Raw genomic sequence first — 57,671 nt, 5'->3', positions numbered from 1 at the left:
CAACCGAAGTACGGATTGCCGGGGTCCCGTGGCCGACCTACAAGGTCATCGCGCTCATCGTCGGGGCACTCACGCTGATCGTCCTGGGTGTGCTCACCGCCAACGCCCCCTTCTCGGTGCTCAGCGCGGCCGCGATCAGCACCGTGACCTGGGCCGGCCTCGGCACCGTCAGCCGCCGCTAGCCGGCGCGGCGTTCAGCCGGTCGGCAGCCCGGGCGGCCACACTAGGCCGATGGAACCCAATCCGGAGACGCCTGCCGAAGCGTTCGTGAAACGCGCCGAGCAGCGGGTGCCATCCTGGCTGCGTCCAGGCGAACCCGAAAGCCGGTTACCGGTGCTCGCGGCCATCCTGGCGGCCGTCGCCCTCCAACGCGCCGTACCCGAGCGCTACACGGTGGTGCCCCGCTGGCCGCTGATCGCAATGGAGCTGCTGCTGGTGCTGGTGCTCGTGGCGATCAACCCGCTGCGGCTGACCCGCCGGACCACCGCCGCCCGCTGGGGCAGCCTGGCGCTGACCATAGCCATCACCGCCGACAACACCGCCTCGGCCGTCGTGCTGGATTACCGGATCCTCTCGGGCGACGTCAGTAACGACGCGGCGGTGCTGCTGGGCAGCGGCGGGGCCATCTTCATCACCAATGTGCTGGCCTTCGCGCTGTGGTACTGGGAGTTGGACCGGGGTGGGCCGTTCGCTCGACGCGCCGGTGAGCAGCCCTATCCCGATTTCCTGTTCCCGCAGATGACGGACCCGACCACGGCCGCACCCGGCTGGCGCCCCACCTTCGTCGACTATCTGTACGTCAGCTTCACCAATGTGGTGGCCTTCTCCCCGACCGACACCATGCCGCTGGCTCGCTGGGCCAAGATGCTGATGGCGGTGCAGGCGCTGGTGTCGCTGTCGACGGTGGCGCTGGTGATCGCCCGCGCGGTGAACGTGCTCAAGTAGCTCTCACAGCCAGGCGCGTTCCGTCGCCGCGGCGATCGCGTCGTTCGCCGTGCCCTTGCCGTCCCAGAGCCCACGCTTCGACGCGACGGGCATCGACCACCACAACGCGGCGGTGTCGCGCACCTGACGTACCGGTATCCCGGTCGCGACGGCGCCATAGTGCAGCCAGAAGTCGTCGGCACGGGGACACACCGCCAAGAACTCGTCACCGCGTTCGCGCAGGGTGCGCTGCAGCTCCGGCGGGTACGCCGCACCCGAGACACCGGTGGCAAAAACCTGCGGCGAGGCCTCGGTGGTGGTGCACGCCGGCCAGTTGACGTACGGCTCCGTCGAACGCATCCGCGCCCGGAATGTCGTCACTTGACCGGGGCGGTGCGCCCGTAGCAGCTCCGCCAGCCACGTCGGTGGGTAGTAGACGTCGTCGTCGGCGGTGACCAACGTGACATCGTCGTCGCCGCCGGCGATCTCGGTGACGTACGGGTAGTACTTGGTGTGCGGTCCATAGCTGCGGCACAGCCTGATCTCCAGTCCGCGCCGGCGCAGCCGGACCAGTGACGACGGCAGCGCCGCCATCGCGGCCGGATCGTCGAGCCACAGGATCAACCGGCGCGGTTTGACCGTGCCGGCGCCGATGGTCTCGATGGTCCGCCACACCGTGCCGATCCGGCGGCCGTGACTGGTCAATGACACGTCGGCGGCGCCGTCGCCCACGACCGGGGTGTCGCAGCGCCGATTCCGCAGCCACAGCCGCGGATTCAGCATCGCGAATTCGACCAGTGCCAGGCACCACTCGACACCATTTACGGGAAAAACTCCCGTATTGCGCATCTTGCCCCCAAAGGCGGTCCCCTCCGCCTCTGTGCAGGTCAATCAATGAGCGGACGAGCGGCAGCGCGAGCCTTCGACCTTGCTCGGCCGGCTGACAGCAACCGGGTGAGGGGCCGCTGGGCGTGACCTGTCCGCAGCGCGAGATAAGACAGCCCGATCGCCGCAGCGAGCACGATGACCACATTGCTGGCGATGAGCCCGGTCAAGATCCGCGCCGCCGGGCTGATCATGAGAACCCACGCAAGTACGCCGATACCGAGGACACACAGCCACGACCCGGCGAGCACGCCGGATCGTCCGAGCCGCGCGGGGCCTATCTGGGCGACGAATCTGCCGACGGCAGAATCACCGATCCACCGCGCGATGACGCTCCATGACACGAACGCGCCATAGGCCACCACGGCACTGCTGAAATCGATACCCATGGTCAAGAGCACGCCCAGGTGGAAGGTGGTGGCGACGGCCAGCACCGTCCGGAAGGCGCGCCACCACGGCATGGCCAGCAAGAAGGCGAACTCGAAGATGACCGTCAGCCAGTCGACCAGTTCCCACACCGCCCGCATGTCGTGCGCGGCCAGCCAGTCGGCCAGCCAGTACGTCCGACCTTCGGTCAGGAAGCCGAGGACGAAATACCCCCGTGCCGCTTGACTGGACCACGACAGCCAACCCGTCAGCAACTTGGTCAGGGCCGCGGTGAAGAATCCCCACCCGATCAACAGGGCGAGCAGACGTAAGGGCCATTGTCGTTGCGGCACAGTAGCACCGCCGCGTCGGTAAGCATCGACGGAGTAGCGGTTGCCCCAGTCCGCGAACGCCAGCACCAATGGCACCAGCAACAACAGGATAGTGTGGTCGACCTTGCCGAGGCAGTACATCAAGCCGTAGGTGACGAAGAGCATCACCGCGGCGGCCAGCGACACAAAGCGGGTCCACAGACCCATGCCGAGCAGGATCAGTGTGAGCGAGCGGAGCAGTTCCAGCCCGATCAGCACTCCCGGCGACGGGAAGCCGGAGAACAATCGGAGCGGACCCGGCGGGGCATGGAACATGAAGTCCGGATACCGACCGAGCCATGCGATGTCCGGGACGATGAACAGCGCACTGATCGCATAGATGATCCGGCAGATCCCGAGGTCCGCCGGGGTGAACGGGCCGCTGTCGACCCAGCGGTCGAACGTCTCGGCGATCCTCACTTCGAGTTCCCGAAGTCGACGTGAATGGTGCGCAGCGGTTGGTACTCCACCGCGGACGCGTCCGCGGCACGGTAGGTCGCGGTGCGCCAGACGATGTCAACCCCGGTCGGCTGGTCACCGGGAAACAGCCGGGCCGTCCGTGCTCGCAGCCAGGCGACGGCATCGGGAACGGTGGCGACACTGTCGTCGCTGAACGCGGCGGTGAAGACCATCAGGCGCACAGACGGGCCGGCGGGCAGCAGGCTGTCCAACGGCACCCGTCGCGGCGCACCGCTGCTGAACCGCACTACAACCGCCGGTTCTTTCGCCCGTGGTATCCCGGTCTCCAGGAGACAGCCCGCGCATTGCGCCGGGAAGCCGGGCAGTACGAGTGCCGGATAGGGCTCCGCGCGCCACACGGCGAACGGGATGTACTGCAGCACGACGATCCACAGCACCGTCGCGCCGAAGACGATCCGCACCGTGCGCTTGGTAGTCGGCCCCACTCCGCCCTCCGCCCCGTCATGGCGACGCCCAGGCACGGAACCCCCCGCATGGTTTGCTGAACACCGCCGTTGGCACGGTAAGCCCACGCCTGGGCGATCGCAGCGCGAGTCCTCGATTTCGCCCGATCGGCGTACCCCGGCTATCCCCCCAAGCAGCCGGGGCCCAGGAGGGCCTTGAGGTCACCCATCAGCGCCGAGGACGGCGTCACCCGCAACGACTGATCCAGCTCCAGGGTGGTGATCCGCTCCCCGCTGATCAACCGCAGGTGAACTTGCGCCGTACCGGGATGGCGGGCCAGTACCTGCTTGAGCGCGGTCACCTTGTCGTGCGTGCACTGCCGGGTCGGCAGGCTCAGCGCGAGCGGCCGGTCCGGCTGGGCATTCGAAAAGTCGGGCACCACAAGGTCATTGGCGATCAGCGAGATCCGGTCATCGCGTTTGGCCACCTTGGCACCGACCAGGACCACGGCGTCGTCGGCGATATCGGCCCCGAACGCCGAGTAGGTCTGCGGGAAGAACAGCACCTCGATACCGCCGGTGAGATCCTCCAGTTGAGCCGACGCCCACGGCAGGCCGTTCTTGTTGACGCGGCGGTTCACCGAGGCCAAGATCCCGCCGACGCGCACCTGGGTGTCGTTGGCGATGTCACCTTCCAGGATCGCGGGGATCTGGGTGTCCACCTGCGCGGTCAGCAGGTGCGCCACCCCGTCGAGCGGATGGCCGGACACGTACAGGCCCAGCATCTCTCGTTCCAGCGCCAGTTTGTGCTTGTCGTCCCATTCGCCCTCGGGCACCGGGATGGTGAAGACCGATTCGATACCGGTGTCACCGTCGCCGCCGCCGAACAGGTCGAACTGGCCGATGGCCTCGGCCTTCTTGGTGCCGAGCACCGAGTCCACGGCGTCGGCGTGCACCAGGAACAGGCCCTTGCGGGGATGGCCGAGCGAGTCGAAGGCCCCGGCCTTGATCAGGGATTCCGTCACCTTCTTGTTGCAGGCGGTGATGTCCACCTTGTTCAGGTAGTCGGAGAAATCGGTGTACTTCCCCTTGTCGCGGCGTCCGGCGATGATCGACTGCACCACGTTGGCGCCGACGTTGCGGACACCACCGAGTCCGTACCGGATGTCGTTGCCGACCGATGCGAAGTTGTGCACCGATTCGTTGACATCCGGTGGCAGCACGGTGATTCCGAGCCGGCGGCAATCCGACAGGTACACCGCGGCCTTGTCTTTGTCGTCGCCGACGGAGGTGAGCAACCCGGCCATGTATTCGGCGGGGAAGTTGGCCTTGAGATAGGCCGTCCAGAAGGACACCAGGCCGTAGCCGGCGGCGTGCGATTTGTTGAACGCGTATCCGGCGAACGGAAGGATGGTGTCCCACAACGCCTTCACCGCGGCCTCGGAGAAGCCGTTGGCCGTCATCCCCTCTTTGAAGCCCTGGTACTCGGCCTCGAGCACTTCGAGCTTCTTCTTACCCATGGCCTTACGCAGCGCATCGGCCTTGCCCATGGTGTAGGACGCGACCTTCTGGGCGATGAACATGATCTGCTCTTGGTAGACGATCAGGCCATAGGTCTCGGCGAGGATCTCCTTGAGCGGTTCCTCCAACTCCGGGTGGATCGGCTTGATCGGCTGTCGACCGTTTTTCCGGTCGGCATAGTCGTTGTGCGCGTTCATGCCCATCGGGCCGGGGCGGTACAGCGCCAGCACGGCGACGATGTCGTTGAAGCCGGTGGGTTGCATGCGGCGCAGCAGATCCCGCATCGGGCCGCCGTCGAGCTGGAACACGCCCAGGGTGTCACCGCGGGAGAGCAGTTCGTAGGTCGCCGGATCGTCCAGCGGGAGGTGATCCATGTCCAGATCGATGCCGCGGTTGGCCTTGATGTTCTCCAGCGCGTCACCGATGACGGTGAGGTTGCGCAGGCCCAGGAAGTCCATCTTGAGCAGGCCGATGGCCTCACACGACGGGTAGTCCCACCCGGTGATGATGGCGCCGTCCTGCGCCCGCTTCCACATCGGGATGGCGTCGATGAGCGGCTCGGAGCTCATGATAACCGCGCAGGCGTGCACGCCGGCGTTGCGGACCAGGCCCTCCAGACCACGGGCGGTCTCGTAGATGGTGCGCACGTCGGGGTCGGTGTCGATCAGCCCGCGCACCTCGGCGGCTTCCTTGTACCGCTCGTGGTTGGGGTCGGTGATCCCGGACAGCGGGATGTCCTTGGCCATGATGGGCGGCGGCAGCGCCTTGGTGATCCGGTCGGCGATGGCAAAGCCGGGCTGGCCGTAGTGCACCCGGGCCGAGTCCTTCAGCGCCGCCTTGGTTTTGATGGTGCCGAAGGTGATGACCTGCGCCACCCGGTCACTGCCCCACTTCTCCGAGGCGTAACGCACCATCTCGCCGCGGCGACGGTCGTCGAAGTCGATATCGATATCGGGGGCCGACGGGCGCTCGGGGTTGAGGAACCGTTCGAACAGCAGCCCGTGCGGGATCGGGTCGATATTGGTGATGCCCATGGCATAGGCCACCAGCGAACCGGCCGCCGAACCACGGCCCGGACCCACCCGGATGTTGACCGACTGCGCGTAGGTGATCAGATCGGCCACGATCAGGAAGTACGACGGGAAACCCTTGTCGCAGATGACCTTGATCTCGTAGTCGGCGCGGTCGAGGTATTCCTGCGGCACACCGTCGGGGAAACGCCGGTTGAGGCCGGCGTGCACCTCATGCCGCAGCCAGCTGGCCTGATCGTGCCCGTCCGGGACGGGGAAGACCGGCATCCGGTCGCGCGGGGCCCACACGTCGGCGTAGGACTGCACCCGCTCGGCGATCAGCAGCGTGGAATCGCACGCGCCGGGCACCTGCGGATCCCACAGGGCCCGCATGTCCGCGGCCGACTTGAGGTAGTAACCGTCGCCGTCGAATTTGAACCGGGCCGGATCCGAGAGCGTCTTGCCGGTCTGGATGCACAGCAGCGCCTCGTGGTTGTGCGACGCCTCGCGCGTCACGTAATGGCAGTCGTTGGTGGCCAGGGGCGGGATGCCCAGCTTGCGCCCGACCTCGAGCAGCCCCTCCCGGACCCGACGCTCGATGTCGATGCCGTGGTCCATCAGTTCGAGGAAGAAGTTGTCCTTGCCGAAGATGTCCTGCCACTTCGCCGCGGCCTCGATCGCTTCTTTCTCGTGGCCCAGCCGCAGCCGGGTCTGCACCTCGCCGGACGGGCAGCCGGTGGTGGCGATGATGCCGGACGCGTGTTCGGCGATGATCTCGGCGTCCATCCGGGACCACTTGCCGAGCTGCCCTTCGAAGGACGCCAGCGAGGACAGTTTGAACAGGTTGCGCAGCCCGGTCGCGTTCTCGGCGACCATCGTCATATGGGTGTAGGAACCGCTACCCGAGACGTCGTCGCCCTTCTGGCTGGGGTCACCCCAGGTGACGCGTTTGGTCTCGAAGCGCGACGCCGGCGCGATGTAGGCCTCGATCCCGATGATCGGTTTGATCCCCGCCTCGGTGGCCTTGTTGTAGAACTCACTGGCGCCGAACATGTTTCCGTGGTCGGTCATGCCGATGGCCGGCATCTCGAGGCGCTGCGCCTCGGCGATCATCGGCTTGACCTTCGCCGCACCGTCGAGCATGGAGTATTCGGTGTGGTTGTGGAGGTGCACGAAGGACCGGTGAGAGCTCATAGGAACGCCAGTCTATGGGTGCCCACCGACAGTTCTCGGCGTGTCGCGCGACGTGTCTGCTCACCCGGCGTGGAGCGCGGCGGGAGCCGTGCCGCGAGCCCGCGACCGTAGGTCTCACATAACGGGCGACGGCTGTATCGTATGACTCCGTGATCGAGCTCAACAATGTCGCCAAGACATTCGGCGGAAGCGTCCCCGCCCTGCGCGACGTGAGCTTTTCCGTTCCCACCGGGTCCGTGTGCGCGTTGCTGGGGCACAACGGCGCCGGGAAGACGACGACGGTCAAAATCCTCTCGACACTGCTCAAGCCGACATCGGGGCAGGCGATCGTGGCGGGCTACGACGTGGCCACCGAACCGGCGAAGGTGCGCCGCAGCATCGGGGTGACCGGCCAGGATGCGGCCCTGGACCCGCGGCTGACGGGGCGGGAGAACCTGGTGCTGTTCGGGCGCCTGCGGGGCCTGCGCCGCGCCGAGGCCCGCGCCAGGGCCGAGGAGCTGATCACCCAGTTCGACATGGGTCACGCCGCCGACCGCCAGGTCAGCGGCTATTCCGGCGGGATGCGGCGACGCATCGACATCGCCGTATCCCTGGTCGTGATGCCCAAAGTGCTGTTCTTGGACGAACCGACCACCGGACTTGATCCCCGCAGTCGCCGCGACGTCTGGAACCTGGTGTCCTCGTTGAAGGCTCAGGACATCACCGTCCTGCTGACCACCCAGTACCTGGAGGAAGCCGATATCCTCAGCGACTCGATCGTCATCCTCAACCACGGCCAGATCGTGGCGAAGGGCACGGCCGACGAGCTCAAACGCCAGACGGGTAGCGGCTACTGCCAGATGACCGCGGTCAACTCCGACGACCTGCCGCGGATCGCTGCCGCCCTCGCCGACTTCACCGAGGTCGAGGTGGACGCCGACACCAGCACGGTGTCGGTGCCCGCGCCGCAGGGCGTGGCGACCCTGTCGGAGGTGTTCCGCCGGATGGACGGGCTCGGCGTCGAGCTGCTGGACATCTCCCTGCGCCGGCCCTCCCTCGACGAGGTGTTCCTGCACCTCACCACCCCGGTCATCGCGAAGTGACCCCCTTCGCGCTGCTGACTGCACGCGTCGTGCAGAAGGGGACGCTGGATCTGGCTTTCGCGGTGATGGTGCCGATCTCGGGCCTGATCGGTCTGACGTTCCTGCTGCGCGACATCATCCCGACCGGTGGGATGAGTTACGCCCAGTACATCCTGCCGGCCGTGGTGGTCCAGGCCATGTTGTTCGGCGCGCTCACCACGACCGACCGCGCGGCCTGGGAGAAGGCCAGCGGGCTGAGCGCCCGGATGCGTACCCTGCCCATCTCGCCCTACACACCGTTGATGGCCAGGATGGCCTACTGCCTGATCCGCGGCGTGGTGGCGTTGATCGCATCGTTTGCGGCGGCCTACCTGTTCGGTTTTCGGCTGACCACCGGATTCGGTTATGCCGCAGCGTTTGTGGTGCTGGCCCTGACGTTGACGCTGGCGCTGTCGTTCGGCGCGGATGCCACGGGAGCCAAGGCCGGCCGCACCGAGGTGGCCAGCCAGCTGTTGTTGATCCCGCAGCTGCTGCTGGTGATGCTGTCCACCGGGCTCGCCCCGGTCGATGCGTTCCCGTCCTGGCTGCAGGGTTTCGTGCGCTACCAGCCGATCTCGCAGATCACCGAGACGCTGCGCGGCTTCACCAGCGGTCACGTCACGACGGCCAACCTGGCGACCAGCCTGGCGTGGTGCATCGGCATGCTGCTGGTGTTCGGCCCGATCGCCATTCGACTCCAGGGGCGCACGTCATGACAACGGGCTCGGCACACCGGCATTCGCTGCTGGCGGAGAGTTGGATCTTCGCGGGGCGGCTGTTCGTGCAGTGGCGCCGGTACCCGATGGTGCCCCTCCAGGCGTTGCTCTTCCCGACGCTGCTGCTGATCATCTACGGCGCGCTGGTGGGCAAGTCGATGGTCCGGCTGACCGGCAACAGTGGGCTGGATCTGTTGATCCCGGTGTGCACGCTGGCCGGCGCCATGTCCGGCGCCGTCGGGGCCGGCCTGGCGGTGCCGTACGACCGGGACAGCGGCCTGCTCACCCGGCTGTGGTTGATGCCGGTGCACCGGACGGCACCGTTGACCGGTGCCCTGCTGGCCGAGGCGGTGCGCACCTTCGCCGGTTCGGCTGTCGTCGTGGCCACCGGCTACGTGATGGGTTTCCGCTTCGGCGGCGGCTGGGTCGAACTGCTGGGCTATCTGCTGATGCCGGTGATCGTGGTGATGGTGTTCGCGACGGTGGTCATCACGCTTGCGCTGCGCCCGCAGGGCCGCATCATCCTGACCTGGACGCAGACGGCGTGTATGGGTTTGGCCTTCGCGACGCTCATCCCGCTGGACCGGTTGCCGGCCGTGCTGCGCCCGTTGGCCGAGTTCCAGCCGGTGGCGCCGCCGGCGGCGGCCATGCGGGCGTTGTCCTCGGGCGGCAATCCCTGGCAGCCGATGGTGTTGACGGTGCTGTGGGCGGCGCTGATCGCGGCGCTGTTCGTGCCGGTCGCCGTGCGCGGGTACCGGGCGGCGGTCGAAGGCGGCAAACAGGACGGCTGAGCCGTCGGTACCGCCCGGCTACACAGAATCCAGGTCGGGTGCGATCTCGAACCGTGCCGGCATCTGGAATTCCGAGCGTTTCAGCGTCGCGGACAGATAGCCGTACTGGAACGCCAGACCGACCAGCGCGTTGGCCGCCAATTCGGCGGGCGGACGGCGCAACTCGGCGCGCAGCGTCGTCCAGGCCTGCACCGGTGAATGCCGCGGCGCGGCCTGGCCGCCCGCGCCTGCGTCGTTGCGGCTGGCCCACCGGATGTAGGCGTTGCTGTGCCCGTAGCGCTTCCACTGGCTCGCCAGATCCCGCATCGAGGAGCGCGGTTCCCACTCCATCAGCACCCGGGTATCGGTGGCGATCGTGCCCAACCCCTGTTCCTGGATGCGCCAGCAGATATCGAGATCTCCCCCGCCGCGCATCGACCGGAAGCCACCCACCTTCGCGAACGCGACCCGATCGATGCCGAGGTTGGCGGTGGGATAGTAATCCGGTTTGGGCGGCACCATCCCGATGGTGGCCTTCATCGCACCGCCCCCGCGCGGCAGCATGAAGGGCTGCATCGCCGCGGCCATCCGCGCCGCGAGTGTCGGCCCGGAAACCGTGCGGACATTGGTGCAGGACAGCGCGACTTCCGGTTTCTGTTGCAGTGCCCGGTGCGCCTCGATCAGACCAGGCAGCGGTCGGCACCGCCCGTCGGTGAACAGCAGGATGTCTGCCGTGGCCTTGCTCGCCGCTACCTGCCGGGCGTAGTACGGGCCCCGGCTGTCGGTCACCGTCACCACATTGGCGCCCAACGACCGTGCCACCGCTTCGGTTTCGTCGGTGGACGCGTCGTTGACGACGGTGACCCGGTCCCCGTCGGCCAGCTGGTCGAGCAATGGTGCCAGCAGTTTGGGCAGATGGTCGGCCATATTGCGGACCGGGATGATGACCTCGATGGTCTGCTTGGCCATCAGGCGTTCAGCCCGCCCCGGCCGAGGCTGTACACCTGCCATCCGGCGCCAGACCAGTACTCCCGGTCGATCGCGTTCCTGGTGTCGAGCAGGCGTGGCTCCTTGACCACCGACCGGAACGCCACCGGGTCGATAGTGCAGTACTCGTCCCATTCGGTGGCCAGCACGATCAGATCCGCGTTGCGGCAGGCGTCCTCCGCCGTGGCGAAGTACCCGAGTGTCGGGAACCGGGCTTTCGCGTTGTCGATCGCCTTGGGATCGTGCACGCGCACGTCGGCACCCTTGAGGTGCATGGCGGCGGCCACGTTCAACGCAGGCGAATCGCGAACGTCGTCGCTGTTGGGTTTGAACGCCGCGCCCAGGACGGCGATGCTCTTGCCGAGGAACTCCCCGCCGACGAGGTTGCGGGCCACCGAGACGGCCTTCTCGCGCCGGCGCAGGTTGATCTTGTCGACCTCATGCAGGAAGCGCAGCGCGTCGGCGGCACCGAGTTCGCCGGCCCTGGCGCTGAAGGCGCGGATGTCCTTGGGCAGGCAGCCGCCACCGAAACCCAAGCCGGCGTTGAGGAATCGTTTACCGATCCGGTCGTCGTAGCCCAGCGCGCGACTGAGCGTCACCACGTCGGCATCGACGATCTCGCACACCTCGGCCATCGCGTTGATGAACGAGATCTTGGTGGCCAGAAAGGCATTGGCCGCCACCTTGACCAATTCCGAGGTGGGGAGATCGGCCGTCAGGTGTGGCGTGCCGGCATCCAGCAGACTGCCGTAGACCTCTTGCAATGTCTTCTCGGCGTATTCGGAGGTGACCCCGAAGACCAGGCGGTCCGGCTGCAGCGTGTCCTCGATCGCCTTGCCCTCCCGGAGGAACTCGGGATTCCACGCGACCTCGAGCCGGTGCGGCGACGACGTGGCAGCCACCTCGGCGGCCAGGCGCTGCGCCGTGCCGACCGGGACGGTGGACTTGCCGACGATCAGGCCGTCGACATCGGCGTTGACCGCCACCGACCGGAAGGCACTGTCGACATACGCGACGTTGGCAGCGTCCGAACCCGACGACTGTGGCGTCCCGACGCAGACGAAATGCACCGAAGCCCCGGAGACCGCTTCCGCTACGGATTGGGTGAACCGCAACCGGCCGGTGCCGAGCACCTCGGTGAGCAATTCGTCGAATCCGGGTTCGTAGAACGGGGACTTGCCGGTGGCCAGCGCGGCGATCTTGGCGGCGTCGGTGTCGTACGCGACGACCTCGTGTCCGATATGTGCCATGCAGGCGGCGTGGACGGCACCCAGGTAGCCCGTTCCAATGACGCTCATTCTCATCTAGCTGAACTCCAGGCTCTCGCAGTATGGTGCGACCGCACGGGGGGCCATCGGCCGATTGTGGCGAAGCGCCTTCCAGGCCGGATCGGTTGTGCCCGCCACTACTTCTCCTTGCTCGGTCGCAGCTAAGTACATCACACCTCATCACCACCGCTCTTGTCGTGCCGAGGCGGTTGCACGCAACCTCGGCCACGGCGGCGAACGGCGTGCGACGGGGACACGAACCCCAGGTTGCGCCATCGGTCCGAGACCGCCGCGACAGGTCCCGCCACCCCACACACTGCACATTGCCAGGAATAAATTTCGAACTTGCACGCGGCGGCAAGGCAAATGTGAAACCGGCCACATGGACGGACACAACCCGGCCTTTGCGTGACATCGTTGCCGGCAGCAAATTTCGCGCCATGAGCCCACGCAGCCAATCCGGGATTGGTCCGCAAAACTGCCTGGTAGCAGCCATTTCAGCTTGTTAGTGTCCGCTCATGGCTACGTGGGGGCTGTCCAAGGGTCTGCTGTCGCTGGGCCATGCCGGCCCCAGGTCGATGAGGCGCGCTCCGGTCCGGGCGACGGCGCCCGCACGTCCCCCGGTGCCGGTAGCTACGCACAACACCGGAACGAACCCCACCAATCCGCTCACGTGGTGTGCCGCGGTCGCCGAGTACACCGCACTGAGTGTGCAACTGGGCCACGTCAACCGGACCTCCACCGCAGAGATCGTGGGCAATGCCGATGTCAACGTCTCGTTGACCAGCTACGGCAACCGTATCGCGACGGTGTGGCGGACGATCGAAACCATCGGCGCGGGGACGGTGAAACCACGTCGCATCATCCTGTGGCTGGACGACGCCGCCGCCATGGCCGCGCTGCCACCTTCGCTCAAACGCCTGCAGGCCCGCGGTTTGGAAATCCGTCGCTGCCTCGACTACGGCCCCCACAAGAAGTACTTCCCCTACGTCAACGAGATCCTGCCGGATGAGCCTGATCGCACCTTGGTTACCGCCGACGACGACGTCTACTACCCGCCGAACTGGCTCGACGAGCTGTTGAACGCGCACCGCCCGAATCAGGTCACGGCATTTCGGGCACGCATCCGCACCGACGGCCCCTACCGCGACTGGCCGATGTGTGCCACCACCGAACCGTCGGACACCGTCTTCGCAACCGGCACGTCCGGCGTCGCCTATCCCCCGGCCGTGCTGCGCACGCTCAAGGATCACGGTGACGAATTCGCGCAGATCTGCCCGCGCGCCGACGATTTCTGGCTGCACTACGCGGCGATCGCCTCGGGCGTGCCGGTGCGGCAGGTCCGCGCCACGGCGGCGTTGTGGTGGTCGATCCCGGTGTTGTCCAACCACGGGCTGTGGGACGGCACCGGGGACGCCAATGACGCCATCGCGGCGCCGACGCGCCGTGCGTGGTTGCCCGTCTGACCGCGAGGTCGCGCAATCGGCTGCCCGGCGTCGTCCGCGGCAGATGCTCGAGTTCAATCCAGGGAGTGGTGTATGCGACGTATCGGCGAGCTCATCGATCGTGCGCGGTGGAACCTGCGAGAATCCCGCCGCTTCAACAACTCTGAAGACTACTGGGAGCGGCGCTACCGGCTCGGCGGCAACTCGGGGGCCGGCTCGTACAACCGGCTCGCTCGCTTCAAGGCCGATTTCCTGAACAAGTTCGTCGCCAACCACGGGATCGGCAGCGTGATGGAATTCGGATCGGGCGACGGGTCGCAACTGGCACTCGCCGAGTACCCCCACTACATCGGGGTGGACGTCTCCCACACGGTGCTGGCCCACACCCGCGAACTGTTCGCGGCGAACCCGTCGATCGAGTTCCTGCACACCAGCGAGGTCACCGACCAACACCGCGCGGAGCTCGCCCTGTCCCTCGACGTGATCTACCACTTGGTGGAAGACGCGGTGTTCGACGGCTACATGTCCCAATTGTTCGATGCAGCAACGAGGTTCGTGATCGTCTACGCGAGCAACGAGGACAGGCCGTGGTCCTCACCGCACGTCCGGCACCGCCACTTCACCCGGTGGGTCGAGCAGAACCGGCCCGACTTCGCTCTGGTCGAGCACGTCCCGAACGAGTATCCCTATTCCGATCAGGACCCGGAGCAGACCAGCTTCGCCGACTTCTTCGTCTTCGAACGGCGCGCCTGACGGCTTGGGCGATGGTGGGGCCCAGGCGTTGACAGTCCGGGTGCCTCGTCGGGACGTCAGGGCGTAGCCGGCGTACCGATCACGGGATGCGCCACGCGCGGGTGACCATCGACGCGTTGGCCGCCGCCTGACCGAAATCGGTATCGGCATCGTCGTCGTCCACGTCGTCATACCAGTCGGCATCGCGTGTCCCGGCGCCCGCCGCGGCACCCACGGGCACCGGCTGCCGCCGCAGCCGGGTCGCCTTCTTCTTGGTGGGCGGCGCGGCGGGCCACCAGTTCTTGTCACCGAGCAGCACCGCGATGGCGGGCACGGTGATGGTGCGCACCAGGAAGGTGTCCAGCAATAGGCCGATCCCGATGATGAAACCGGTCTGGACCACCGCCGCGATGCTGCTGACCGTCAGCGCCAGCATCGACGCGGCGAAGATGAGGCCTGCCGAGGTGATGACGCCACCGGTGGCACCGACGGTGCGGATGACCGCGGCGCGCATCCCGCGGTGCGCCTCCTCCTTGATCCGGGAGATCAGCAGCAGGTTGTAATCGGCCCCGACCGCCACCAGCACCAGAAAGGTGACGCCGGGGGTGTTCCAGAAGATCGGTTGTTTCAGCAGGAACTGGAACACGACGACGGTGATGCCCAACGCCGACATATAGGACAGCACCACGGTCAGCACCAGGTACAGCGGCGCCAAAATGGCCCGCAGCAGCACAACCAGGATGAAGAACACCACGATCAACGTCACCAGGACGATGTAGCGGATATCGGCGTTGTAGTAGTCGCGGATATCGTTCTGCCCGCGGGTGAACCCGACCATGGTGATGTCGGCGTCGGCCAGCGTGGTGTTGGGCCGGGCGCTCTTGGCCGCCGCGATGATGTCCTCGACCTGATCCATGGCTGCCGTGCCGAACGGGTCGAGCGCGGTTTGCACCAGGTACCGGGCGGTGTGCCCGTCCTGCGAGATGAACAGCTTGGCCGCCTTCTCGAACTCCGGCCTGGTGAGAATCTGCGGTGGGATATAGAAGCCGGACATCGACGGGTCGGCCGCATCGCGTTTCATCGCCAGCAGGAAGTCCGACGCCTGGCCGAGGCCGCCGCCCATCTGCCGGGTCTGATCGACCAGCAGTTTGACACCCTGGGCCAGCTTCTCGCTGGAGTCGGCGAGCAGGTTGGCACCCTTGGTCAGCGTCTCGAGTTGAGACTTGAGCGCCACCGGGTCGGTGGCCTTCAACTCGTCGGCCGCCGTCAGAGCGGTGTTCAGGTTGCTGTCGATGCCCGAGAGCTGGTCGTGCAGCGAGGCGTCGTCGGTGTTCTCCAGGTCTTGGGCGGCCACCTTGAGCTGCATCATGGTGCCGTCTTGATAGGCGTTGAGCAGACTGGTCATATCGGTGCGCACCGCCCGGCAAGCCGGATCGATCGAGCACCACGGCACCGCGTTGAGCACCTGCAGCGCCGGCTGCAGCCACACCGCGTTGGTGACGACGGCGTCCATCCCGATGCCGACCTGTTTGCCGAGATTGCGCAGCCCGTCCACCAGCTGGGCGCTGGCGCTGGCCCGCTTGATGGTGCCGGTGCCGCCGTACTCCTTGTCGATCTCGACGAGCGCGCTGAGCATGGTGTTCAGCGGGCCCGCCGACTGCAGCACCTGTTCCCTGAGCTTGTTCAGCGCGTCGGCGAGCTGGCGGGAACCGTCGGTCAGCGCGGTCAGGTTGCTGTCGTTCTGCGAGATGAGGTTGGTGGCCTCTTCCATCTTCTCGCCGACCTCACCGGCCTGATGCGTGGCCCTGGCCTCGGTGAGCATCTCACCGTTGGGCCGGGTGATACCGCGGACGGCGGCGATATTCGGCAACTGCGCCACCCGGGCGGCCATCTGCTCCATATCGGCCAGCGCCCGCGGAGACCGCAGATCCTGTGTGTCTGAGTGGATCACGATGAACTGCTGCATCGAGTTGCTCACCGGGAAGTGCGCGTTCATCGTCTCGTAGGAGTCGTTGCTGGTCGATTTCACCGGCAGGTTCTTGCGGTCGTCGTAGTTGAAGTCCACCAGCAGAGCGCAGCTGGCCAGCGAGATGAGCACGATCAGGCTGCAGATCAGGTTGAGCCAGGGCCGGCGCACGATGTTCACGCCGGACAGCCGCCAGAACCGGCCGGTGATGTCCTTACGCGGGTTGACCCAACCGCGCCGGCCCGCCAGCACGATGAACGCGGGCAGCAACGTCACCGAGGACAGGAAGCCGACGAAGATGGTGACGGCCAGCGCGGGCCCGATCGTCGAGAAGACGGCCAGCTGAGTGAACATCAGCGACATGAAGGTGATCGCGACGGTGCCCGCCGAGCCCGCGATCACCTCGCCGATCGACACCAACGCAGCGACCACGGCCTGGTCGGAGGCCATGCCGCCGCGCAGATACTCCTGATATCGACTGAACAGGAAGACGGCGTAGTCGATGCCGGCACCGATCATCATGCCGGTGATCAGCATGAGCGTCTGCGGCCCCAGTCCGAGGCCGATCAGCCCGAGGCCCGCGATGACTTGCTGCGCGGTGGCCAGGGAGATCCCGATGGTCAGCAGCGGGATGAGCATCGCGACGATGTTGCGATAGACGATGATCAGGATCAGCAGCACCGTGATGACGGTGGACAACTCGATGATGTGCTGATCACGCAGCGCGATGCCGGTGACATCCTCCATGGTCGCGGCGGCACCGACGACGCTCGGTTTCAGCGTCGTGTTCGCCGTGACCTCGTTGATGATCTTCATGGCGTCCCGGTACGCCTTCTGACCCTGGCTGGTGCCCATGGTGCCGTAAAGGCTGACCGGCAGGTTGAACGCCTTATTGTCCTTGCTGGTCATCGCCGGCTTCAGCTCGGGGATGTGGACGAAGTCCTGGGTGCCGATCACCACATCGGACTTGGCCCGCAGCTTGTCCACCAAGGTCCGATAGGTGGCCTCGTCGTCCTTGGTCAGCCCGTTGTCGTCGACCAGGACGACGGCGATCATGTTGCTGGCGCCGGCCTCGTTGAACGCATTCTTCATCTGGTTACCGGCGGCCAGCACGGGGGCGTCCTTGGGCCAGAAATCCGGCGGATTGCGCGCCGCGACCGTCGCCAACGGCGGCAGCGCAGCGAACAACGCGCCGGCGATGACCACCCAGGTGGCGATCATGAGCACCGGGTGGCGGACGATCAGCCGGCCACTGCCCGTCAAGAAGGCGTGGGCGCTCACCTTGGGACGTTTGAACATTGCGGACCAGGCTACAGGTTTCCGCTGCTGAGTTGACCGCGCGAGGGGCAATATCGACGCAGTCCAGCAATCTTCTCAGGTTCTTTATACATTGGCGTCTCCGGAAACCGAGCGGCGCGCTGACCGCGTGCGGAGAACGGCATCGACGCTGAACACCGCCAGTGCGATCCAAATCAGTGCAAACCCGAGCCAGCGCGCGGGCGGCATCGGCTCATGGCCGACCAGCACACCCCACGTCATTTGCATGATCGGCGTCAGGTAGAACAGCAGTCCCATTGTCACCATCGGCAGGCGCTGCGCCGCGGCAGCGAACAACAACAGTGGGATTGCGGTCAGCACACCCGCCAGCATGAGCAGCACGACGTGCGCTGCACCGTGCCCGGTGAAGGTGCCTGCACCCGAGGACTGCAGCACGACGAGATAGCCCAGAGCAAACGGCGCCGCCAGCCCGGCCTCGACGCCGACGCTGACCCGCGGGTCGGCGTCCACCGTCTTCTTCACCGCACCGTAGAGCCCGAAGGACAGCGCCAGCCCCAGCCCGATATACGGCAGCGCGCCGACCTCCACCGTCAGCACCACGACCGCCACCACCGCGATGGCCAACGCGGCCAGCTGCGCGCGGTTGAGCCGCTCCCGGAAGATCAGCACCCCGAGCGCCACCGTCACCAGCGGGTTGATGAAGTAGCCCAACGCGGCATCCACCACGTGGCCGTTGTTGACGGCGTACACATAGATCGCCCAGTTCGCCGAAATCAGGGCCGACGCGCCGCTCAACAACAGCCAGGTGCGCCCGGACATCCTGCGCAGGTCCCCGAGCCGCCCGACCACGGCGATCACCACCGCCATCAGCAGCAGGCTCCAGACGATCCGGTGCGCCAGGATTTCGACGGCGCCGGCCGGCTTGAGCAGCGGGAAGAACGCCGGGAACAGCCCCCAGGTCCCGTATGCGCCGGCACCGAAGAGCAACCCGGCCCGCCTGACCCGCTCGCTTGGCTGCGACGTCACCTCAGTGGTCGCGCAGGACGTCGAGGGCGTGCTGCAGATCGGCGGGGTACGGGCTGGTGATCTCGATCCACCTGCCGTCGGCGGGATGCGCGAAGGCCAGCGAGCGGGCGTGCAGCCACTGCCGCTCCAGCCCGAGCTTCTTGGCCAGGGTCGGATCGGCGCCATAGGTCAGGTCACCGCAGCACGGATGGTGCAGCGCCGAAAAGTGCACCCGGATCTGGTGCGTGCGACCGGTTTCCAGGTGCACGTCCAGCAGACTGGCCGCGACGTGGGCTTCGATGGTGTCGTAGTGGGTGACGCTGTTGCGGCCGCCCTCGGTGACCGCGAACTTCCAGTCGTGCCCGCGGTGCCGGCCGATCGGGGCGTCGATGGTGCCGCTGGACGGATCGGGGTGACCCTGGACCAGCGCGTGGTAGCGCTTATCCACGGTGCGCTGTTTGAACGCGCGCTTGAGCACCGTGTACGCCCGCTCCGAGATGGCCACCACCATGACCCCCGAGGTGCCGACGTCCAGCCGGTGCACGATGCCCTGCCGTTCGTGCACACCCGAGGTGGTGATCCGGTAGCCCGCCGCCGCCAGCCCGCCCAGCACGGTGGGACCGGTCCAGCCGACCGACGCGTGCGCGGCGACGCCGGCGGGTTTGTCGACGGCGACGATATCGGCGTCGGAGTAGAGGATTGTCATCCCCTCGATATCGACCGGGGTGTTCTCGATCGGCGCCGGGGCGTCCGGGATGCGCACCTCCAACCAGGCGCCGGCCGTCAGCTTCTCCGATTTCCCGGCGGTCACCCCGTCGAGTTCCACGCCGCCCTCTTCGGCGATCGCCGCCGCCGCCGTGCGGGACAGCCCGAGCAGCCGGGCCAAGCCGGCGTCCACCCGCATGCCCGCCAGCCCCTCGGGCACCGGCATCGAGCGGGTGGTCACTCCGGTGAATCCGTGTCGGTCGCCGGCCCGCCGGCAGGCTTCTGCGCCGGCTCGTCCGGCTGGCGCCGTCCGTCGGTATCGGATGCGCCGTCCGGCTGGCGCCGTCCGTCGGTATCAAAATCGAAGCCGAACAGCGACAGCACCACCAGCAGGATCGCCCCGCCGACCACCGCCGGGTCGGCCACGTTGAACACCGGCCACCAACCGATCGACAGGAAGTCGACGACGTGGCCGCGCAGCGGGCCGGGCGAGCGGAAGAAGCGGTCCACCAAATTGCCCAGCGCACCGCCCAGGATCATGCCCAGCCCCAGCGCCCACCACGGCGAGACCAGCCGTCGACCCATCCAGATGATGCCGACCACCACGCCGGCCGCGATCAGGGTGAGCACCCAGGTGTAGCCGGTGGCCATGGAGAACGCCGCACCCGAATTACGGACCAGCGTCCACGTCACGGTGTCGCCGATGATCGATACCGGCTGGCCCGGGGTCAGCAGGTGTACTGCAAGCACCTTGGTGACAACGTCGAGCGCCAGCACCACCCCGGCGACGGTGAGCAGCAGACGCATCCGCCGGCGCGGGCCGGCGGTGCCGGCCTGCTCAGGGCCCACCGGCGCGGCCGCGTCGGTTGCGGGTGTGGCGCTCGGCCCGGCCGGTGTTTCGTCAGTCACCCGACCATCATCCCAAACGACGCGGCAGTGATGTGGAACGCGCCGCCCGATACGGCGGCGGTGCCGGATGCGCCGCCCGATACGACGGACGGCCGCGGCCCATCGCGGTTACTCGGTGCCCTGATAGAGGCCGGCCAGGTAGTCCTGCCAGTCCAGGCTGTCCACCGGATCGGCGCGAGTGATCTCGTCGTCGTCATCGGCGAAGGTCCTGGCCACACCCGGCCCGCTGGCCCGTGTCTCGAACCGGACCGTCATCACCCCGTGGCCGGCGCCCTGCAACCAGCCGTGCCCGTAACGCCGGTGTGCCACATCGTCGCCGACGCGCCACGGGACGGGCACCGACGGCGCCGGGGCCGACGGCGCCCCCGGGTGCTCGGCGATATCGTCGTGCACCTGGTCGAGGTCGGGGAACAACGACTCCTGCTGCACCTGCGACAACCCCGAAAAGCCCACGCCGACAAGGCGTATGGGGCCGACGTCGACGGGGTCGAGCAACAGCCGGCGGGCGGTGGCGATCAGGGTGGCCGCGTCGGTGGTGGCGTACGGCAGGGTGGCCGACCGGGTCAGGATGCTCATATCCGCCTTCCGCAACTTGACGGTGACGGTGCGGGCACCCCGGCCGTCCTTGGTCAGTCGCCGGTGCGCGTGTTCGCCGATCGGGCCGGCGGCCTCGCGCAGCTGGTCGAGGGTGCGCAGATCCTCGGCGAACGTCGACTCGGCGCTGATCTGCTTGGCCTCGGCACGTTCGGCCACCGGGCGGTCGTCGATGCCCCGCGCCAACCGGTGCAGCGCCGGACCCACGGTGCCGCCCAGGATGTCGGCGACCTCGCCGTCGGTGAGCGCGGCGAACGCGCCGATGGTCTCGATGCCGAGCCGGTTCAACTTCTCCTCGGCGACCGGCCCGATTCCCCACAGCCGCCGCACCGGCAGTCCGTCCAGCAGGGCCCGCTCGGCGCTGCGCTCGATCACCCGGATACCGTCCGGCTTGGCCAAACCCGAGGCGATCTTGGCGACCTGTTTGCCCGAACCCGCGCCGACCGATGCCACCAGACCGGTTTCGGCCAACACCTTCGCACGCAACGCGGCGCAGAAACTCTCGACGTCGATAGCCGTCGCGCCGGCCAATTCGGCCGGCTCCCCGAACGCCTCGTCGAATGACAGCTGCTCGAGCACCGGCACCACCGAACGCACCGTGTCGAACACGCGGCCACTGGCCACCCCGTAGACCGCGCCGCGCGGCGGCAGCACCACCGCCGGCGAGCCGACCAGCCGGCGGGCTTGGTGCATCGGCATCGCCGAACGTGCGCCGTATACCCGGGCCTCGTAACTGGCTCCGGCCACCACGCCGCGCCCGCCCAGCCCGCCGACCAGGACCGGCCTGCCCCGCAGGGTGGGCCGGGTGAGCTGCTCCACGGACGCGAAGAACGCGTCCATATCCAGATGCAGGACCCAGCGCTCCACAACCGTCGATGCTAGGGGTCGCATCCGACGTGCTGGAGCCACCGGTGGCCGCCCGGCGGAGGTGACTACGCTGACTGCCCATGGACGATGTGCCCATCCGCGACGAGACGATCCGCCTGGGACAGTTCCTCAAACTGGCCGGCCTGATCGACACCGGCTCGGACGCCAAGTCCGTGATCGCCGACGGCCTGGTCCGCGTCAACGACGAGGTGGACACCCGCCGTGGCAGGCAGTTGCAGCCCGGTGACGTGGTGTCCTTCGCCGGCCGCGCGGCGCGGGTCGCCCGGCCCTGAGCCGGACGGGCGCGACGATCACGCCTTGGCCAGCGCCACCCGCACCCCGTCACCGATCTCGCTGCCGTCGGGCAGGCCGTCCGCGTCGACCACCTCGAAGCTGGTGGCCAGCACTTCCCCGGCGATCAGCTCACGGTGCGTGTCCGCCCATGCGGCCAGCCGCGGCGGCACCGCCATCACCACCGTGATGCGGTCGGACACGTCCAGGCCGGTGGCCTTGCGCAACTCCTGTAACTCCCGGATACGGTCCTTGGCCCAGCCCTCGGCCTCCAGCTCGGGGGTGACGGTCCCGTCCAGTACCACCAACCCGGCGCCGTCGGGCAGGGCAGCCGTCCACTCCGGTTCGGCGGCAACGAGTTTGGCGGTGTACTCACCCTCAAGCAGCACGGCGGGCCCGGCGGTCAGCGTCCCGTCCGGATTGACCACACCCGCACCGGCCTTCACCGCCTTGATGGCGGCCTGCACATCCTTGCCGATCCGCGGACCGGCCACCCGGGCGTTGACGGCGAGCTCGAACCGGCCGTAGGCGTCGATATCGTCGGTGAACTCGACCGCCTTGACGTTGAGCTCATCGGCGATCAGCTCGGCAAAAGGCGCCAGCGCGGCCGGATCGGCCACCGCCACGGTCAGTTTCGGCAGCGGCAACCGCACCCGCAGCTTCTTGGCCTTGCGCAGCGAGGACCCCGTCGAGCACACCTCGCGCACCTGGTCCATGGCCGCCACCAGGTCCGGATCGGCAGGCAGCAGGTCGGGTTCGGGCCAGTCGGTCAGATGCACCGACCGCTCCCCCGTCACCCCACGCCAGATCACCTCCGACACCAGCGGCAGCAGCGGCGCGGCCAGCCGGCCGGTCACCTCGAGCACCGTGTGCAGCGTGTCGATGGCCTCGGCGTCCTCCTCCCAGAACCGTGAACGTGACCGTCGCACATACCAATTGGTCAGCGCCTCGGTGAACTGGCGCAGCTGCTCACACGCCCCGGAGATATCGCAGACATCCAGCGAGGCCGTCAGATCGTCGCGCAGTGCGGCCAGTTTGGCCAGGATGTAGCGGTCCAGCACGTGGGTGGAGTCGGTGCGCCACACACCGCGCTGCGGCGCGTACAGCGTGAGGAACGAGTAGGCGTTCCAGAACGGCAGCTGCACCTGACGCACGCCCTCGCGGATCCCCTGCTCGGTGACGATCAGGTTGCCGCCGCGCAGGATCGGTGAGGCCATCAGGAACCAGCGCATGGCGTCGGACCCGTCGCGGTCGAACACCTCGGAGACGTCCGGGTAGTTGCGCAGCGACTTGCTCATCTTCTGACCGTCGTTGCCCAGCACGATGCCGTGCGCCACACAGGTTTTGAACGCGGGCTTGTCGAAGAGTGCGGTGGCCAGCACATGCATGGTGTAGAACCAGCCGCGGGTCTGCCCGATGTACTCGACGATGAAATCGCCGGGAAAGTGCGGCGTTTCCGTTGCACTACCGTCGAACCAGTCGGCGTTCTCGAACGGGTAATGCACCTGCGCGTACGGCATCGAACCCGAGTCGAACCACACGTCGAACACGTCCTCGATCCGGCGCATGGTGGACTTGCCGGTCGGGTCGTCGGGATTGGGCCGGGTCAACTCGTCGATGTAGGGCCGGTGCAGATTGTCCGGGCGCACCCCGAAATCCCGCTCCAGCTCGTCCAGGCTGCCGTACACGTCGATGCGCGGATATGCCGGGTCGTCGGACTTCCAGACCGGGATGGGACTGCCCCAGTAGCGGTTTCGCGAGACCGACCAGTCCCTGGCGTTGGACAGCCACTTGCCGAACTGGCCGTCCTTGACGTGCTCGGGATACCAGGTGATCTGCTGATTGAGTTCCACCATGCGGTCCCGGAACTCGGTGACCTTGATGAACCAGGACGACACCGCGCGGTAGATCAGCGGGTTGCGGCAGCGCCAGCAGTGCGGGTAGGAGTGCTCGTAGGTCTCGTGGCGGAACAGGACGGCGCCGTTCACGCCGGCCGACCCGGTGCCGTTCTTCAGATCGCGGATGATCTGCGCGTTGGCCTCGAACACGTGCTGTCCGGCGTAATCGGGCACGGTGGCGTCGAACCGGCCCTTGGAGTCCACCGGGGTGACCGCGACGATATCGGCGGTGTCGGCGGTGGCCTTGTCGTCTTCGCCATAAGCCGGGGCCATGTGCACGATGCCGGTGCCGTCATCGGTGCTCACGAAATCGGCGGCCAGCACCTGGAACGAGTTGACGGCGTCGGCGAAGTACGGGAACGGCGGGGTGTAGTGCGTGCCGACCAGTTCAGCGCCGGTGAAGCTGCCGACCACCACCGGCTCCTCGCCGAGTTCGCGGGCGTAGGCGGCCAGCCGGGGCTCCGCCAGCACGTAGCGGTGCCCGTCCGGGCCTTCCACCACGACGTAGCTGATCTCGGGGTTGACCGCGACGGCCTGGTTGGACGGCAGCGTCCACGGCGTGGTGGTCCAGATCAGCAGGTAGTTGCCCGCGACCGGGCCGTCGGTGGCCTTGAACCCGACCGTGAGCGCCGGGTCCTGCCGGCTCTGATAGACATCATCGTCCATCCGCAGTTCATGGTTGGACAGCGGCGTCTCGTCATTCCAGCAGTACGGCAGCACCCGGTTGCCCTCGTACGCCAGGCCTTTGTCCCACAGCTGTTTGAACGCCCAGATCACCGACTCCATGAAGCCCAGATCCAGGGTTTTGTAGTCGTTGTCGAAATCGACCCAGCGGGCCTGCCGGGTCACATACGCGCGCCACTCGTCGGAGTATTTGAGCACCGATGCGCGGCAGGCGTCGTTGAACTTCTCGATGCCCATCTGCTCGATCTGGGCCTTGTCGGCGATGCCGAGCTGGCGCTGCACCTCGAGTTCGGCGGGCAGACCGTGGGTGTCCCAGCCGAATCGGCGGTCCACCTTGTAGCCGCGCATGGTGCGATAACGCGGGACGATGTCCTTGACGTAGCCGGTGAGCAGGTGGCCGTAGTGCGGCAGCCCGTTGGCGAACGGCGGGCCGTCGTAGAAGACGTACTCGGGAGCCCCGTCACGCCGTTCGATGCTGGCCCGGAAGGTGTCGTCGGCGGCCCAGAACTTCAGGACGTCGCCTTCCAGCGCGGGGAAGTTGGGCGATCCGCCCGCCGGTTTCGGGTAGGTGGCCACGACATGTCTCCTGTGCCAAATACGTCAGGCACGGGGACGATCGCCGCGCAGGTGCGCGAGCGCCGCGGTACCACCCCGCTTGCGCACCGACGGTGCGCCACTCGATACGGGCGATGACGGGCCCACCCGTTCGGTTCTACTCGGCAGCAGGATCGCGTCCTGACGGCGTTTCTTCCGAAGGCTCCCCGGTGATGGCCGGATCGACGCCGTTGGCAGCGAGTTTAGCGCCAGGTGCGATCAGGCGACCTCGCGGGCGGTGGGAACCGCCTCGGAGGTGACCTCGATCAGCGCCAGCGCGAACTGCTCGGTGAGCTCCTCCACGGTGTAGGCCTCGAACCGCCGGGTGTCGTACCACCAGTCCAGCGCAACCACGCCGGCGTCGCGGTAGGCCCGTAGCTCAAGCGCGTGGCCCAGGCCGGGGATGATGTCGGTCGCTGAGCCCGAGCCGGTGTAGCTGAACGCCACCTCGGCACCGGACCACCTGCCGTCGGCGATCGCCGCACGCACCGCCGTCAGCAGTTCGGTGGCATCGACCTCGGCGGGGGCGACACACGGCACGCCAACGCCGTAGCGCGTGGCGGCGCCCTCCACCATGAAGTCCACGGCCAGCACGCCAGCACCGGCGGTGCGCTGCACCGTCCGCCCCAGCGCGGCGAGCAGGATGACCTCGACGGGCACGCCGAGATGTCGGCTGGCGCCGTCGAGTTCATCGCTGAGCAGCTGGGACAACGGCGCCGCCAGCCGACCGAGGTCATCCGGCAGCGGAGCACCCTCGGCGTCGTAGTCGGTCAGCGTCGGTGTGACGGCCGAGCCGACGGCAACCACGTCGAGCGGGACGGCGGCAGGAGAAGGGGCGAATTCGCCGGTGCCGACGTGGTCTGTGAAAAGTGGAGCAACCATGTGCACCAGACTACGGCCTGTGTCCCATAAATGGGACACGACTCCCTAAACTGTGACGGCAGTGTCAATTAAGAATTCACTGTCCGAAAAATGGTTGCTAGCGCCCATTGACGGGATGCCGTTATGGTGAACGGGTGCCTCGTACCGATGAGAACGGTCGCCAACTGAAGGCGTTGCTGGATTACCTGCTCGACGGTGACGTCGAAGCCAAGGACATCTACGACGCGCTGGGCATCTCCAGCAGCACGTATTACCGACGCATCAAGGAGGCCAGCTACCCCGACGCCGAGGAGCTGCGCCAGGTCGCGGACCGTTTTTCACTGAGTTATCCGGATCTGCAAATTCGCTTCGGCCTCATGAGCCGCCAAGAGGTGTGGAACTACATCGAGTCCACGCCCTTCACCGTCACCGCCGTGAAGGAGGCGGTGCGCGAGGACGTCCGAACAGACACCGCCATCCGGCGACAAACCCGCACGCCGCGACTTTCCGAATTGTCGCCACGTAGCGACGCGCCGCCCCTGTAGGCAGTAGTATTTGCTGACCGGTTCCCAGCTCGAAGGCCACCACAGATGCAACTCACCGTACTCATTGCCATCACTTTGGTGTGTATTGCGTGGAGCTTGTGGATCCGTCGCGTCACCTGGTCGAGCCGCTGGGAAGTTGCCGCGACGCTGAACATCGCCCTGCAGGGCATGGCGGTGCTGCTGATGTCGCCGCTGGCCTCCGAAACCGTCGGCAAGCTGCTGCACAGTATGACCGGCATGTGGAATCTCGAGGACTACATCGGCCACGACTGCTATATCGTCGCCGCGTCCGCAATCGTCTACAACGCCGTCGGCCGGCTGCAGGACGACCACTCCCTGCAGCGTGCCTTCAAGCAGTACATCGAACGGCCGGCCACGCTGTGCATCCCGCTGATGCTGGCCGCCTTCTCGCTGGGCAACGGCGCCACCGTGTACCGTCCCGATTTCTTCGAGGTGCCCACCGACTTCTGGCTCAGCCTGTACTGGCTGATGGTCTGCGGCATGCTCATCTACTTGCTCAGCTACGGCGTCCGTGCCCTGCTGGTGCTGCGCAAGGACCCCAAGTCGCGCAAGATCGCCACCGTGTACCTGGCGGCCTCGGTCAGCGGGATTCTGGCCTGCGCCGTCCGGATCGTCACCGCCTACGTCGTACCGCTGCAGATCTGGGACGGCGGCACGCTGGTGTGGATCGGCGCCTGCGGGTGCGCCGCCGGTTTCGCGCTCACCTCGGCGTACTCCTGGCAGGTCAAGACGAAGTGGTTCACCAAGGCCGGACGCTGACGTCCGGTCGGCTGACCGACCCATCGGCCGAATAGACTTGCGCCTCATGAGAATCGTTGTGGCCGTACACGGCACGCGTGGTGACGTCGAGCCCTGCGCCGCGGTCGCCCGCGAACTGCGCACGCGCGGCCACGAGGTGAAACTCGCTGTCCCGCCCAACCTCATCGGATTCGTCGAATCGGTCGGTCTCGGGCCGGCGGCCGCCTACGGGGTGGACTCCCAGAAGCAGGTGGAAAGCGAGGCCTTCCAGAACTATTGGAAGGTGAAGAACCCCGTCGCCGCGATCCGCGACGGTATCGCCTACTACACCGACGGCTGGGCTGATATGAATGCCACGCTCACCGACCTGGCCGCCGATGCCGACATCATCCTGACCGGCACCACCTATCAGGAGGTCGCCGCCAACGTCGCGGAGCACTACGACATCCCGATGGCCGCCCTGCACTATTTTCCGGCCCGTCCGAACAGTCACCTGCTGCCGCTCCCGTTGCCGTCGTGGGCCATCAAACCGGGTTTCGCGGTGGGCGAATGGGCCTTGTGGCGGCTGGGCAAGTCCGCCGAGGATGCCCAGCGCCGCACCCTCGGGCTGCCGGCCACCACCATCCGGTCCGCGAAACGGATCGTGGCGGCCGGCGCCTTGGAGATCCAGGCCTACGATCCCACCTTCTTTCCCGGCCTTGACCAGGAGTGGGGCGGCAGCCGCCCCCTGGTCGGCGGTATCACCCTGCAATTGGAGACCGCCGTCGACGACGAGGTGATGTCCTGGATCGGCGCGGGCACCCCACCGATCTACTTCGGTTTCGGGAGCATGCCGGTGCGCTCGCCCGCCGATGCGGTGGCGATGATCACCGACGTATGTGCCGAACTCGGCGAGCGGGCGCTGATCAGCGCGGGCGTCTGGGAACTCGACCAGCTGCCCGAGGCCGACCACGTCAAGCTGGTCGGCGCGGTCAACCATTCGGCGGTCTTTCCGGCCTGCCGCGCGGTGGTGCACCACGGCGGCGCCGGCACCACCGCCGCCGGTGCCCGCGCCGGGGTGCCCACCCTGGTGCTGTGGGTGTCCGCCGATCAGCCGGTGTGGGCCCGCGCGGTGCGCAAGCTGAGAATCGGTACCTCGCAACGCTTTACCTCGATGACGAAGAAGTCGCTCACCACCGCGCTGCGCGCCGTGCTGGATCCCGACGTCGCGCGCCGCGCCCGCGACTTCGCCGCGGGCATGACCACCCCGGCGCAGAGCGTTGCCACGGCGGCCGACCTCATCGAGCACGCGTCCCGCGCGGTGCAGGCCGGCTGACTCAGACCTCGAAGTGGGCCGGCAGCCCGAAATCGTCCAGCGCGCCGGCCAGCGCGGCCCGCATCGCGGCCCGGGAATTGTCCCCGCCGGCGGTCCAGCCGCCCGCCGCGACGAACACCCGGCCGTGCACCCGGCCCGACACCAACCCTAGATAGCCGTTCATCTGGTTGAGTTCGCGCGAGGTGATCCGCGGCTCCAGCAGCCGCAGCGACAGGTGGTCGGCGTCGGTGCCATCCGGCCGGTTGACCGCGGGATCCAGGTCGCCCATGTTCGAGCATCCGATGGGGCTGTTGACCGACACGACCATGGCCTCCAGCCTGCGTACCAGCACCTTCGGGGTGAGCGGGGTGAGCGGCAGCGGCCCCATCAGCTTGGCCGACATCTCCGCGGACTCCGACAGCGCCTGCTTCATGGCCACCCGCACCCCGGCCAGGTCACGGGTCACCACGGCCGGGTCGGCCGTCATCTGGGTGGCGATCAGCGCGTTGGCCCGGGTGTCCCCCGGCGTCCGTTCGCTCACCGGCCAGGACAGGGTGACCAAGCCGTCGGCGCCCAGCCGGCCCCGCCGGGCACCGAGCCGGGCAGCCAAGCCTGCGAACAACGAATTACTGGTACCGCCAAGTGATTTCGCGATGCGATCCCATTCGGTGATATCGATGAAGGCCGACACGTTGGGCGCCACCACCGGGCGGTCGTCACCGGTCTGCGGCGGTGCCGACATGGTCTGGAACGAGGTGGCCAGGTCGGCGCGCTCGCTGCGAGCCACCGCGACCGTGGCCGCGACCGCCCGCCCCATGGACGGCACGGCCCGAAACACGGCCCGGGCGTCCTCACGCAGCGCCCGTGACCGGGTCCGGGAGCCGGGTGGCGGATAGCCGAGCCCGCGATCCACCCCGTTGACCGCATCCGTGACCGCGATCGTGAAGCCCTGCCCGTCGGCCACCGAATGCGACGCGATCAGGCTCACCGCGGCACCGCCGTCGGTCAGCGGCTGCAGGCCGAGGCGCCACGACGGACCGGCACCCGGATCCACCGGCAGCGCGACGTGCTCGTCCAGGAAATCCCACACCTGCGCGCTGGAGCGTTCGGCCGAGGCGAGGTCGATCCCGGCCGGGCCCGGCGCGGCCACCCAGCGGTGCCTGCCGATCGGCAGCGGCGAGCGTTCGATGCGCCGCCCCAGCAGGCCACCGGCCAGATTGCGGTGGAATCGCCGCAGTCCCTCCATGTCCACCGGCCGCCGGTAGATCCAGATGTACTGCATGATCGGCCCGCGGCCCAACGCCTGCAGACCGTGGAACGACGCCTGATCGATATAGGCGAGGGTGTTGTCGGGCTCTGCCACGGCGCCGGCCTAGGCCGACTGCACTTTGTCGTCGACCCGGGTGAACTCCCGATTGCGATACTGCTCGGCGCACGAGGAGCGGCGTACCTTACCGCTGGTGGTCAACGGGATCGAGCCGCTGGGCACCAGCACCAGGTCCGCCGCACTGATCCCGTGGTTCTCCGAAACCGCCGTCGCCACATCGTTTTTGAGCGCCTCGAGCCGCTCATCGGTGAACTCGCCGTTGCGGTTCTTGATCTCGATGAACGCCACCAGTTGCTCGGTGCGGTCCTCCTCGACGGAGAACGCGGCCACCCGGCCACCGGTGATCTCGGTGATGGTCGACTCGATATCGTCCGGGTAGTGGTTGCGGCCGCGCACGATCAGCAGGTCCTTGATCCGGCCGATGATGAACAGGTCGCCCTCGGAGATGACCCCGAGATCACCGGTGCGCAGCCACGGACCGGCAGGCGTGCCTTCGCTGGGCTCGACGATCATGGCCTTGAACACCCGCTCGGTCTGCTCCGGCTTGCGCCAGTAACCCACGCAGTTGTTCTCGCCGTAGGTCCAGATCTCGCCGATGATGCCGGCCGGGCATTCCACGCCGGTTTCGGGATCCACGATCCGGACCAGCGGTGTGGTCTCGGTGCCGTAGCTGACCAGTGCGGTGCCGTCCTCCAGTGCGCAGCGCTCCGCGTGCCCGGCGGCCAGCTTGTCGGAGTCGAAGGCGACCACCACCGGAGGACTGCCGGCCGCACGGGTGGCGACGTAGAGGGTGGCCTCGGCCAGGCCGTAGGACGGCTTGAGCACCTCGGGGTTGAAGTTGAACTTGGCGAACCGTTTCGCGAAGCGGCGCAGCGTGGCCTCGTGCACCCGCTCGGCACCGCTGACCAGGGCGGCCACCCCGCCGAGGTCCAATCCGGCCATATCCTCGTCGGTGGTGCGGCCCGCGGCCAGTTCGAAGGCGAAGTTGGGGCCGGCGGTCAGCACATTCGGGTAGCTCGCCATCATCTGCACCCAGCGGGCCGGCTTGGCCGTGAACGCCATCGGGGTGGTGAACACGGTGTGCCAGCCGCCCAGGATGGGATAGCCGATCCCGAAGAGCAGGCCCATATCGTGGTAGAACGGCAGCCAGATCGCCACCGTCGTGCCCGCGGGCGCAATGTGTCCGAACGCCCCGAACTGGTCGTACACGAACTGCTCGAAGTTCGCGGACACGTTGGCGTTGGTGACCATCACGCCGGCCGGCGTGCGGGTGGACCCGGAGGTGTACTGCAGGTAGGCGGTCTCCGGGAACTCCTCGCGGGACTTCAGGTTCTTGCGCCGCTCGTCGAGGTCGAGCTTGTCCACCTCGACGATGACCGGGGCTGGTCGATCCGCCGAGGCGACGGCGTACGCGGTGAGCGACTCGGTGACCGGCGACGTGGTCAGCAGGATGGTCGGGTCCGAGTCGGCGATGACGGCCGCGATGCGCTCGTCGTGCCGGCCGCCCTTACCTGCCTGCGGCACCGACAGCGGAACACCGATCAGCCCGGCCTGCAGCGTGGCAAGGAAGGCGATGACATATTCCAGGCCCTGCGGGGCGACGATGACGGCGCGGTCGCCGATCTCGGCGATCTGACGGAGCTCCCAGGCCAGGCTGTGCACCTTGCGGTACAGCTGCGCCCAGGTCAGGCTGATCGCGACGCCCTCGGGGTCAACCTCGTAGTTCAGGTAGGTGTACGCCAGGTCGTCCGGCTGCAGGCTGGCGCGTTCGCGCAGCACACCGACGAGGGAACTCTGTGTCATGGACATCAACCTTTATCAGTCATCACGGTGTACTGCTACCTGATCTCGCCGGTGAGTTCGAATTCGGCCAGCGTCTCGGCGACCAACTCCCGCAAACGCGCCTTCGAGTTTTCGGCGCCGGGCTGATACGCCTCGACGCCGATGTTGATTTTGCCACCTACCAGCACGGAAACCACAACCAGCTGGCCACCGGCGTGCTCCAGGAAGCGCCGCGTGAGCCCCTGGTCGACCCCTCTGAACACGGTGAAGTCGGCGGGCGTGCCGTCCACCGAGGTCAGCTCCTCGGGCATCATCCCGACATTGGAACACGTGACGGGCAGGTCGTCAGCGCCCACGATGGTGTCGGCCAGCAGCCGCACCGCCTTGCGCGGCAGCAACGGCACCAGCGGTAGCACGTCGAGCAGCGGGTTGGGCGTCTCCTTGGTGTTCTTGATGGCCTCGCGCACCGCGGCGCGGGTGGCGGTCAGGTCCTTGGTCACCGGGGTGGGATCCACCTTGACGCTGGTCAGCGACATCGCGTTGGCGCGGAAGTCCTTGTCGCCGCGATCGGCCATCGCAATCAGCAGGGTCACCTCGCCGTCGGCGCCGGTACGGCCCGTGCGCTCCCCCAGCCGGGCCGCGATACCGGCCAGCAGCGCATAGGTGTTGCCGCCCAGCGCGCGGGCCCGCTCGTCCCACAGCTGGGGGTCGATCCATACCGAGGCCCACGGCATCACGACGGGTTCGTCAGGGCCGTCGAACGTCGGCTTGGCCGGTGTGGTCCCGGTCGGCGCGCCGCCGGCCGCTTTGGCCTCCTTGGCTCCGGACCGCACCAGTTTGACCAGCTTGGCGGCGGCCCGGGCGGCCTGCGGCAGCTCGCGTGCGGTCTCGCGCAGGTCGGCCAGAATCGCCCGCCCGGTGGGCCGGGAGAACGGCGGCGGGTAGCCGATGTCGATCTTGGTGCCGATGACGGCGGCCCACACGGCCAACGCCGCGCCGACACCGTCGCCGAGGCAGTGGGTGCCGACCACGCACACCGCCGTGGCACCGTCGTCCAGCGGCTGCACCGCGATATGCCAGCCGGGTCCGTCCTCGGCGTCGACGTGGATCTGGGACCGGAAGTCGATCCAGTCGTTGAGCGCATCGCGCGGGATCGGGGTCTCGGCGACCTCCAGCGGCGATGCCGGTCCGGGGGTGGACACCCATCGGTACCGGGCGAACGGCAGCGGCGAGCGTTCGATACGCCGGCCGGCCATGCCGTAGCCGAAGTTGCGGTGGAACCGCCGCACGCCCTCCATATCGATCGGCCGCTCGTACACCCAGACGCACTGGATCGTCTGCATCCGGCCCGTGGCGTTCAGCGACCGCACCATGCCCTCGTCGAACAGCGCGAGGCGATTGTCCATCTGTGCCTCCGTCACTCGATGTGCCCGGACAGCCCGAATTCCGCGAGCGTGCCCGTGATCAGTTCCCGCAGCCACGGCTTGGTGTTCTCCGCACCGGGCTTGTATCCGACCACGCTGAGGGCGATCTTGCCGTTGATCCGCAGAGCTACCACGGTGAGCAGGCCGCCGCGCTTCTCCAGCGAATGCCGAGTGATGGTGCGATCGACGCCCCGGAAGAACATGTACTCGGCCGGGGTACCGTCCGCCAGCGCGACATCTGGCGGCAGATCGCCCATGTTGGAGCAGGATACCGGCATGTCCGCGGAGAAGCCGAACACCACATCGGCCACCGCGTGCACCGCGCGTTTGGGCACCCACGGCACCAGCGGCAGCAACTGCAGCATCTCGTCGGGTGTCTCGCGGGCACCGCTGATCCCCGCCTTCAGCGCCGCACGGGCTTCCGAGAGGTCCGTGGTCACCTTGCGGGGATCGACCACCACGTCGGCCAGCAGCACCGCGTTGGCGCGGGTGTCGCCGAACTCACGGTCGGCCTGCGGCACGTTCAGCGTGACCAGTCCGTCCTCGGCCCGGTGCCGGCCCAGGCGCTCGGACAGTTTGGCGGCAAAACCGGCTACCAGCGAATAACTGTTCCCGCCAAGGGCTTTCGCGCGACCGTCCCATTCGTCGGTGGGGACGAACAAGGTCAGGGTCGGCACGTTCACCAGATGGTCGGGGCCGGTCGGTTTGGCCACCCGAACGGCGCTGGAGCGCGAGATGTCATGGCGGTTCGCGTAGGCGAGCTTGGCCGCGGTGACCAGGGTGCGGCCCAGTTCCGGCAGCCCGCGGGCCGTGATTCGCAGGTCCTCCAGGATCGCCTGCTTGCGGGTCCGCGCGTGCGGCGGGCCGAAGCCGTGGTCGACGCGGGCCGCGTGGGCGGCCTCCAGCAGGGCCAGCACGCCGGCACTGCCGTCGCCGGTGCAGTGCGAGGCCGTCAAGCACACCGCGGTTGCGCCGTCGGTCATCGGCAGCACACCCATATGCCAGCTCGGGCCGTGCTCGGGATCCAGTGGCATCGCCGTGCGTTCGTCCACCCAGTCGGCGAGTTCGGACCGGGGACGCGGATCGGCGATGTCCAGCTCCCGTTGCGGTCCGGGCACCGTCACCCAGCGATGCCGCCCGAACGGCAACGGCGACGGTTCGATGCAACGGCCCATCAGCCCGTAGCCGACGTTCTCGAAGAACGTTTGCAATCCGTCGTAGTCGATGGGGTGCTCGTAGATCCAGTTGGCCTGCGCCACCGCCTCGGCGCCGGTGGCGCGCAGGGCGAGGAACATCACCTGGTCGGTGAACGTGAGCACATTGTCCGGTCTGGCGCCGTCCAGCCGTTTCTGACTCGCAGAGCCCGTGGGGGTAGAAGTTGAAGTTGTGGTGGCACGCGTCATCGCACCGTCACCTCCCATGCGAAATACGATCAGGCGGTCTTGAGGTCGAGATCGGTCTCGGCCGCGCCGAAGGACTCGACCGGGACCTGACCGTCGATCACCCGCAGGTAGACCTCACGCATCGCTTCCACATACCGCAGCACCGACTCGCGGGCGATCGAGTTGTTCGGGAAGGCGACGGTCACGGTCGTCTCCTTCTCCGCCCGGTTCACCCACATGCCCACCTGGTAGGCCGACCGCGGATCGCTGTAGATCCGGCCGCCCAGGCTCTGGAAGTGTTCGATGACACCGGGCAGCAGCATGCCGACATCGATGAACGACAGCATCGGCACACCGGGATCCGGGGCGCGCACGCCGTCGACCCCCTCATCGGCGGCCAGTTCCAGCACCCGTTCGAAGGGGACCTGCGCCAGATCCATGCCACCGTCGAAGGACGCCTGGGCGGCCTGGGCGGTGTCGGCGAACGACGCCACGTCCACCGGGACGGCGATGGGTACCAGACCGGTGAACCAGCCCGTGGTCATGAAGTCGGCCTGGGTGCGCCGGGTGGTGGTCGGGGTGATCACCGAGTAGGTGTCCTGTCCCGTCAGCGCCGTGTGCGCCAGCGCGCCACACGCGAACACCCCGCCGCTGAACCGCACGCCCGCCGCGGTGCAGGCGGCCTCGAACTTGTCGGTCTGGGCCTCGTCGAGCAGCTGCACGGTGATGACATCACCGGTCTGCGGCTGGGACGGATCTCCCAACGGCAGGGAGAAGCCGGGCAGGGTCCCACCGTTGAGTTCCAGGAAGTCGATCCACCCGCGCACCTCGTCGGACTGGGTGGTGAGACCGGCCGTGTAGGCGCGCTGGGCGACGCAGTACTCGGCGTAGCTGCCTGCCTCGGGCAGCTGCAGCGGCGCCTCCCCGCGCACCAGCGCGTCGTACATCATGTGGATCTCGACGAACGCCAGGCCGATGAACATGGCGTCGGTGTGCACGTGGTCGACGCTGAGATAGATGGTGAAATGGTCGGCCCGCTGGATGACGCCGACGTGGAAGCAATCCCACTGCCACGGGTCCGGGGTGGACATCACGTGTTCACGCCACTGCGCGGCGGTCATCTCGCCGTGCTCGTTGGCCACGAACTTGATATCGCGCGGGTTGGTCACCGTATGCCGGATGATCTCGCCGGCGGCCGGGTCGTCGTCGGAACCGGCGAACTCGAACCAGCTGTGGAACGTGTCGTGCCGGCGCAGGTAGGCATTGATCACATGCGTCATCGCTCGCACGTCGCACTGTCCGGGGACGTCCCAGCCGGGGATGATGAGCCTGGCCATGTCGGTGCCCTCGGCCACGTGCTTGCGGTAGTTGAGCAGGTGCTGTTCCTGCTGATAGCTGGTCGGAACATCGCTGACCGGGGCCTCGCGCACCTTGGCGAGCGAGGCACGGGACGGATGCCACGAGATCACCACACCGGGTTCACCGATCCACTCCTGGAGCGGCTTCATCGCAACCACTTATTGGTCTCCTACCTGGACGACGCCGATGGACGGGGTGCGCATCGATGCGCTCTCCGCCCTCACGACGGGACCGATACGGGCGAGCCGGGCGCCAGAGCGTCGACGAGACGCTCGGTCAGCGCCCGAACGGTGCTGATATCTGCTGAACCAATACGAATACCGGTTTCGGCTTCGATTCGGGTACGTACCTCGAGAGTCCCCAGGGAATCGAGACCATATTCGGTCAGCGGCCGGTCGGGGTCGACCGCACGCCGCAGGATCAAGCTGACCTGCTCGGCCACCATCTTGCGGGTCCGGGCCGGCCACTCCTCCCGCGGCAGGTCGTGCAGTTCGGCCAGGAAGGCACTACCGGCACCACCGACGCGGGGACCGGCGGACCGGAACGCCTCGGCGAACCGGGTGTTCTGGGCGAATGCGGTGATCCACGATGTTCCCGCCAGCGAAGCGTACCCGGTGTAGGCGCGGTCGTGCCGGAGCAGCATGTCGAACGCGTAGGCGCCCTCGTCCGGCGCGATCGCGGCCTCGCCACTGTCGGTGGCCAGGCCGGTGCCCGCACCGATCTCCGACCACGGCCCCCACGCGATGGCGGTGGCCGGCAGGCCGTTGGTGCGCCGCCAATGGGTGAACGCGTCGAGCCAGCTGTTGGCCGCCGCGTACGCACCCTGACCGGGGGATCCGACCAGCGCCGCGGCGGAGGAGAACACGCAGAACCAGTCCAGGGTCTGCTTCGCCGTCGCCGTATGCAGGTTCCAGGCGCCGTAAACCTTTGGCGCCCAATCCTTTTCGACGAGTTCATCGGAGATGTTGACCAGTGCCGCGTCCTCCACCACAGCCGCACCGTGCAGCACGCCGCGCACCGGCAGGCCGGTGGCGCACGCCGCCACCACCAACCGCTCGGCGGTCTCCGGCTCGGCGATGTCGCCAAGGGAGACCTCCACCTCGGTACCACCGCGGCGGATCCGCTCGATGACCTCCTGCGCCTGCGGTGACGGCGCGGACCGGCCGTTGAGCACGATTCGGCCGGCACCCGCGGCGCCCAGCTTCTCGGCCAGGAACAGGCCCAGCCCGCCGAGACCACCGGTGACGATGTACGCCGAATCCGGCCGGCTCACGCGCACTTCCTGCGCCGGCACCACCGCGTTGATCTGGCCGCCGTGCGGGATGTCGAGCACCAGCTTGCCGGTATGCTCGGCCGCCCCCATCACGCGGATGGCGGTGGCGCCGTCCTGCAGCGGGTAATGCGTGGTCTCCGGCAGCGGCAGCACACCGTCGGCGATCTGCTGGTAGCAGACCTCCAGCACGCGGTGCACGGTGTCCGGATTGGTCAGGGACAGCAACGCCAGGTCGACGGCGTAGAAGGACAGGTTGCGCCGGAACGGGAACAGACCGATCCGGGTGTCACCGTAGATGTCGCGCTTGCCGATCTCGACGAAGCGACCGCCGAACGACAGCAGCTCGATCCCAGCGCGCTGCGCGGCCCCGGTCAGCGAGTTGAGCACGATATCGACACCGTAGCCGTCGGTGTCACGCCGAATCTGCTCGGCGAACTCGGTGCTGCGGGAGTCGTAGACGTGCTCGATTCCCATCCCGCGCAACAATTCTCGCCGCGCCTCACTGCCCGCGGTGGCGAAGATCTCGGCGCCTGCCGCCCGTGCGATGGCAATCGCGGCCTGACCGACACCACCGGTGCCGGAATGGATGAGCACCTTGTCCCCCGCCGAGATGCGGGCCAGGTCGTGCAGGCCGTACCACGCGGTGGCGTGCGCACTGGGCACCGCCGCGGCCCGGTTGGTCGGCAGCCCCGGCGGCAGCGTGACCGCCAGGTTGGCATCGCAGGTGACGAACGTGGCCCAGGTCCCGTCGGCGGACACGCCACCGACCCGGTCGCCCACCTTGTGCCCGACCACGCCGGGACCGACCGCCGTCACCACGCCGGCGAAGTCGCCGCCCAATTTGGGCTGACGACCCTCGAAGCTCGGGTACCGGCCGAACGCGATGAGCACATCGGCGAAGTTGAGGTTGGACGCCGTCACCGCGACCTCGATCTGGCCGGGCCCGGGTGCGATCCGCTCGAAGGCGGCGAGTTCCAGCGTCTCGATGTCCCCAGGCGTCCTGATCTGCAGCCGCAGCCCGTCGCGGGCCGGGTTGACCACGGTGGTGCGCCGCTCCTCCGGCCGCAGGGGGCCGGGCACCAGGCGTGCCGAGTACCACTTCCCGCCACGCCACGCCGACTCGTCCTCGTCGGAGCCGGACACCAGCTGCGCGGCGACGTGGGCGGCGTCGGTGTAATCGTCGACGTCGATCTGGGTAGGCCGCAGCTGCGGGTACTCGGTGCTGATCACGCGCACCAGGCCACGCAGGCCGGCCTCGTCGAGGTTGGCGATATCGTCGGCCAGCACCGTCTGAGCGTTGCGGGTCACCACGTGCAGGCGCGGCGCCTGGCCGGCCACCTCGGGCAGTTCGCGGACGATGTGCACCAGGTGGCGGACGTTGTCCGCGCCCCGCACGCCCGACAGTTCGTCGGCGGCACCGCGGCGGCGCGGTGGGGTCACCACGAGCACGTCACCGAAGGCGTGCGCGTCCAGCAGCTCACGCAGCCGCACCGCCTGGGCATCGTGGTCGGAGTGCTGCGGCCACACCATGCTGGTGACCTCGACCCCGTGCCCCTTGAGTGCGTCGGCCAACTTGGTGGCCAGCAGGTCGGTGGCATCGGAGGTGCTGATCAACAGCCAGCTGCCGGGATGGGCGTAGTCGACCTCGGGCAGGTCGCGCTCACTCCACTCGATGGTGAGCAGCCGGTCGTTGAAGCTGCGTTCCAGCTGGCCAGTGTCGGAGACGCCGCTGCCCAGCCGCAGGCCGGTCACCGACAACGCGACGTTGCCGTCGTCGTCGAGCAGTTCGAGGTCCACCTCGACGCCGGATGCCGTCACGCTGGTCAGGGTGGCGTGGCAGTACCGGACGTTGCGGGTCGACCCGTGGGCCCGCAGGGTGCGGACACCCAGCGGCAGCAGCAGCGCACCGGTGACGTCGCCGAAGATCGCCGGGTGGGCGCCGACGGCCTGGAAGGCGGCGTCCAGCAGCGCCGGGTGCACGCCGTAGGCGGCCTGTTGCGACCGGATCAACCCGGGCAGCGTGACCTCGGCGAGCACGGTGTCCTGCGGACCGTCCTCGCCGGTGTTGACATAGGCCGCCACCAGGCCGGCGAACGCGGGGCCGTACTGGATGCCGCGCTGGCCGTACCAGGACCGCAGCTCGGCGCCGTCGAGCCGGGTCGGATGGGCGGCCAGCAGCGCGTCCATATCGCGCGCGGCGGGGGCCTGGGCGGCACCGAGGCGAAGCACGGCGTCGGCGCGCTGGATCTGCTCGCCGTCCTGGTAGGTCTCCACCAGGAAGCTCGCCCGGCCCGGTGCGGCCACGGTCGACTCCGCGGACACCACGGTGCTGTCTTCCAGCAGCAGCATCTCGTCGAAGCTGATCTCGTGCACCTCGGCGGAGTCGCCGAGCACGGTCTTGGCCGCCGCCAGCGCCATCTCGCAGTACGCGGCGCCGGGCAGCGCTGCCACGCCGTGCACCTGGTGGTCGCCCAACCACGGCTGGGTGCCGGTGCCGACATCGGACTGCCAGGCGTGCCGCTCCGGCTCCTCCGGCAGGCGCACGTGCGCACCGAGCAGCGGGTGCACGGCCAGCGTGGCGCCACCGGGGGGCAGTTCGTGGGGATCGCGGACCAACATCAGCGGGCGCCGGGTCCAGGTCGGCAGCGGTGCGTCGACCAGGCGACCGGTCGGGTACAGCACCGAGAAGTCCACCTTGGCGCCGGCGCTGTGCAGCCCGGCCACCACGGACAGCAACCCGTGCGGCATTTCCTGTTCGCGGCGCACGCTGGCCAGCGCGGCATAAGTGATGTCGAGCGAGCGGGCCGTCTGATCCACCGCGTGCGTCAGCAGCGGATGCGGCGACAGCTCGTTGAACACCCGGTAGCCGTCCTCAAGGGCGGCCTGCACCGCGGCGGCGAACCGCACGGTGTGGCGCAAGTTGTCCACCCAGTAATCGGCGTCCCAGTCGACCAGGTCGCGCGGGTCGTACATGGTGGCCGAGTAGTACGGGACGCTCGGATCGCCCGGATCCAGGTCGGCCAGCGCGTCGGCGAGGTCGTCGAGGATCGGGTCGACCTGCGGGGTGTGCGAGGCGACGTCCACGGCGATCTCGCGCGCCATGATCTCGCGGCGCTCCCATTCGGCGATGAGTTCGCGGACCGACTCCTTGGTTCCGCCGACCACGGTCGAGGTCGGCGAGGCCACGACGGCCAACACCACGTCGTTGACACCGCGGGCCTGCAGTTCGGAGAGCACCTGCTTGGCCGGCAGCTCGACGGTGGCCATCGCGCCGGTTCCGGCGACCCGGCCCATCAACTGGGAGCGCCGGCAGATCACCTTGACGGCGTCCTCCAGGGTCAGCACATCGGCGGCCACCGCGGCGGCCACCTCGCCCATCGAGTGTCCGATCACCGCGCCGGGAACCACCCCGTAGGACTTCAGCGTGGCCGCCAGCGCCGCCTGCACCGCGAAGACGGTGGGCTGCACCTTGCCGATCCCCGTGACGGTCTCGGGCGCGGTCAGCGCCTCGGTGACCGAGAATCCGGACTCCGCGGCGATCAGCGGCTCCAGTTCGGCGATGGTCGCGGCGAACACCGGCTCCGCGGCCAGCAGCGCGGTGCCCATCCCGGCCCACTGGGAGCCCTGCCCGGAGAACACCCACACCGGACCGCGGTCGTCGGCGGCCACGGCGGGCTGGTAGGGCTCACCGCCGTCGGCCACCCCGCGCAGTGCGGCGATCAGGGAGTCGACCGAGTCGGCGATCACGGCGGTACGGACCGACCGGTGCGAGCGCCGGCGGGCCAGCGTGTAGGCCAGGTCGGCCAGCTCCACGTCGGGATGCGCGGCGACCCAATCGGCCAGCCGGCCTGCGCTACGGCGCAGTTCGTCGGCGGAGGTGGACGACAGCGCGAACAACAGCGGCCCAGTGGCGTCGGCGGTGGGCGCCGCGTCGACCTGCGGAGCCTGCTCCAGGACGGCGTGCGCGTTGGAGCCGGAGATGCCGTACGCCGACACCGCGGCGCGCCGCGGCTGGTCACCCTTGTCGGGGAACGGCGTGGTCTCGGTGGGCACGAAGAATTCGGTGCCGAGGCGCTCCATCTCCTCGGGCAGCTTGGTGAAGTGCAGGTTAGGCGGGATCACCCCGTGCTGCAGGGCGAGCACGCTCTTGATGACACCGACGACGCCGGACGCGGACTGGCTGTGGCCGAAGTTGGTCTTCGACGATCCGATCACGATGGGTCCGGTACCGCCGTAGACGTCGGCCAGGCTCTTGAATTCGATCGGGTCGCCCACCGGCGTGCCGGTGCCGTGCGCCTCGACGAAGCCGACCGAGCCCGGATCGATGGCACCGGACGCCAAGGCCGCCCGGTATACGGCGGTCTGGGATTCGTTCGACGGGGTCAGGATGTTGACGGTGTGACCGTCCTGGTTGGCGGCCGTGCCCCGGACGACGGCGAGGATGCGGTCACCGTCGCGTTCGGCGTCGGCCAACCGCTTGAGCAGCAACACCGCGCTGGCCTCGGCGAAGACGAAACCGTCGGCGTTCACGTCGAAGGCGCGGCACCGTCCGGTGCCGGACAGCATGCCCTGCGCCGACGCGGAGGCGTACTTGCGCGGGTCCAGGATGATGTGGGCGCCGCCGGCCAGCACCAGATCGCTCTCGCCGTAGTGCAGGCTGCGGGTGGCCATGTGCAGCGCGAGCAGGCCCGAGGAGCACGCCGAGTCGACGGTGAATGCCGGGCCGCGCAGGCCGAGGTGGAAGGCAACCCGGCCCGAGGCCATGCTGTAGTTGTTGTGGGTGAAGCCGTACGGACCCTCGATGGCGTGCGCGTCGGCCGCGATCAACTGGTAGTCGTTGGTCGTCAGGCCCATGAAGACGCCGGTCAGCGATCCGTCCAGGCTGGCGGGGTCGATGCCCGCGTGCTCGACCGCCTCCCATGCGGTTTCCAGCAGCAGCCGGTGCTGGGGATCGGCCGCCGTGGCCTCGCGGTCGCCGATGCCGAAGAAGTCGGCGTCGAACCCGGCGACATCGTCCAGGAAGGCGCCCCACTTGGACACAGAGCGCCCTGGCACGCCGATCTCGGGGTCGTAGTGCTCCTCGGCATCCCAGCGCTCCAGCGGAACGGTGGTGACGTAGTCGTCGCCGCGCAGCATCGCCTGCCACATTTGCTCAGGTGAGTCGATTCCGCCCGGCAATCGCACCGCCATCCCGATGACGGCGACTGCAGTGACAGGTGTCTCAACCACGTAGTTCCAACCTCTTTCGGACAGGTAACTCAAAGACGAGCAAGTGACAGGTACGGCTCTCGGATCCACGTTTGCCTCATGTGCGCCGCACTGCGCTGCCCAGATCCTTTCCCCGCCCCGTGCCGATACTCGTCGGTGAGTCGGTAGCGTAGTCGTCTGCGTTGACGATGGCGTTAAAAACCGAGCAAATCCTCAAGGGACTTTACAGTTTCAAAGGCCGCGACGCGCAGGCTACACGAGCAATATCAAGATCACCTAGCTACTTGCGGATATGCCTGCCACCTGCGGATAGGTCAAAATATTAACCAAGCGGTCAATATGGCGTATGTCACTCGCCTTCGAGCACCATTAGCCACGACACATATCAGCTAATGAGTGCAGCTAAGCTGATCGGGTAGCTGGAGCAGTCCGAGATGACCGCCACCGTGCCGGTAGAGGCGGTTGAAGCGCCCACCGTCATGGCCTACTACCAGCAGAAACACGAGTAACATCCGCCCCAGCAATCCGGGCGCACAGGTCGAGTCGCCCAGCTCGTCACGCGCCGGACATCGACTGATGGCAACGTCAACGCACATAACGCTGGCAACCGCCGCGGGACGGCCAGGAAACCCGCGACTCACCCGACGTGACATCGGTCACGGCGCCCCCGAAGGGCCCCTGCGGCGGGTCTGGCGGGACCCCTCAGCAATATCCGCCGAAATTCTTACCGACGAGTTAGTTGAGACTCCAAGCAAAACTTGGAGGGTCGCCGTGCGGCCTCTAACCGGCCACCGGGGAGGAGTACGAGAAAGGGGCACCGAACTGCGAAATCCCGGTGAAACCGCGCTTGCGGGCCCGTCCGGCGGCGTTCCGGATCAGCGCCGCGGTCGCGACGAATCCGGCCTGGTCAGACACCAGCATCGGGGTCAACAACCGGTTGTGGACGTACCCGAACGCCAGCCCGGAGGCCGGGTCGGCCCAGCCCACCGAGCCGCCCAGGCCCACATGACCGAAGCCCGGCAGCACGCCCGCGACGGGCAGCCCGTGATAGCCGAGATGGAAGGACATCGGCATCAGCATGGCCCCGTCGGGATGCCAACTCGGCCGCGCTGTCAGTCCGTCGACCAGCGCCGGAGACAGGAACCGGGTGCCGTCCAGCTCTCCCCCGTTGGCAATGGCGCCGTACAGGCGGGCCAGGGCGCGCGCCGTCACCACCCCGTTGGCCGAGGCCATCTCGCTGTCCAGCAGCGGCATATCGCCCTGCACCATCGAACGCATCCCCGGGAAGTACATGGCGCCGAAACCGCCCGAGAACGGCAGGGCAGCCACGTGTGGGGCGATCACGTCGAAAACCGGGTTCCGCCAGGCACCCTGCGGACCGATGATCCGCGCCGGCTGGGTCGGCGCCGACTCCGGCGGGCGGCCCAGGTGCAGGCCCTCGACGCCGAGGGGATCGGCCAGCTCCGACCGGAACAGGTCGCGCATTCCGCTGCCGGTGACCGCGCGTGCCAGACCCGCCAGCAGCCAGCCGTAGGTGAGCGCGTGGTATGCCGGACGGCCGCGGAACAGGCCCGGCCGGGCCGCGGCGACCCGCTGTTCCATCAGCTCGTGGTCGAGCAGCTCGGCCGTGGTCACCCGGCCCAACTGGGACAGCCCTGCGCGATGCCGCATCACATCGCGGACGGTGATGTCCGCCTTGCCGTTGGCACCGAACTCCGGCCAGTACGCCGCGACCGGTGCCTCGTAATCGATCAGTCCGCGATCGGCGAGCCGATGGATGACGGTGGAGGCCAAGCCCTTGGTCGCCGAGAAGACCATGGCGCCGGTGTCGGCGGTCCAGGGCCGGGTGCCGCGCCGGTCCGACCATCCGGTCCACACGTCGACGACGGGTACGCCGTCCAGGTAGACCGCCAACGCGCCGCCGCCGAACTGCGGGTGGCCGAACAGCTGGCCGAAGGCCCGCACCACGGCGCCGAAGCTCAGGTCGGCCGCGCCGTGCACGCCGCGCGGCAACTGCGCGCCTTCATCGTCATGAGGCCGGTCATGGGGCCGCGCCGCGCTGCGCCCGCCCTCCGTTGCGTGGGTCACAATCACCATAATTTACTCCGCCGTACAGCTAACTATCGAGCGGCGTTATCTATCTGTAAGCCGGCTGGTTGCCGGCATGCCCGGCGGCAAATGGCGATCAGGTGGTGGGACGGTCGGCCGCGGCCAGAATCTGCTGGGCGGCCAGCGCCGGTGTCAGCTCACCATCGCGCACCCGCCGCTCCACATCGGCACGCACCGCGCGCACCGCCGGATGGGACAGCACCCGGTCCAGTACGGCGTCACGCACCATCGCCCAGGTCCACTCCACCTGCTGGGCGCGCCGGCGCTTGTCGAACTCCCCCGCGCTGCGCAGCACGTCACCGTGGCGCTCGATGGTCTCCCACAGCTGGGCCAGACCATCTCCTGTCAACGCACTCATCGTGAGAACCGGTGGCCGCCAGAGTGTTTCGCGGGGATAGATCAACCGCAGCGCCGCCGTCAGTTCCCGGGCCGCGGCCTTGGCCTCAACCGCGTGCGGCCCGTCTGCCTTGTTCACCACCACCACGTCGGCGAGCTCCAGCACACCCTTCTTGATGCCCTGGAGTTGGTCACCGGTGCGCGCCAGGGTCAGGAAGACGAACGTGTCGACCATCGCGGCGACCGTCACCTCCGACTGCCCGACGCCGACGGTCTCGACCAGGATGACGTCGAACCCGGCGGCCTCCAGCAGCACGATGGTCTCCCGGGTGGCCCTGGCCACCCCGCCGAGGGTGCCCGAGGTCGGCGACGGCCGGATGTACGCGTCCGGGTGCACGGCCAGCTTGGCCATCCGGGTCTTGTCACCCAGGATCGATCCACCGGTGCGGGTGGAGGACGGGTCGACCGCCAGCACCGCCACCCGGTGGCCGTGCTCGATCAGGTACATGCCCAGCGCCTCGATGGTGGTGGATTTCCCCACCCCGGGTACCCCGGTGATCCCCACGTGCAGGGCCTTGCCTGCGTCGGGCATGAGGTCGAGTAGCAGCTGCTGGGCGCGCTCGCGATGGTCGGCCCTGGTCGACTCGACCAGCGTGATCGCCCGCGCCAGCGCGGCGCGCTCGCCGCGTCGGATCGCCGCGGCGAGTTCTTCGATGGTGGGCGCCACTAGCTCAGCTGGTAACCCAACCGCTCGGCCAACTTGTTGAGCAGGCCGATCGCGGCGTCGGCGATGACGGTGCCCGGCGGGAAGATCGCCGTCGCACCCGCGGCATAGAGCTCGTCGAAGTCACCCGGCGGGATGACACCGCCGACCACGACCATGATGTCGGGCCGCCCGACCGCGGCCAGCGCGTCCCGCAGGGCGGGCACCAGGGTGAGGTGACCGGCCGCCAGCGAGGACACCCCGACGACGTGGACGTCGTTGTCGGCGGCCTGCTGGGCCACCTCCTCCGGGGTGGAGAACAGCGAGCCGACGTCCACGTCGAAGCCGATGTCGGCGAAGGCGGTGGCGATCACCTTCTGTCCGCGGTCGTGGCCGTCCTGGCCCATCTTGGCCACCAGGATGCGCGGCCGGCGACCGTCCGCCTCGGCGAATTTTTCGACCAACTCCGTTGCGCTGGACACGTTGCGGCTGCTCCCCACCTCGTCCCGGTAGACACCGGAGATGGTCCGGATCTCGGCCTGGTGCCGGCCGTACACCTTCTCCAGCGCGTCGGAGATCTCGCCGACGGTGGCGTGGGCCCGTGCCGCGTCGATGGCCAGCGCGAGCAGGTTGTTACCCAGACCGTCATCCCCGGCGGGCCCCGAAGCTCCTGCGGCCCTGGTCAATTCGGCGAGTGCGGCCTGGGTCGCGGCCTCGTCCCGCTCGCCGCGCAACCGCTCCAGTTTGGCCACCTGCTCGGCACGCACCCGGCTGTTCTCGACCTTGAGGACCTCGATCTCCTGGTCCTCGTCGACCTGGTACTTGTTCACGCCGATGACCGGCTGGGCGCCGGAGTCGATCCGGGCCTGGGTGCGCGCGGCGGCCTCCTCGATGCGCAGCTTCGGGATGCCCTCACCGATCGCCTGCGCCATACCGCCGTGCTCGGCGACCTCGGCGATATGTGCACGCGCCTTCTCGGCGAGCTGGTGGGTGAGCCATTCCACGTAGTACGAGCCGCCCCACGGGTCGATCGGCCGGGTGGTGCCGGACTCCTGCTGCAGCACCAGCTGGGTGTTGCGGGCGATGCGCGCGGAGAAATCCGTGGGCAGCGCCAGCGCCTCGTCGAGGGCGTTGGTGTGCAGCGACTGGGTGTGCCCCTGGGTGGCTGCCATCGCCTCGATGCAGGTGCGGGCCACGTTGTTGAACGGGTCCTGGGCGGTCAGCGACCAGCCCGAGGTCTGCGAATGGGTGCGCAGCGACAGCGATTTCGAACTCTTCGGCTCGAACTGGGACACCAATTCGCTCCACAACAGCCGGCCAGCACGCAGCTTGGCCACCTCCATGAAGAAGTTCATCCCGATGCCCCAGAAGAAGGACAGCCGCGGCGCGAACTTGTCGATGTCCAGGCCGGCGTCCAGGCCCGCCTTGATGTACTCCACCCCGTCGGCCAGGGTGTAGGCCAGCTCCAGATCGGCTGTCGCCCCGGCCTCTTGGATGTGGTAACCCGAGATCGAGATGCTGTTGAACTTGGGCATCTTGGCGCTGGTGTAGCCGAAGATGTCGGAGATGATCCGCATGGACGGCGTCGGCGGATAGATGTAGGTGTTGCGGACCATGAACTCTTTGAGGATGTCGTTCTGGATGGTCCCGGCCAGCTTCTCCGGCGGCACCCCCTGCTCCTCGGCGGCCACCACGTACAGCGCCAGGATCGGCAGCACGGCGCCGTTCATGGTCATCGACACCGACACCGAACCCAGGTCGATCCCGTCGAACAGCTGGCGCATGTCCAGGATCGAGTCGATCGCCACGCCCGCCATGCCGACATCGCCCGCGACGCGCGGGTGGTCGGAGTCGTACCCGCGGTGGGTGGCCAGGTCGAAGGCCACCGACAGACCCTTCTGGCCGGCAGCCAGGTTGCGGCGGTAGAACGCGTTGGACTCCGCGGCGGTGGAGAACCCGGCGTATTGGCGGATGGTCCACGGCTGGTTGACGTACATCGTGGGGTACGGGCCGCGGATGAACGGCGGCTCGCCGGGAAAGCTGTTGAGCGGGTAGCCCGCCGCGGCGGCCTCGTCGCGATCGGCGGCGGTGTACACCGGCTTGACCTCGATGCCCTCCGGGGTCACCCAGTCCAGCTGTTCGGGGGTGTAGCCGTGCGCGGCCGCGGCGTTCGCGGTCAGCTCGGCGACGGCTTCCGCGGTGGGTGCGGCCGGGGTGGTCTCGCCGTGCAACGGGATGTCGGCGAAGCTCCCAATTCCTGTGGTGGCAGTCATGGCTAGGCCCCCAATCGGGTGAGCAGGGTCGAAAGTGCTTGCACCGCATCGATCTTCGCAGTCAGATACTCGTCCGGCTTGTTCCCCGCCTCGGCCACGGCCTTGTCCGGGCCGGCCAGGCAGATGTGGGTCAGGCCGGCGGCCCTGGCCGCGGCCACCACGTCGGAGGCCTCGGTGGCGTACCGGGCGTCGGTGCCGCAGACCACCGCGACGGTCAGCCCGTCGGCGACCGCCGCCACCCCGGCCGCGTCGACCGTGCCGGGGTTGACCGCCTCGATGCCACCGGAGGCGAGCAGGTTCGACGCGAACGTGGTGCGGATGTTGTGCTCGGCCAGCGGCCCCAGCGGGAGCAGCAGCACCTTCGGGCGGGCGCCGTGCGCGCTGAGGTACGCATCGGAGCGGTCGCGCAACGCTTCGAAGCCGGCGCCGTAGCGCAGTGCCGTCGACTGTGCAGCGACGGCCGGAAGCGGCTTCTCGGCCAGGTTGGGGAACTCGTTGACCCCGGTGAGGGCCTTACGGCGGTGCGCGATATCGGCCGCGCGGCGGTCCCGGATCTCGGCGATCTGTGCCAGCAGGTGCTGCTGTGCGGCGGCGAAACCACCGCGGCGCTCGAGATCCTGGACGTGCGACCAGGCCTGCTCGGCCAGGCCGGCGGTGAGGTCTTCGACAAACCAGGAGCCGCCGGCCGGATCCAGCACGCGGCCCAGGTGCGACTCCTCCAGCAGCAACAACTGGGTGTTGCGCGCCATGCGGCGCGAGAAGCTGGCTGCCGTGCCGGGCAGACCGCCCGGGATGGCCGAGTCGAACGGTTGCACCAGCACGGTGTCGGCGCCGCCGACACCGGCGGCGAATGCCGCGACCGTGGTGCGCAGCATGTTCGTCCACGGGTCACGCTGGCTCATCATCGGCGCCGACGTGACGGCATGGACCGTCGCCGCCCCTGCGGCCTCGGCCCCGACGACCTCGGCCACCCGCGCCCAAAGGGTGCGTGCCGCACGGAGTTTGGCGATCGTGAGGAATTGGTCGTCGTCGGCGGCGAATCGGAAGCTGATCTGTGCGACAGCGTCGGCGACCGGCAGCCCGGCCTCGGTGAGGTGCCGCAGATAGGCCACCCCGGCCGCGATGGCGCCGGCCAGCTCCCACGACGCGCTGGCGCCCAGGTTGTGCAATGCGGGCCCGTCCACGGTGACGGCCCGCACCCCACCGCGGTAGCCGACGGCCGTGCCCGCCACCGCGACCACCTCGTCCAGGGTGGCGGCGGGTACGCCACTCAGCGCAGCGGTCAACGGATCGGCGCCCAGGTCCACCGACAACCGGGCACGCTGCTCGTCGTCGAATCCGCCGAGCAGGCCAAGCACCGCGTCGGCGGCGGCACGGTAGTCGGCACCGGCGTCCAGGATCACCGGCACCAGGTCCAGGAACACGCCCTCGAGCAGTCGGTCCAGCTCGGTGGGCCGCACGCCACGCAGCTGCAGCGCGCTCACCCCGTCGGTGAGGGCGCCGAGCACGGCGGCGTTGCCCTCGGTGACGGCGGCCTGGCCGGGCAGCGGGAACACCTCGACGACCTTCCAGCCGGCGTGCACGTCACGCAGCGCGTCGGCACCACGGGTGAACGGCCACTGCCCCGGCAACGGCGCTTCGGCATGTCCGTCCAGCGCGGTGTAGAGCGGCCGCACCGGGAAGCCTTCGTAGGTGGGCGAATCGAGCAGACGTTCGGGCTCGGCGGGCAGGTCCGCTGGGTCGCGGCGGCTGCTCTTGGCCAGCACACCGGCCACCCCGGACCGCCAGCGCTCGCGATCCGATTCAATGACGCTCGAGGACACTCGCGGCTCCTGGGTTGTCGCGGCTTGGAATCAAGCCCTGTCTGACCTAGTTAGACTAGCCAGGTGTGATTGGGGCCTTTCACCTGAGGCTAAATGATCGGTATCACGGCAGTGCCGGACGGGCAAAACCTACTGATCAGTACGTGACCGGCATCGCTTTCGGGCGCCCCGTAGTCTTGGCAGACGTGAACGCCGCCGCCAGCACGTTGCGCACGGTCTGGGCCGCACTGACGTCGGCGGCGACCCAATTACCCCGCCGCCGGGTGGTGGCCATTTCGGCGGTCGCTGTGATTCTCGTCGCACTCGCCCTCTGGGTGCCCTTGCCCAGCGCGGTGCAGCTGCGGGATTGGGCCACCTCGGTAGGTCCCTGGTTCCCGTTGGCGTTCTTCGCGGCTCATGTGGTGGTGACGGTTTTCCCGTTCCCCAGGACCGCCTTCACCCTCGCCGCCGGACTGCTGTTCGGCCCGTGGCTCGGCGTGTCCATCGCGGTGGTGGCCAGCGCCCTGAGTGCCGTGTTGGCGCTGGTGCTGGTGCGGGCGGCGGGCTGGCAACTGAGCAAGTTGGTCCGGCATCCCCGGGTGGACACCTTGGATGCCCGACTGCGCGAGCGCGGCTGGGTATCGGTGCTGTCGATGCGGATGATCCCGGCCGTGCCGTTCTCGGTGCTCAACTACGCCGCTGGAGCGTCGGCGGTCCGGGTGGTGCCCTACACCCTGGCGACCGTCGTCGGGCTGGCTCCTGGCACTGCGGCCATCGTGATCCTCGGCGATGCCCTGACCGGCAATATCAGCCCGCTGCTGTTCCTGGTTTCGCTGTGTACGGCCAGTGTCGGGGTCGCCGGCCTGTGCTACGAGATCCGGGCGCACCGGCGTCACCACCGGGATCGGTCGGCGGACTGAAGCCGATCACGCCGCCTGGTCGAAAGCCACGGCCGACAACGGCACCACCGTCTGTCGGTCTGGCGACGCTTCCGGAATGCGCGACGCCTGCGGGCGCCCGGCGCGCTTGGACAGCGCGATGAACGAACCCGAACGGACGACGCCGAGCGGTCCGGGGCCGGCGAACCGGGCGATGCCCGAGGCCTGCATGACGAAATTCGCCTTGGCCTGGCGGTAGCCGATCCGCACGCCGAGACCGGACACCACCAGCAGGCCTCCGACGCCCGGGAGGGCCAGGGCGGCCAGGGCGGCGATCGAGACCGGCACCAGCATCTTGCTGACCGCGCGGCGCAGGACCGACGCCATCGACCCCGTCGAGCTCACGCCGTGCAACGCCAGCGGCTCCGTGCTGGACAGTTCCTGACTCAGCCCGACCGAGGCCGTTCCCGCGAAGGGAGGCGGTGCCGCGACCGGCGCGGCCGGGGTCGCGACGGCGGGAGCCGCGGGGGCCGGCGCCAGCAGCACCGGCAGCAGGTCCATCGGCGTCGCCGCGGGAGTGGTCACCCGCGGGGTCTCGGCGCTGCCGCCGACGACGGCGGGCGCTGTCGAGGTGGCCGGGAACCCGAGCAGCGAGGACAGGTCACCGGGGATCTCGGTGATGGTTGTGACCGATTCGCCGACCGACGTCAGGACCGACTGCACGGTGGCCAGCACGTCACCGACCGGGTTCGTGGACGTCGGCAGCGTCGCCAGCAGGGCCGGGAGCGCGTCCACGGCGTCCCGGACGGAGCCGGCGGCCGAGGTGAGCGAACCGGACACCGAGGACGCCAGCTGGTTGACCGGCGGTGGTTTGAACGAGAACGGCGACGCCGGTTTCGGCGCCGACGAGGTGGTCGGGGTGGTCGACGGAGCCGTGGACGGGGTGGTCGACAGTTCCGTCGACGGCGTGCCGCCCGCGGCGGGATCGGTGGTCGCGTCCGGCGCGGTGGTGCTCTGCTGGTCGGTCGAGGAGGGCGTCGAGGTGGCCCCCGCGGCCGGAGAAGAAGTGGCAGAAGAAGAAGTGGAAGACGAGGCCCCGCTTCCGGTGGCGCCGTCGGCCGTCTGCTGCGAGCGTGGCGGCGGGAAGATGGTCACCTTCGGCGACTGGTGGGTGGTGCCGGCGCCGCCGAAGGACCCGGTGAAGTCCCGGATGGTGGTGCGCACCCGGTCCTGGATCCCGGCGATGACGGCGCCGGGCCGGAGGTTCTTGGTGGTGGTCGAGGGGCCCGACGGGCCTGCCGGCGAGGTGGGCGAGGCCGACGGGCCGGACGATGTTTCGCCGCCGGTACCGGTCTCCGACGACGATCCGCCGCTGCCGGTATCGGCCATGGCGACCGCCGTCGAGCCGAGGAGTCCACCACCCCCGAGCAACAAGGTCGCCGACACCGCGCACACGCTCACCGCACTGCGCATCTGCCTCATGACACCGTTCCTCGCACCCCAGTTTTGCCGGTCGCCGAATACCGGCCGCATGTCACACGCGGGATCCGGTCATCCCAAGATATGTCACCGAAGAAAAATTATCGACCACGTTCAGCGAAATCGGGGCGAATCCACATCGCCCGCCGCATCGTGTGACCCGCTACGCGCGGTGCACCCCGCCGGGGTACGGCCCGCCGGGCAGCTGCTGGGTCGCCCCTTCGTTGGGTGGCGCCTGGGTCGGTGGAGCCGCCGGCGGGGTGGGCGGCAACGACGCCGGAGCGCCCAGCGGTGGGGTGCTCGAGCGGGCTTCGGCCTCGGCCCGCGCAACGGCCTGGGCGATGGCCGGGTCGGTATCGGTGGAGAACCAGTCCGCGACCTCCTCGGCTTCCTCCTCGTCGGATTTCGACGGGCCGTCGTCCACCGGCGACGGGGTATAGCGGAACACGCCGTCCTCGCCGGGGGCGCCGAGCATCTTGGTGAAGCCCTGCAGGGCCGAACCGAAATCGCTGGGCACCAGCCAGACCTTGTTGGCCTCCCCCTTGGCCATCTGCGGCAGCGTCTGCAGGTACTGGTAGGCCAGCATCTCCGGGGTGGGGCGGCCCTTCTTGATCGCCGCGAAGGTCTTCTCGATGGCCTTGGCCTGCCCCTGCGCCTGCAGGTAGGCGGCGGCACGCTCGCCCTGGGCGCGCAGCATCCGGGACTGTCGGTCGGCCTCGGCGGCCAGGATCGCGGCCTGTTTGGCGCCCTCGGCCGCCAGGATCTGTGCCTGCTTCTGACCCTCCGCGGCCTTGATGGCCGCTTCGCGGCTGCCCTCGGCGGTGAGGATCATGGCGCGCTTCTCGCGATCGGCACGCATCTGCTTTTCCATCGAGTCCTGGATGGACGGCGGCGGATCGATGCTGCGCAGCTCCACCCGGGCCACCCGCAGGCCCCACCGGCCGGTGGCCTCGTCGAGCACCCCGCGCAGCTGTCCGTTGATCGAGTCACGGGAGGTCAACGTCTGTTCCAGCGTCATGCCGCCGACCACGTTGCGCAGCGTGGTGGTGGTCAGCTGCTCGACGCCGACGATGTAGTTGCTGATCTGGTAGACCGCGGCCTGGGGATTGGTCACCTGGAAGTAGACGACGGTGTCGATGTTGACCGTGAGGTTGTCCTCGGTGATCACCGGCTGCGGTGGGAAGGACACCACGCGTTCGCGCAGATCCACCCGGGCGCGGATCTTGTCGACGAACGGCAGCAGCAGGGTCAGCTGACCGGACACCGTCTTGCTGTACCGGCCCAGCCGTTCGATGACCGCGGCCTCGGCCTGCGGTATCAGCGCCACCGATTTGGCGACCACGACGATGGCGAACAACACCAGTACGGCCAACAACACGAGGCCGGCGACAGCACCTTCCATGGCGGGTTCCTTCCCCGGAGATCAGATGGTCTTGTAGACGACCGCGGTGGCACCGTCGATGCGGATGACGGTGACGTGGTCGCCGGGTTCGAACACATCGTTGTCGTTGAGGGGCCGGGCCGTCCAGACCTCGCCGTCGAGCTTGACCTGTCCCTGGTGGCGCGCCACCGTGTCCAGCACCAGTGCGCTCTTGCCCTCCAGCGCCTTGACCGGTTCGGGCAGCCCGGTGCCTGCGGTGAACCGGCGCCGCAGCGCCGGCCGGACCACCACCAGCAGCAGCACCGACACGACCAGGAACACCGCACCGTCGGCCCAGATCGGCCAGTCGAAGAAAAAGCTGGTCCCCGTGGCGGCCAGCGCACCACCGCTGAGCATGAGCAGGAAGAAGTCTCCTGTCAGCGCTTCCGCACCGGCCAGCGCCAGCGCCGCAACCAGCCAGATCAAAGCGGGCATACAGGAACAGTAGCGGTTTTCGACCAGTCCGTTGCCGTTCCGCGGGCCATCAGGCCGGATGCCTCACCGGCAATTACACTGCGAGCATCATGTGGTGCCCGAGTGCTTCTCTGACGGTATGGGTCAACTCCTGGCTCGCGGGGGTGGCCGCGCCCGACGATGTCCTGGACGCGTTATCCCAATGGGCGCCAAAGCATTCGGTCACCGCGTACGACTCGGTGGCGGCCGGCTGCACCGGGCTCCCCTGGCCGGATCTCTTCCATTCCGGCACCATGTCGCTGCTGCAGACCATGCGCACCGCGGCCGGCCCGCCGACGGGCGCGCCGACGCTGACCCTGGTGCTGCCGGTGCCCGGCGATGTCCGAGGTCTGCCCGCGGGCACACAGTTCCAGCGCGATGCCGTGACCATCGGCGAGGCCATCATCATCGGCCAGGATCCGGGCGGCGCCGTCGGCCTGGTTCCCGAATTCGACTACGACGATCTCGACGACCCGGACTACGAACCGGACCCCATTTCCCTTGCCTGGACCGTGTACTCGGTGCCGGCGCCGGGCGTGGTGGAGCATCTCGACCTCGGTGAGGCCGAGTACACCCTGCGCTCGGCGGTGCGCTCGGCCGCCGACGCGCTCGGTGCGCTGCGAGCCGGCGCCGATGCCGCCGACGTGGACGATCCGCGCGGCATGGTGGAACAACTGCTGGAGGCCACCCGGCTGCACCGCGCACCGGACCACGCACCGGAGCGGGCGTTGCGGGTGCTGGAGAACGCCGCACACGTGGACGCCATCATCACCGTCAGCTCCGGGCTGATGCCGATCGGTCTGCAGAGTTCATCGGCCATGCAGATCGCGACCGACACCCTGCGGCCGCTGTCCGCGGTGGTGCGTTCGGCGCGGCTGGCCGCGGTCAGCGCGATCATGTACTCGGCCTGGCGCCGGTAGCCGCGTCAGCCGGCGGCGCACCCCGGCGTGCACACCGCGCCATTGGTGCTGAAACCGTAACCGGGCACCTGATCGGCACCGCCGGCCCGCACCGGGGGCAGCCCGCGCTGGGCTTCGTCGAGCAGATCCATTGCCAGTCGGGCGAATCGGGGCTGGGCGTTGGGTGTACCGGCCCGCGCCAGCGCCACGCCGGCCGCCGCGGCCTGTTCGGCCAGTTCGTTGTCCAGGTCCCACACCACCTCGATGTGGTCGGCGACGAAGCCCACCGGGCACACGATGACCGCCTCGGTGCCGGCCTGCGCAAGCGCAGCGAGATGATCGCCGACGTCGGGTTCCAACCACGGCACCTGCGGGGGCCCGGACCGGGACTGCCACACCTGGTCGTAGTCGTCGTGACCGGCCGCGGCGGCCACCAGGCGCGCGGTGTGGGCCACCTGGCGTTGATACAGATCCTGACCACACCGCGAGGCGGCACGCAGCGGGATGGAATGCGCGGTGAACACCAGCCGGGCCCGGTCGCGCAGGTCCGGCGCCAAAGTGGCCGTGGCGTCGCGCACGGCATCGGCGAACATCTCGATCAGCAGCGGATGATCGAAGTACTGCCGCAGTTTGGTCAGCTCGGGGGCGGCCGGTCCGGCCGCGGCACGGCCCCGCGCGATGTCCTCCTGGTACTGCACACAGCCCGAGTAACCGCCCCAGGCCGAGGTGGTGAACACCGCAGCATGCCGAATACCGTTGTCGCGCATGACCGTCACGGTGTCCTCGACATACGGCTCCCAGTTGCGGTTGCCGAAGTAGACCGGCAGATCCCAGCCGCGCGCAGCGATTTCGGCCTCGATCGCGGTGATCAGCTCACGGTTGATGCCGTTGATCGGCGACACTCCCCCGAAGTGCAGGTAGTGCTCGGCGACCGCGGCCAGCCGCTCCGGCGGCACACCGCGGCCCCGGGTGACGTTCTCCAGGAACGGCATGACCTGCTCGGGCCCCTCGGGTCCACCGAAGGACAGCAGCAGGACCGCATCGAATTTCATCGGCTATCGCTACAGCAGCTGGGTGCTGGCGCCGCCGTCGGCGTAGACGATGGTGCCCGTGGTGGCCGGCAGCCAATCCGACAGCAGCGCACACACGGTCTTGGCGACCGGGGTGGGATCTTTCATGTTCCAGCCGATCGGCGCGCGCTGGTCCCAGCCCTCCTCCAGCAGCCGCATCTGGTCACCGGCTTCGGCACCCAGCGCACCGCCGACGATGGCGCTCATCGCCAACGTCCGGATCGGTCCGGCGGCAACCAGATTGGAGCGCACGCCGTAGGCCCCCGCTTCGCGCGCGACGAATCGGTTCACCGACTCCAGCGCGCTCTTGGCGACGGTCATCCAGTTGTAGGCCGGCATCGCGCGGGTGGGGTCGAAGTCCATGCCGACGATGCCGCCGCCCGGATTCATGATGGGCAACAGCGCCTTTGCCAGCGAGGCGTACGAGTAGGCGGAGATGTGGATGCCCTTGGCGACGTCCTCGTACGGGGCGTCGAAGAACGGGTTGATGCCCATCCCGCTCTGCGGCATGAAGCCGATCGAGTGCACCACCCCGTCGAGCTTGGTGTCCGCACCGAGCACCTCGGACACCCGACCGGCCAGCGAGTCCAGGTGGTCCTGGTTCTGCACGTCGAGTTCCAGCAGCGGCGCCGGCTTGGGCAGCCGGTCGGCAATGCGCTGGATCAGCTTCATCCGGTCGAAACCGGTCAGCACCAGTTCGGCACCGGCCTCCTGCGCCACCTTGGCGATATGGAAGGCGATCGAGCTGTCGGTGATGATCCCCGTGACGAGGATGCGCTTGCCTTCGAGAAGCCCTGTCATGTGAAAGTCCTTACTGTTCGCCCGAATTCGAGAAGTACCTGTGCTTGTCGGCGCTAGTGGCCCATGCCCATGCCGCCGTCGACCGGGATGACCGCGCCGGCGATGTAGGAGGCGTCCTCGGACGCCAGGAAACTCACCACGCCCGCGACCTCCGCGGCGGTGCCGACCCGCTTGGCGGGGATGAACTCCAGCGCACCTGCCTGGATCCGCTCGTCCAGCGCCCGGGTCATCTCGGTGTCGATATAGCCCGGCGCCACGACGTTGGCGGTGACACCGGCCTTGGACAGCTCGCGAGAGATGGACCTGGCCATGCCGATCAGGCCCGCTTTGGCGGCCGCGTAATTGGCCTGGTTGCCGATCCCCCACATCCCCGACACCGAACCGATGTAGATGATCCGGCCGAAGCGCTTGCGCTGCATGCTGCGCGAGGCCCGCTGGGTCACCCGGAACGCCCCGGTCAGGTTGGCGTTGATGACCTCGGTGAACCGCTCCTCGGTCATCCGCATCAGGAAGGCGTCCTTGGAGATGCCGGCGTTGGAGACCAGCACCTCGACGGGGCCCTGGTGCTCCTCGACCTCGGTGAACGCGCGGTCCACGGCGGCGTTGTCGGTGACATCGCATTCGACGCCGAACAGCCCCTCCGGCGCGCCGGATCCGCGATGGGTGACCGCGACCTTGTGGCCGTCGGCGGCCAGTCGCTGCGCGATCGCCAGGCCGATACCCCGGTTACCACCGGTCACCAGCACCGAGCGCGATACGAAGGGCGGACGACCAGCCGAGGGTTGCGAGACTTCACCGTCACTCATGACGCCAAACCTATCGCCAAGCGCACCGTTCGCCGAAATCGGAGTGCCCGCACTCAGCCGGGCAGCCTGCGGTTGATCAGCAGCGCCGCCAGCGCCGAGGCGGCCAGCACCAGCGCGCCCAGGCGCAACCAGCCCATGCTGGCATCACCCTTGATGGTCTCGTAGCCGATCTGCTGCTGCAGCGAGGTGAAGACTTGCTTGAGCTGCTCCAGGCTGGACGCGGTGAAGGCCTCGCCGCCGGAGAGGTCGGCGATCTTCTTGAGCATCTCGTCGTCGACCGGCACCGGTTGGCGCTGGTCGTTGATCTCGACGTAGCCGTACGGGGTGCCGAACGACACCGTGGAGATCGGCACACCCTGGTCCTTGGCGGTGCGCGCCGCGGTGTAGGCGCCCTTGGGGTTGTCCGGGTTGGACGGCACCGTCTCCTTGCCGTCGGACATCAGCACGATCCGAGCCGGCGGCGGTTCGTCACCGCCGCCGATCAC

43 protein-coding genes (2 of these 43 running past the window's edge) are annotated in these 57,671 nt (G+C 68.3%); 13 read left to right on the top strand and 30 right to left on the bottom strand.

The features are described from left to right. On the top strand, positions 1-182 hold the 3' portion of the coding sequence (locus SBI67_RS11475; RefSeq protein WP_318980687.1) for a hypothetical protein. Its footprint begins 10 nt before the window's first position; the window shows 182 of its 192 coding nt (coding positions 11-192); its start codon lies beyond the left edge, outside the window; the stop codon is at positions 180-182. 49 nt (positions 183-231) lie between these two features. Then, positions 232-945, top strand: a complete 714-nt coding sequence (locus SBI67_RS11470; protein WP_318980686.1) for a hypothetical protein — start codon at positions 232-234, stop codon at positions 943-945. 3 nt (positions 946-948) lie between these two features. On the opposite strand, the gene SBI67_RS11465 is transcribed toward SBI67_RS11470, so the two are convergent. The 4 genes from SBI67_RS11465 to dnaE form a co-directional block, all read right to left on the bottom strand. Further along, positions 949-1,707 carry a hypothetical protein gene (locus SBI67_RS11465; protein WP_318980685.1) on the bottom strand — a complete coding sequence of 253 codons (759 nt, stop codon included), beginning with the start codon at positions 1,705-1,707 and terminating at the stop codon, positions 949-951. 104 nt (positions 1,708-1,811) lie between these two features. After that, positions 1,812-2,966 (bottom strand): hypothetical protein, encoded by a 1,155-nt coding sequence (locus SBI67_RS11460; protein WP_318980684.1) that lies wholly within the window; start codon positions 2,964-2,966, stop codon positions 1,812-1,814. Further along, entirely contained in the window at positions 2,963-3,451 is a 489-nt protein-coding gene (locus SBI67_RS11455; protein WP_318980683.1) for a hypothetical protein, read from the bottom strand. The genes SBI67_RS11460 and SBI67_RS11455 overlap by 4 nt, the downstream gene beginning before the upstream one ends. 140 nt (positions 3,452-3,591) lie before the next feature. After that, positions 3,592-7,134: a DNA polymerase III subunit alpha gene (dnaE, locus tag SBI67_RS11450; protein ID WP_318980682.1), complete on the bottom strand. Its 3,543-nt coding sequence runs from the start codon at positions 7,132-7,134 to the stop codon at positions 3,592-3,594. Between the two features lie 149 nt (positions 7,135-7,283). Here dnaE and SBI67_RS11445 point away from each other — a divergent pair, with 149 nt between their 5' ends. Genes SBI67_RS11445 through SBI67_RS11435 form a run of 3 tightly spaced genes read left to right on the top strand, consistent with a single transcriptional unit; the run spans position 7,284 to position 9,741 of the window. After that, complete coding sequence (locus SBI67_RS11445) at positions 7,284-8,216, top strand: efflux ABC transporter ATPase subunit, DrrA-related (protein ID WP_318980681.1); 933 nt, start codon at positions 7,284-7,286, stop codon at positions 8,214-8,216. After that, on the top strand, positions 8,213-8,950 hold the full coding sequence (locus tag SBI67_RS11440; protein ID WP_318980680.1) for an ABC transporter permease: 738 nt from the start codon (positions 8,213-8,215) through the stop codon (positions 8,948-8,950). Before SBI67_RS11445 ends, SBI67_RS11440 begins: the two co-directional genes overlap by 4 nt. After that, positions 8,947-9,741 carry an ABC transporter permease gene (locus tag SBI67_RS11435; RefSeq protein ID WP_318980679.1) on the top strand — a complete coding sequence of 265 codons (795 nt, stop codon included), beginning with the start codon at positions 8,947-8,949 and terminating at the stop codon, positions 9,739-9,741. Before SBI67_RS11440 ends, SBI67_RS11435 begins: the two co-directional genes overlap by 4 nt. Before the next feature lie 18 nt (positions 9,742-9,759). Here the strand turns inward: SBI67_RS11435 and SBI67_RS11430 are convergent, their stop codons facing one another. Continuing rightward, positions 9,760-10,689, bottom strand: coding sequence for a glycosyltransferase family 2 protein (locus tag SBI67_RS11430; RefSeq protein WP_318980678.1), 930 nt, complete (start codon positions 10,687-10,689; stop codon positions 9,760-9,762). Then, positions 10,689-12,011 carry a UDP-glucose dehydrogenase family protein gene (locus tag SBI67_RS11425; RefSeq protein ID WP_318980677.1) on the bottom strand — a complete coding sequence of 441 codons (1,323 nt, stop codon included), beginning with the start codon at positions 12,009-12,011 and terminating at the stop codon, positions 10,689-10,691. The genes SBI67_RS11430 and SBI67_RS11425 overlap by 1 nt, the downstream gene beginning before the upstream one ends. Before the next feature lie 482 nt (positions 12,012-12,493). Here SBI67_RS11425 and SBI67_RS11420 point away from each other — a divergent pair, with 482 nt between their 5' ends. Next, entirely contained in the window at positions 12,494-13,441 is a 948-nt protein-coding gene (locus SBI67_RS11420; RefSeq protein WP_318980676.1) for a hypothetical protein, read from the top strand. 72 nt (positions 13,442-13,513) lie between these two features. Continuing rightward, positions 13,514-14,173 carry a class I SAM-dependent methyltransferase gene (locus SBI67_RS11415; protein ID WP_318980675.1) on the top strand — a complete coding sequence of 220 codons (660 nt, stop codon included), beginning with the start codon at positions 13,514-13,516 and terminating at the stop codon, positions 14,171-14,173. Positions 14,174-14,252: 79 nt separating this feature from the next. Here the strand turns inward: SBI67_RS11415 and SBI67_RS11410 are convergent, their stop codons facing one another. The 5 genes from SBI67_RS11410 to SBI67_RS11390 form a co-directional block, all read right to left on the bottom strand. After that, a complete protein-coding gene (locus tag SBI67_RS11410) occupies positions 14,253-17,417 on the bottom strand; it encodes an MMPL/RND family transporter (protein ID WP_318980674.1) in 3,165 nt (1,054 codons plus the stop codon). Positions 17,418-17,501: 84 nt separating this feature from the next. Next, complete coding sequence (gene rarD, locus SBI67_RS11405) at positions 17,502-18,422, bottom strand: EamA family transporter RarD (protein WP_318980673.1); 921 nt, start codon at positions 18,420-18,422, stop codon at positions 17,502-17,504. 1 nt (position 18,423) lies between these two features. Beyond that, positions 18,424-19,347 carry an RluA family pseudouridine synthase gene (locus SBI67_RS11400; protein ID WP_318980672.1) on the bottom strand — a complete coding sequence of 308 codons (924 nt, stop codon included), beginning with the start codon at positions 19,345-19,347 and terminating at the stop codon, positions 18,424-18,426. Continuing rightward, the gene (gene lspA / locus SBI67_RS11395; RefSeq protein WP_413232458.1) at positions 19,344-20,015 is read right to left on the bottom strand and encodes a signal peptidase II; all 672 of its coding nucleotides are present in this window, start codon (positions 20,013-20,015) and stop codon (positions 19,344-19,346) included. Before lspA ends, SBI67_RS11400 begins: the two co-directional genes overlap by 4 nt. 108 nt (positions 20,016-20,123) lie before the next feature. Beyond that, complete coding sequence (locus SBI67_RS11390; protein WP_318980671.1) at positions 20,124-21,500, bottom strand: DNA polymerase IV; 1,377 nt, start codon at positions 21,498-21,500, stop codon at positions 20,124-20,126. A 56-nt stretch (positions 21,501-21,556) separates the two neighbouring features. Here SBI67_RS11390 and SBI67_RS11385 point away from each other — a divergent pair, with 56 nt between their 5' ends. After that, entirely contained in the window at positions 21,557-21,769 is a 213-nt protein-coding gene (locus tag SBI67_RS11385) for an RNA-binding S4 domain-containing protein (protein WP_318980670.1), read from the top strand. An 18-nt stretch (positions 21,770-21,787) separates the two neighbouring features. Here the strand turns inward: SBI67_RS11385 and ileS are convergent, their stop codons facing one another. Then, positions 21,788-24,925: an isoleucine--tRNA ligase gene (gene ileS / locus SBI67_RS11380; protein ID WP_318980669.1), complete on the bottom strand. Its 3,138-nt coding sequence runs from the start codon at positions 24,923-24,925 to the stop codon at positions 21,788-21,790. Positions 24,926-25,162: 237 nt separating this feature from the next. Further along, complete coding sequence (locus SBI67_RS11375; RefSeq protein ID WP_318980668.1) at positions 25,163-25,825, bottom strand: hypothetical protein; 663 nt, start codon at positions 25,823-25,825, stop codon at positions 25,163-25,165. 134 nt (positions 25,826-25,959) lie between these two features. Between SBI67_RS11375 and SBI67_RS11370 the strand changes: the two genes are divergently transcribed. The 3 genes from SBI67_RS11370 to SBI67_RS11360 are packed head-to-tail and all read left to right on the top strand — an operon-like array spanning position 25,960 to position 28,423. Next, the gene (locus SBI67_RS11370; RefSeq protein WP_318980667.1) at positions 25,960-26,349 is read left to right on the top strand and encodes an XRE family transcriptional regulator; all 390 of its coding nucleotides are present in this window, start codon (positions 25,960-25,962) and stop codon (positions 26,347-26,349) included. A 45-nt stretch (positions 26,350-26,394) separates the two neighbouring features. After that, a complete protein-coding gene (locus SBI67_RS11365) occupies positions 26,395-27,129 on the top strand; it encodes a hypothetical protein (protein ID WP_318980666.1) in 735 nt (244 codons plus the stop codon). Positions 27,130-27,175: 46 nt separating this feature from the next. Then, entirely contained in the window at positions 27,176-28,423 is a 1,248-nt protein-coding gene (locus SBI67_RS11360) for a glycosyltransferase (RefSeq protein WP_318980665.1), read from the top strand. A 1-nt stretch (position 28,424) separates the two neighbouring features. Here SBI67_RS11360 and SBI67_RS11355 read toward each other — a convergent pair whose 3' ends face one another. The 10 genes from SBI67_RS11355 to mutA form a co-directional block, all read right to left on the bottom strand. After that, a complete protein-coding gene (locus SBI67_RS11355) occupies positions 28,425-29,765 on the bottom strand; it encodes a hypothetical protein (protein WP_318980664.1) in 1,341 nt (446 codons plus the stop codon). A gap of 9 nt (positions 29,766-29,774) precedes the next feature. Next, the gene (locus SBI67_RS11350) at positions 29,775-31,532 is read right to left on the bottom strand and encodes an AMP-binding protein (RefSeq protein WP_318980663.1); all 1,758 of its coding nucleotides are present in this window, start codon (positions 31,530-31,532) and stop codon (positions 29,775-29,777) included. 35 nt (positions 31,533-31,567) lie between these two features. Next, positions 31,568-32,917: a molecular chaperone TorD family protein gene (locus SBI67_RS11345; protein WP_318980662.1), complete on the bottom strand. Its 1,350-nt coding sequence runs from the start codon at positions 32,915-32,917 to the stop codon at positions 31,568-31,570. Positions 32,918-32,928: 11 nt separating this feature from the next. Further along, complete coding sequence (locus SBI67_RS11340; protein ID WP_318980661.1) at positions 32,929-34,254, bottom strand: hypothetical protein; 1,326 nt, start codon at positions 34,252-34,254, stop codon at positions 32,929-32,931. A 113-nt stretch (positions 34,255-34,367) separates the two neighbouring features. Next, positions 34,368-35,834, bottom strand: a complete 1,467-nt coding sequence (locus SBI67_RS11335) for a condensation domain-containing protein (protein ID WP_318980660.1) — start codon at positions 35,832-35,834, stop codon at positions 34,368-34,370. 62 nt (positions 35,835-35,896) lie between these two features. Continuing rightward, a complete protein-coding gene (gene pks2, locus SBI67_RS11330; protein WP_318980659.1) occupies positions 35,897-42,178 on the bottom strand; it encodes a sulfolipid-1 biosynthesis phthioceranic/hydroxyphthioceranic acid synthase in 6,282 nt (2,093 codons plus the stop codon). Positions 42,179-42,937: 759 nt separating this feature from the next. Next, a complete protein-coding gene (gene lipL / locus SBI67_RS11325) occupies positions 42,938-44,245 on the bottom strand; it encodes an esterase/beta-lactamase LipL (RefSeq protein WP_489685555.1) in 1,308 nt (435 codons plus the stop codon). A gap of 97 nt (positions 44,246-44,342) precedes the next feature. Beyond that, the gene (gene meaB, locus SBI67_RS11320) at positions 44,343-45,329 is read right to left on the bottom strand and encodes a methylmalonyl Co-A mutase-associated GTPase MeaB (RefSeq protein WP_318980658.1); all 987 of its coding nucleotides are present in this window, start codon (positions 45,327-45,329) and stop codon (positions 44,343-44,345) included. Next, entirely contained in the window at positions 45,329-47,578 is a 2,250-nt protein-coding gene (scpA, locus tag SBI67_RS11315) for a methylmalonyl-CoA mutase (RefSeq protein WP_318980657.1), read from the bottom strand. Before scpA ends, meaB begins: the two co-directional genes overlap by 1 nt. 2 nt (positions 47,579-47,580) lie before the next feature. After that, on the bottom strand, positions 47,581-49,401 hold the full coding sequence (mutA, locus tag SBI67_RS11310) for a methylmalonyl-CoA mutase small subunit (protein WP_318980656.1): 1,821 nt from the start codon (positions 49,399-49,401) through the stop codon (positions 47,581-47,583). Between the two features lie 185 nt (positions 49,402-49,586). On the opposite strand from mutA, the gene SBI67_RS11305 reads away from it, so the two are divergent. Then, entirely contained in the window at positions 49,587-50,300 is a 714-nt protein-coding gene (locus tag SBI67_RS11305) for a TVP38/TMEM64 family protein (RefSeq protein WP_318980655.1), read from the top strand. A 6-nt stretch (positions 50,301-50,306) separates the two neighbouring features. On the opposite strand, the gene SBI67_RS11300 is transcribed toward SBI67_RS11305, so the two are convergent. From SBI67_RS11300 to SBI67_RS11290, 3 genes are all read right to left on the bottom strand, one after another. After that, complete coding sequence (locus SBI67_RS11300; RefSeq protein WP_318980654.1) at positions 50,307-51,740, bottom strand: hypothetical protein; 1,434 nt, start codon at positions 51,738-51,740, stop codon at positions 50,307-50,309. A 160-nt stretch (positions 51,741-51,900) separates the two neighbouring features. Next, the gene (locus tag SBI67_RS11295) at positions 51,901-53,139 is read right to left on the bottom strand and encodes an SPFH domain-containing protein (protein WP_318980653.1); all 1,239 of its coding nucleotides are present in this window, start codon (positions 53,137-53,139) and stop codon (positions 51,901-51,903) included. 21 nt (positions 53,140-53,160) lie between these two features. Next, positions 53,161-53,592 (bottom strand): NfeD family protein, encoded by a 432-nt coding sequence (locus SBI67_RS11290; protein WP_318980652.1) that lies wholly within the window; start codon positions 53,590-53,592, stop codon positions 53,161-53,163. Positions 53,593-53,681: 89 nt separating this feature from the next. Here SBI67_RS11290 and SBI67_RS11285 point away from each other — a divergent pair, with 89 nt between their 5' ends. Then, positions 53,682-54,530 carry an Rv1486c family protein gene (locus SBI67_RS11285; protein WP_318980651.1) on the top strand — a complete coding sequence of 283 codons (849 nt, stop codon included), beginning with the start codon at positions 53,682-53,684 and terminating at the stop codon, positions 54,528-54,530. 5 nt (positions 54,531-54,535) lie between these two features. Here the strand turns inward: SBI67_RS11285 and SBI67_RS11280 are convergent, their stop codons facing one another. The 4 genes in view from SBI67_RS11280 to SBI67_RS11265 are tightly spaced (at most 53 nt apart) and all read right to left on the bottom strand, a layout consistent with a single transcriptional unit that may run on beyond the window. Beyond that, positions 54,536-55,561, bottom strand: coding sequence for a ferrochelatase (locus tag SBI67_RS11280; protein ID WP_318980650.1), 1,026 nt, complete (start codon positions 55,559-55,561; stop codon positions 54,536-54,538). A gap of 9 nt (positions 55,562-55,570) precedes the next feature. Further along, complete coding sequence (inhA, locus tag SBI67_RS11275; protein ID WP_318980649.1) at positions 55,571-56,380, bottom strand: NADH-dependent enoyl-ACP reductase InhA; 810 nt, start codon at positions 56,378-56,380, stop codon at positions 55,571-55,573. A 53-nt stretch (positions 56,381-56,433) separates the two neighbouring features. Next, positions 56,434-57,186, bottom strand: coding sequence for a 3-oxoacyl-ACP reductase FabG1 (fabG1, locus tag SBI67_RS11270; protein ID WP_266046419.1), 753 nt, complete (start codon positions 57,184-57,186; stop codon positions 56,434-56,436). A 53-nt stretch (positions 57,187-57,239) separates the two neighbouring features. After that, positions 57,240-57,671, bottom strand: the 3' portion of a protein-coding gene (locus SBI67_RS11265) for a VWA domain-containing protein (protein WP_318980648.1). It continues 576 nt past the right edge of the window; the window shows 432 of its 1,008 coding nt (coding positions 577-1,008); its start codon lies beyond the right edge, outside the window; the stop codon is at positions 57,240-57,242.

It is taken from the genome of Mycolicibacterium chengduense, from assembly GCF_033741155.1.
In the GTDB taxonomy this organism is placed as follows: Bacteria; Actinomycetota; Actinomycetes; order Mycobacteriales; family Mycobacteriaceae; genus Mycobacterium.
The sequence above is the reverse complement of the archived record's forward strand: the minus strand, read 5'-3'. Positions and strand labels throughout refer to the sequence as shown.

Bases quoted from the DNA above. Each gene is read 5' to 3' on its own strand.
- SBI67_RS11470 (WP_318980686.1), top strand. From the start codon at position 232: ATGGAACCCAATCCGGAGACGCCTGCCGAAGCGTTCGTGAAACGCGCC.
- SBI67_RS11465 (WP_318980685.1), bottom strand. From the start codon at position 1,707: ATGCTGAATCCGCGGCTGTGGCTGCGGAATCGGCGCTGCGACACCCCG.
- dnaE (WP_318980682.1), bottom strand. From the start codon at position 7,134: ATGAGCTCTCACCGGTCCTTCGTGCACCTCCACAACCACACCGAATAC.
- SBI67_RS11435 (WP_318980679.1), top strand. From the start codon at position 8,947: ATGACAACGGGCTCGGCACACCGGCATTCGCTGCTGGCGGAGAGTTGG.
- SBI67_RS11430 (WP_318980678.1), bottom strand. From the start codon at position 10,689: ATGGCCAAGCAGACCATCGAGGTCATCATCCCGGTCCGCAATATGGCC.
- SBI67_RS11425 (WP_318980677.1), bottom strand. From the start codon at position 12,011: ATGAGAATGAGCGTCATTGGAACGGGCTACCTGGGTGCCGTCCACGCC.
- SBI67_RS11420 (WP_318980676.1), top strand. From the start codon at position 12,494: ATGGCTACGTGGGGGCTGTCCAAGGGTCTGCTGTCGCTGGGCCATGCC.
- SBI67_RS11415 (WP_318980675.1), top strand. From the start codon at position 13,514: ATGCGACGTATCGGCGAGCTCATCGATCGTGCGCGGTGGAACCTGCGA.
- SBI67_RS11410 (WP_318980674.1), bottom strand. From the start codon at position 17,417: ATGTTCAAACGTCCCAAGGTGAGCGCCCACGCCTTCTTGACGGGCAGT.
- SBI67_RS11390 (WP_318980671.1), bottom strand. From the start codon at position 21,500: ATGCGACCCCTAGCATCGACGGTTGTGGAGCGCTGGGTCCTGCATCTG.
- SBI67_RS11385 (WP_318980670.1), top strand. From the start codon at position 21,557: ATGGACGATGTGCCCATCCGCGACGAGACGATCCGCCTGGGACAGTTC.
- SBI67_RS11375 (WP_318980668.1), bottom strand. From the start codon at position 25,825: ATGGTTGCTCCACTTTTCACAGACCACGTCGGCACCGGCGAATTCGCC.
- SBI67_RS11365 (WP_318980666.1), top strand. From the start codon at position 26,395: ATGCAACTCACCGTACTCATTGCCATCACTTTGGTGTGTATTGCGTGG.
- SBI67_RS11360 (WP_318980665.1), top strand. From the start codon at position 27,176: ATGAGAATCGTTGTGGCCGTACACGGCACGCGTGGTGACGTCGAGCCC.
- SBI67_RS11350 (WP_318980663.1), bottom strand. From the start codon at position 31,532: ATGACACAGAGTTCCCTCGTCGGTGTGCTGCGCGAACGCGCCAGCCTG.
- SBI67_RS11345 (WP_318980662.1), bottom strand. From the start codon at position 32,917: ATGGACAATCGCCTCGCGCTGTTCGACGAGGGCATGGTGCGGTCGCTG.
- scpA (WP_318980657.1), bottom strand. From the start codon at position 47,578: ATGACTGCCACCACAGGAATTGGGAGCTTCGCCGACATCCCGTTGCAC.
- SBI67_RS11300 (WP_318980654.1), bottom strand. From the start codon at position 51,740: ATGAGGCAGATGCGCAGTGCGGTGAGCGTGTGCGCGGTGTCGGCGACC.
- SBI67_RS11295 (WP_318980653.1), bottom strand. From the start codon at position 53,139: ATGGAAGGTGCTGTCGCCGGCCTCGTGTTGTTGGCCGTACTGGTGTTG.
- SBI67_RS11290 (WP_318980652.1), bottom strand. From the start codon at position 53,592: ATGCCCGCTTTGATCTGGCTGGTTGCGGCGCTGGCGCTGGCCGGTGCG.
- SBI67_RS11285 (WP_318980651.1), top strand. From the start codon at position 53,682: ATGTGGTGCCCGAGTGCTTCTCTGACGGTATGGGTCAACTCCTGGCTC.
- SBI67_RS11280 (WP_318980650.1), bottom strand. From the start codon at position 55,561: ATGAAATTCGATGCGGTCCTGCTGCTGTCCTTCGGTGGACCCGAGGGG.
- inhA (WP_318980649.1), bottom strand. From the start codon at position 56,380: ATGACAGGGCTTCTCGAAGGCAAGCGCATCCTCGTCACGGGGATCATC.
- fabG1 (WP_266046419.1), bottom strand. From the start codon at position 57,186: ATGAGTGACGGTGAAGTCTCGCAACCCTCGGCTGGTCGTCCGCCCTTC.